This window comes from Limosilactobacillus sp. DJ3M12 (assembly GCF_947381695.1).
GTDB classification, from domain to species: domain Bacteria; phylum Bacillota; class Bacilli; order Lactobacillales; family Lactobacillaceae; genus Limosilactobacillus; species Limosilactobacillus kinnaridis.
In genome coordinates this window covers 1-57671 of record NZ_CANCWY010000010.1, presented here as the reverse complement: position 1 = coordinate 57671, position 57671 = coordinate 1, and the positions used below count along the sequence as shown (strand labels likewise).

Annotated in this window: 66 protein-coding genes (1 of these 66 running past the window's edge); 12 read left to right on the top strand and 54 right to left on the bottom strand. The window is 38.2% G+C overall.

The genetic code is table 11. From position 1 onward, the window contains the following. From hemC to QOS06_RS06590, 22 genes are all read right to left on the bottom strand, one after another. Positions 1-777, bottom strand: partial view of a hydroxymethylbilane synthase gene (gene hemC / locus QOS06_RS06695; protein ID WP_003669949.1) — the 5' portion only. It extends 141 nt beyond the left edge of the window; 777 of the gene's 918 nt are visible here — the first part of the coding sequence; it begins with the start codon at positions 775-777; the stop codon falls past the left edge of the window. Further along, the gene (hemA, locus tag QOS06_RS06690) at positions 767-2032 is read right to left on the bottom strand and encodes a glutamyl-tRNA reductase (RefSeq protein WP_003675129.1); all 1266 of its coding nucleotides are present in this window, start codon (positions 2030-2032) and stop codon (positions 767-769) included. Before hemA ends, hemC begins: the two co-directional genes overlap by 11 nt. A gap of 2 nt (positions 2033-2034) precedes the next feature. Next, positions 2035-2493, bottom strand: coding sequence for a precorrin-2 dehydrogenase/sirohydrochlorin ferrochelatase family protein (locus QOS06_RS06685; RefSeq protein WP_035159600.1), 459 nt, complete (start codon positions 2491-2493; stop codon positions 2035-2037). Positions 2494-2501: 8 nt separating this feature from the next. Then, positions 2502-4013 (bottom strand): cobyric acid synthase, encoded by a 1512-nt coding sequence (locus tag QOS06_RS06680; protein WP_003669946.1) that lies wholly within the window; start codon positions 4011-4013, stop codon positions 2502-2504. A 95-nt stretch (positions 4014-4108) separates the two neighbouring features. Then, on the bottom strand, positions 4109-4918 hold the full coding sequence (locus QOS06_RS06675; protein WP_283595681.1) for an energy-coupling factor ABC transporter ATP-binding protein: 810 nt from the start codon (positions 4916-4918) through the stop codon (positions 4109-4111). Positions 4919-4927: 9 nt separating this feature from the next. After that, a complete protein-coding gene (gene cbiQ, locus QOS06_RS06670) occupies positions 4928-5605 on the bottom strand; it encodes a cobalt ECF transporter T component CbiQ (protein ID WP_229397973.1) in 678 nt (225 codons plus the stop codon). 25 nt (positions 5606-5630) lie between these two features. Continuing rightward, entirely contained in the window at positions 5631-5954 is a 324-nt protein-coding gene (locus tag QOS06_RS06665; RefSeq protein ID WP_003669943.1) for an energy-coupling factor ABC transporter substrate-binding protein, read from the bottom strand. After that, entirely contained in the window at positions 5951-6697 is a 747-nt protein-coding gene (locus QOS06_RS06660; RefSeq protein ID WP_229396489.1) for an energy-coupling factor ABC transporter permease, read from the bottom strand. Before QOS06_RS06660 ends, QOS06_RS06665 begins: the two co-directional genes overlap by 4 nt. Next, positions 6697-7395, bottom strand: coding sequence for a cobalt-factor II C(20)-methyltransferase (locus QOS06_RS06655; RefSeq protein ID WP_003669941.1), 699 nt, complete (start codon positions 7393-7395; stop codon positions 6697-6699). Before QOS06_RS06655 ends, QOS06_RS06660 begins: the two co-directional genes overlap by 1 nt. 5 nt (positions 7396-7400) lie before the next feature. Then, positions 7401-8177, bottom strand: a complete 777-nt coding sequence (locus tag QOS06_RS06650; protein ID WP_229396487.1) for a sirohydrochlorin cobaltochelatase — start codon at positions 8175-8177, stop codon at positions 7401-7403. Further along, a complete protein-coding gene (gene cobA / locus QOS06_RS06645) occupies positions 8170-9564 on the bottom strand; it encodes a uroporphyrinogen-III C-methyltransferase (RefSeq protein ID WP_152709430.1) in 1395 nt (464 codons plus the stop codon). Before cobA ends, QOS06_RS06650 begins: the two co-directional genes overlap by 8 nt. Then, positions 9554-10312, bottom strand: a complete 759-nt coding sequence (gene cobK, locus QOS06_RS06640) for a precorrin-6A reductase (RefSeq protein WP_003675135.1) — start codon at positions 10310-10312, stop codon at positions 9554-9556. Before cobK ends, cobA begins: the two co-directional genes overlap by 11 nt. Beyond that, positions 10309-11034, bottom strand: coding sequence for a precorrin-3B C(17)-methyltransferase (gene cobJ / locus QOS06_RS06635; RefSeq protein WP_003669934.1), 726 nt, complete (start codon positions 11032-11034; stop codon positions 10309-10311). The genes cobK and cobJ overlap by 4 nt, the downstream gene beginning before the upstream one ends. Before the next feature lie 11 nt (positions 11035-11045). Beyond that, the gene (locus QOS06_RS06630) at positions 11046-12101 is read right to left on the bottom strand and encodes a cobalt-precorrin 5A hydrolase (RefSeq protein ID WP_229397975.1); all 1056 of its coding nucleotides are present in this window, start codon (positions 12099-12101) and stop codon (positions 11046-11048) included. Positions 12102-12103: 2 nt separating this feature from the next. After that, complete coding sequence (locus QOS06_RS06625) at positions 12104-12865, bottom strand: cobalt-precorrin-4 methyltransferase (protein ID WP_035159597.1); 762 nt, start codon at positions 12863-12865, stop codon at positions 12104-12106. A 14-nt stretch (positions 12866-12879) separates the two neighbouring features. Continuing rightward, the gene (locus tag QOS06_RS06620; RefSeq protein WP_003669930.1) at positions 12880-13434 is read right to left on the bottom strand and encodes a decarboxylating cobalt-precorrin-6B (C(15))-methyltransferase; all 555 of its coding nucleotides are present in this window, start codon (positions 13432-13434) and stop codon (positions 12880-12882) included. Further along, complete coding sequence (locus QOS06_RS06615) at positions 13427-14026, bottom strand: cobalt-precorrin-7 (C(5))-methyltransferase (RefSeq protein WP_003669929.1); 600 nt, start codon at positions 14024-14026, stop codon at positions 13427-13429. Before QOS06_RS06615 ends, QOS06_RS06620 begins: the two co-directional genes overlap by 8 nt. Further along, a complete protein-coding gene (gene cbiD, locus QOS06_RS06610; RefSeq protein WP_152717653.1) occupies positions 14023-15174 on the bottom strand; it encodes a cobalt-precorrin-5B (C(1))-methyltransferase CbiD in 1152 nt (383 codons plus the stop codon). Before cbiD ends, QOS06_RS06615 begins: the two co-directional genes overlap by 4 nt. Continuing rightward, positions 15152-15838, bottom strand: a complete 687-nt coding sequence (locus QOS06_RS06605; RefSeq protein WP_003675149.1) for a cobalt-precorrin-8 methylmutase — start codon at positions 15836-15838, stop codon at positions 15152-15154. The genes cbiD and QOS06_RS06605 overlap by 23 nt, the downstream gene beginning before the upstream one ends. A 5-nt stretch (positions 15839-15843) precedes the next feature. Beyond that, entirely contained in the window at positions 15844-16803 is a 960-nt protein-coding gene (gene cbiB / locus QOS06_RS06600) for an adenosylcobinamide-phosphate synthase CbiB (protein ID WP_152742919.1), read from the bottom strand. After that, positions 16800-18164, bottom strand: a complete 1365-nt coding sequence (locus tag QOS06_RS06595) for a cobyrinic acid a,c-diamide synthase CobB (RefSeq protein WP_085680288.1) — start codon at positions 18162-18164, stop codon at positions 16800-16802. The genes cbiB and QOS06_RS06595 overlap by 4 nt, the downstream gene beginning before the upstream one ends. Continuing rightward, positions 18161-19249 (bottom strand): pyridoxal phosphate-dependent aminotransferase, encoded by a 1089-nt coding sequence (locus tag QOS06_RS06590; RefSeq protein ID WP_085680286.1) that lies wholly within the window; start codon positions 19247-19249, stop codon positions 18161-18163. The genes QOS06_RS06595 and QOS06_RS06590 overlap by 4 nt, the downstream gene beginning before the upstream one ends. Before the next feature lie 357 nt (positions 19250-19606). On the opposite strand from QOS06_RS06590, the gene QOS06_RS06585 reads away from it, so the two are divergent. Continuing rightward, positions 19607-20173, top strand: a complete 567-nt coding sequence (locus QOS06_RS06585; protein WP_003675157.1) for a cob(I)yrinic acid a,c-diamide adenosyltransferase — start codon at positions 19607-19609, stop codon at positions 20171-20173. A 58-nt stretch (positions 20174-20231) separates the two neighbouring features. On the opposite strand, the gene QOS06_RS06580 is transcribed toward QOS06_RS06585, so the two are convergent. Next, positions 20232-21071, bottom strand: a complete 840-nt coding sequence (locus tag QOS06_RS06580) for a GNAT family N-acetyltransferase (RefSeq protein ID WP_164480655.1) — start codon at positions 21069-21071, stop codon at positions 20232-20234. A 23-nt stretch (positions 21072-21094) separates the two neighbouring features. Further along, positions 21095-21544 (bottom strand): flavodoxin, encoded by a 450-nt coding sequence (locus QOS06_RS06575; RefSeq protein ID WP_003669920.1) that lies wholly within the window; start codon positions 21542-21544, stop codon positions 21095-21097. A 107-nt stretch (positions 21545-21651) separates the two neighbouring features. Here QOS06_RS06575 and QOS06_RS06570 point away from each other — a divergent pair, with 107 nt between their 5' ends. After that, complete coding sequence (locus QOS06_RS06570) at positions 21652-22080, top strand: EutP/PduV family microcompartment system protein (RefSeq protein WP_003669919.1); 429 nt, start codon at positions 21652-21654, stop codon at positions 22078-22080. Here QOS06_RS06570 and QOS06_RS06565 read toward each other — a convergent pair. From QOS06_RS06565 to QOS06_RS06465, 21 genes are all read right to left on the bottom strand, one after another. Further along, positions 22073-22633, bottom strand: coding sequence for a cadmium resistance transporter (locus QOS06_RS06565; RefSeq protein WP_003669918.1), 561 nt, complete (start codon positions 22631-22633; stop codon positions 22073-22075). The two genes, QOS06_RS06570 and QOS06_RS06565, sit on opposite strands and share 8 nt — an antisense overlap. Next, on the bottom strand, positions 22630-23262 hold the full coding sequence (locus QOS06_RS06560; protein WP_003669917.1) for a histidine phosphatase family protein: 633 nt from the start codon (positions 23260-23262) through the stop codon (positions 22630-22632). Before QOS06_RS06560 ends, QOS06_RS06565 begins: the two co-directional genes overlap by 4 nt. A 147-nt stretch (positions 23263-23409) precedes the next feature. Then, complete coding sequence (locus QOS06_RS06555) at positions 23410-24204, bottom strand: tyrosine-protein phosphatase (RefSeq protein ID WP_003669916.1); 795 nt, start codon at positions 24202-24204, stop codon at positions 23410-23412. Between the two features lie 65 nt (positions 24205-24269). Further along, positions 24270-24617, bottom strand: a complete 348-nt coding sequence (locus QOS06_RS06550) for a BMC domain-containing protein (RefSeq protein ID WP_003675166.1) — start codon at positions 24615-24617, stop codon at positions 24270-24272. 15 nt (positions 24618-24632) lie between these two features. Continuing rightward, positions 24633-25820 (bottom strand): acetate/propionate family kinase, encoded by a 1188-nt coding sequence (locus tag QOS06_RS06545; RefSeq protein WP_003669914.1) that lies wholly within the window; start codon positions 25818-25820, stop codon positions 24633-24635. A gap of 23 nt (positions 25821-25843) precedes the next feature. Then, a complete protein-coding gene (locus QOS06_RS06540; RefSeq protein ID WP_035159581.1) occupies positions 25844-26965 on the bottom strand; it encodes a 1-propanol dehydrogenase PduQ in 1122 nt (373 codons plus the stop codon). 17 nt (positions 26966-26982) lie between these two features. Beyond that, positions 26983-28410, bottom strand: a complete 1428-nt coding sequence (gene pduP, locus QOS06_RS06535) for a CoA-acylating propionaldehyde dehydrogenase PduP (protein ID WP_003669912.1) — start codon at positions 28408-28410, stop codon at positions 26983-26985. Positions 28411-28412: 2 nt separating this feature from the next. After that, the gene (locus tag QOS06_RS06530; protein ID WP_003669911.1) at positions 28413-28886 is read right to left on the bottom strand and encodes a GlcG/HbpS family heme-binding protein; all 474 of its coding nucleotides are present in this window, start codon (positions 28884-28886) and stop codon (positions 28413-28415) included. Positions 28887-28888: 2 nt separating this feature from the next. Next, entirely contained in the window at positions 28889-29476 is a 588-nt protein-coding gene (locus QOS06_RS06525) for a cob(I)yrinic acid a,c-diamide adenosyltransferase (RefSeq protein ID WP_085680282.1), read from the bottom strand. A gap of 20 nt (positions 29477-29496) precedes the next feature. Then, complete coding sequence (locus QOS06_RS06520; protein WP_480208499.1) at positions 29497-29775, bottom strand: EutN/CcmL family microcompartment protein; 279 nt, start codon at positions 29773-29775, stop codon at positions 29497-29499. After that, positions 29757-30260 (bottom strand): PduM family microcompartment protein, encoded by a 504-nt coding sequence (gene pduM, locus QOS06_RS06515; RefSeq protein WP_003669906.1) that lies wholly within the window; start codon positions 30258-30260, stop codon positions 29757-29759. The genes QOS06_RS06520 and pduM overlap by 19 nt, the downstream gene beginning before the upstream one ends. A 30-nt stretch (positions 30261-30290) precedes the next feature. Next, a complete protein-coding gene (locus QOS06_RS06510) occupies positions 30291-30935 on the bottom strand; it encodes a phosphate propanoyltransferase (protein ID WP_003669904.1) in 645 nt (214 codons plus the stop codon). A gap of 22 nt (positions 30936-30957) precedes the next feature. Next, positions 30958-31248 carry a BMC domain-containing protein gene (locus QOS06_RS06505; protein ID WP_269147526.1) on the bottom strand — a complete coding sequence of 97 codons (291 nt, stop codon included), beginning with the start codon at positions 31246-31248 and terminating at the stop codon, positions 30958-30960. Between the two features lie 9 nt (positions 31249-31257). Next, entirely contained in the window at positions 31258-31827 is a 570-nt protein-coding gene (locus QOS06_RS06500; protein WP_003669901.1) for a BMC domain-containing protein, read from the bottom strand. A gap of 7 nt (positions 31828-31834) precedes the next feature. Continuing rightward, the gene (locus tag QOS06_RS06495; RefSeq protein WP_003669898.1) at positions 31835-32215 is read right to left on the bottom strand and encodes a glycerol dehydratase reactivase beta/small subunit family protein; all 381 of its coding nucleotides are present in this window, start codon (positions 32213-32215) and stop codon (positions 31835-31837) included. Further along, entirely contained in the window at positions 32181-34028 is a 1848-nt protein-coding gene (locus QOS06_RS06490; protein ID WP_085680280.1) for a diol dehydratase reactivase subunit alpha, read from the bottom strand. Before QOS06_RS06490 ends, QOS06_RS06495 begins: the two co-directional genes overlap by 35 nt. A 27-nt stretch (positions 34029-34055) precedes the next feature. Beyond that, on the bottom strand, positions 34056-34571 hold the full coding sequence (locus QOS06_RS06485; protein ID WP_003669895.1) for a diol dehydratase small subunit: 516 nt from the start codon (positions 34569-34571) through the stop codon (positions 34056-34058). Between the two features lie 13 nt (positions 34572-34584). Next, positions 34585-35295, bottom strand: a complete 711-nt coding sequence (locus QOS06_RS06480; RefSeq protein WP_003669893.1) for a propanediol/glycerol family dehydratase medium subunit — start codon at positions 35293-35295, stop codon at positions 34585-34587. A 17-nt stretch (positions 35296-35312) separates the two neighbouring features. Continuing rightward, positions 35313-36989, bottom strand: coding sequence for a propanediol/glycerol family dehydratase large subunit (locus QOS06_RS06475; protein WP_003669892.1), 1677 nt, complete (start codon positions 36987-36989; stop codon positions 35313-35315). A gap of 24 nt (positions 36990-37013) precedes the next feature. After that, complete coding sequence (pduB, locus tag QOS06_RS06470; RefSeq protein ID WP_003669200.1) at positions 37014-37730, bottom strand: propanediol utilization microcompartment protein PduB; 717 nt, start codon at positions 37728-37730, stop codon at positions 37014-37016. A 97-nt stretch (positions 37731-37827) separates the two neighbouring features. Beyond that, complete coding sequence (locus QOS06_RS06465) at positions 37828-38106, bottom strand: BMC domain-containing protein (RefSeq protein WP_003669890.1); 279 nt, start codon at positions 38104-38106, stop codon at positions 37828-37830. A 255-nt stretch (positions 38107-38361) separates the two neighbouring features. Between QOS06_RS06465 and QOS06_RS06460 the strand changes: the two genes are divergently transcribed. Beyond that, positions 38362-39456 (top strand): helix-turn-helix domain-containing protein, encoded by a 1095-nt coding sequence (locus QOS06_RS06460; protein ID WP_003669888.1) that lies wholly within the window; start codon positions 38362-38364, stop codon positions 39454-39456. Positions 39457-39536: 80 nt separating this feature from the next. Here QOS06_RS06460 and eutJ read toward each other — a convergent pair whose 3' ends face one another. The 3 genes from eutJ to QOS06_RS06445 all read right to left on the bottom strand — a co-directional run bounded on the left by eutJ (position 39537) and on the right by QOS06_RS06445 (position 42263). Then, entirely contained in the window at positions 39537-40370 is an 834-nt protein-coding gene (gene eutJ / locus QOS06_RS06455) for an ethanolamine utilization protein EutJ (RefSeq protein ID WP_003669887.1), read from the bottom strand. 72 nt (positions 40371-40442) lie between these two features. Continuing rightward, positions 40443-41150: an MIP/aquaporin family protein gene (locus tag QOS06_RS06450; RefSeq protein WP_003669884.1), complete on the bottom strand. Its 708-nt coding sequence runs from the start codon at positions 41148-41150 to the stop codon at positions 40443-40445. A 156-nt stretch (positions 41151-41306) separates the two neighbouring features. Then, entirely contained in the window at positions 41307-42263 is a 957-nt protein-coding gene (locus tag QOS06_RS06445; RefSeq protein ID WP_324294761.1) for a hypothetical protein, read from the bottom strand. 59 nt (positions 42264-42322) lie between these two features. Here QOS06_RS06445 and QOS06_RS06440 point away from each other — a divergent pair, with 59 nt between their 5' ends. Then, a complete protein-coding gene (locus tag QOS06_RS06440; protein ID WP_229398517.1) occupies positions 42323-43162 on the top strand; it encodes a sugar phosphate isomerase/epimerase family protein in 840 nt (279 codons plus the stop codon). Between the two features lie 2 nt (positions 43163-43164). Next, on the top strand, positions 43165-44277 hold the full coding sequence (locus QOS06_RS06435; RefSeq protein WP_283595674.1) for an AI-2E family transporter: 1113 nt from the start codon (positions 43165-43167) through the stop codon (positions 44275-44277). Positions 44278-44305: 28 nt separating this feature from the next. Here the strand turns inward: QOS06_RS06435 and QOS06_RS06430 are convergent, their stop codons facing one another. The 5 genes from QOS06_RS06430 to QOS06_RS06410 form a co-directional block, all read right to left on the bottom strand. Further along, complete coding sequence (locus QOS06_RS06430) at positions 44306-45031, bottom strand: B3/B4 domain-containing protein (RefSeq protein WP_283595672.1); 726 nt, start codon at positions 45029-45031, stop codon at positions 44306-44308. Between the two features lie 23 nt (positions 45032-45054). Then, complete coding sequence (locus tag QOS06_RS06425) at positions 45055-45507, bottom strand: MarR family winged helix-turn-helix transcriptional regulator (protein WP_003664931.1); 453 nt, start codon at positions 45505-45507, stop codon at positions 45055-45057. A gap of 67 nt (positions 45508-45574) precedes the next feature. Continuing rightward, the gene (locus QOS06_RS06420) at positions 45575-46156 is read right to left on the bottom strand and encodes a DUF1836 domain-containing protein (protein ID WP_003669875.1); all 582 of its coding nucleotides are present in this window, start codon (positions 46154-46156) and stop codon (positions 45575-45577) included. After that, positions 46119-46643 carry an NAD(P)H-binding protein gene (locus tag QOS06_RS06415; RefSeq protein ID WP_003669873.1) on the bottom strand — a complete coding sequence of 175 codons (525 nt, stop codon included), beginning with the start codon at positions 46641-46643 and terminating at the stop codon, positions 46119-46121. The genes QOS06_RS06420 and QOS06_RS06415 overlap by 38 nt, the downstream gene beginning before the upstream one ends. A gap of 17 nt (positions 46644-46660) precedes the next feature. Then, positions 46661-47524 (bottom strand): P-loop NTPase family protein, encoded by an 864-nt coding sequence (locus tag QOS06_RS06410; RefSeq protein WP_283595671.1) that lies wholly within the window; start codon positions 47522-47524, stop codon positions 46661-46663. A gap of 157 nt (positions 47525-47681) precedes the next feature. On the opposite strand from QOS06_RS06410, the gene QOS06_RS06405 reads away from it, so the two are divergent. Both QOS06_RS06405 and nrdI read left to right on the top strand, forming a co-directional pair. Further along, positions 47682-49025 (top strand): hemolysin family protein, encoded by a 1344-nt coding sequence (locus QOS06_RS06405; protein WP_283595683.1) that lies wholly within the window; start codon positions 47682-47684, stop codon positions 49023-49025. 111 nt (positions 49026-49136) lie between these two features. After that, positions 49137-49604 (top strand): class Ib ribonucleoside-diphosphate reductase assembly flavoprotein NrdI, encoded by a 468-nt coding sequence (gene nrdI, locus QOS06_RS06400; RefSeq protein ID WP_107690447.1) that lies wholly within the window; start codon positions 49137-49139, stop codon positions 49602-49604. Between the two features lie 44 nt (positions 49605-49648). Here nrdI and QOS06_RS06395 read toward each other — a convergent pair whose 3' ends face one another. Then, positions 49649-50074 (bottom strand): VOC family protein, encoded by a 426-nt coding sequence (locus tag QOS06_RS06395; protein ID WP_283595669.1) that lies wholly within the window; start codon positions 50072-50074, stop codon positions 49649-49651. 166 nt (positions 50075-50240) lie between these two features. On the opposite strand from QOS06_RS06395, the gene QOS06_RS06390 reads away from it, so the two are divergent. The 5 genes from QOS06_RS06390 (at position 50241) to QOS06_RS06370 (ending at position 57226) form a co-directional block, all read left to right on the top strand. After that, positions 50241-51419 carry a CynX/NimT family MFS transporter gene (locus tag QOS06_RS06390; protein ID WP_085650350.1) on the top strand — a complete coding sequence of 393 codons (1179 nt, stop codon included), beginning with the start codon at positions 50241-50243 and terminating at the stop codon, positions 51417-51419. A 291-nt stretch (positions 51420-51710) separates the two neighbouring features. Further along, complete coding sequence (zwf, locus tag QOS06_RS06385; RefSeq protein WP_035159561.1) at positions 51711-53192, top strand: glucose-6-phosphate dehydrogenase; 1482 nt, start codon at positions 51711-51713, stop codon at positions 53190-53192. Between the two features lie 143 nt (positions 53193-53335). Continuing rightward, positions 53336-54772 (top strand): NADP-dependent phosphogluconate dehydrogenase, encoded by a 1437-nt coding sequence (gene gnd / locus QOS06_RS06380; RefSeq protein ID WP_003669861.1) that lies wholly within the window; start codon positions 53336-53338, stop codon positions 54770-54772. A 109-nt stretch (positions 54773-54881) separates the two neighbouring features. Then, positions 54882-55148 carry a hypothetical protein gene (locus QOS06_RS06375; RefSeq protein ID WP_099979823.1) on the top strand — a complete coding sequence of 89 codons (267 nt, stop codon included), beginning with the start codon at positions 54882-54884 and terminating at the stop codon, positions 55146-55148. Between the two features lie 125 nt (positions 55149-55273). Further along, on the top strand, positions 55274-57226 hold the full coding sequence (locus QOS06_RS06370; RefSeq protein WP_107690448.1) for a sugar MFS transporter: 1953 nt from the start codon (positions 55274-55276) through the stop codon (positions 57224-57226). Positions 57227-57671: the final 445 nt, after the last annotated feature.

Below are 57671 nucleotides of genomic sequence, written 5' to 3'. Positions count from 1 at the left end.
AACAATCTGCTGGTCCTGTAAGTAAGCATGCCCACCAATTGGGAAATTACAGCTTCCTCCTAACTCACGCATGAATTCTCGTTCGATATGAATACACTTTGCCGATTGCGGATCATTAATCTGATCAAGCATTTTGCGTACTCTTTCATCCGCCTTCCTACATTCAATTGCTAAACATCCCTGCCCAACAGCTGGAACAATAATATCTTTTAGTGATAGCTGATGATAGCTGCTTAAGTCAATACTCAAGCGGTCTAGCCCTGCCTCAGCTAAGACAACTCCGGCAAGATTTTCTGTGTCTATTTTCTTTAGCCTAGTGTCTATATTACCCCTAATCGGTATAATTTTTAAATCAGGTCGAACATTCAATAACTGACCCTGACGGCGCAAACTATTAGTACCAATTCGGGCACCGTGTGGAAGAGCATCAAGACTGGTGAATTCTTGACGGCTCACCAAACAATCAAACGGTGATACTCGTTTAGGGAAGGCGCCAAGTGTTAATTCATCAGGCAGTACCGGCATTACATCCTTAAGACTATGAACAGCAAAATCAATGGTACAATTTTTTAACTCTTCTTCAATCTCTTTTACAAAAACACCCTTACCGCCAATTTTAGCTAGGCTTGCTTGCTGATTACGATCGCCCTCAGTAATAACATTCTTAATTTCAAATTGTGTTGTCGGAAAAAGTTCCTTAAGCGATGCAATCACTAGCTTGGTTTGCGCCATTGCCAGCTTACTTTTCCGACTACCAACAATTACTTTATCTGTCATTTTCTTGATTCTCCACCTTTAAATTGTCCATCCCAAAGATTTTACAGAAAAAGTCAATATCCGATGTCGCTCCTGGCGTTACTGATAACTCTTTGATCTCTTTGATTGGTCCCTTAATCATCTGGTTAATGATACTCTTCATATGCTTACTAATTACTTTACGTTCATGGGCATTTAATTCTGGTAATTTACGTAGAAGACTATCATATGCTTCTCCTTCAATTTTTAATGAATGCTCACGAAGCCCTCTAATTACAGGAACAATATGCAATTGCTTTTCCCAAACATAAAAGTTGTTAACTTCAAGGGGAATTTCTTTAGCAATTTGATTTAACATTTGATTTTTCTTGGTGTCATTCGTTTCTAATATTGAGTGCAAATTATCGATATCATAGTAATTGACGGATTCACTATCATAGGCGACATTTCGTGGAACACCCAAATCAACAATCACTTGCTGACGATCATCGGTTACCCGATATAGTGGCTCTTTTACTGAAGCAGCAAAAACAGCAGCATCAACCTCTGCCATCACTGAATCTAACCGGCTAAATGGTCGTGCTTCCACTACCCCTTGCAACTCGTTAGCAATCTGTTTAGCTTTCTGGTCTGTGCGGTTCAATAGTAAAACTTTACTAAAGCCCATGTTACTAGCATTATAAGCAGTATGTTTACCAATATGTCCTAACCCAATTACCGCCAAACTCTTACCTTCTAATGAACCAAAATCGCTTTTAATTTGATGTAATCCTGCTTGACTAGAAGACTGAGCCAGTTCACTTACCCGATACTCTGTATGCATTCTTTTAGAGAATGTAATTGCCTGCCGAAACAGATGATTCAATATTACTCCGGTTGTTCCTTGATCTGTTGCAACTTGAAATGCATTTTTCATCTGTCCCAGGATCTGCGGCTCACCTTTAATTAAAGAATCCAGCCCCACAATTACTCGGAAAAGATGACTTGCAGCATCATCCTTGGTGGTAATTGAAACATACTGATTAAATTCTTCTACCGTATAATGGAACCACTCCGCCAAAAAACGTTTAATGTAATAGCGACCCGTATGAACCTGGTCCACTACCGCATAAATTTCAGTCCGATTACAGGTTGAAATCAACAAGTTTTCTAAAATACTCTTTTCCGCATTAAGCAACCTATTAGCTTTGGGAATCTCGTCAGCTGAAAAAGAAAATTTCTCTCGTAATTCAATTGGTAATTGATGATAATTCAAACTCACACACATCAAATACATTCTTATTCAAACTCCTTATGAAATCTCTTACTAACCCATTCTTTAATCTCATTTTTCATTTTTTTAGCAACACTGGGTGATTTTCCCATTGTCGAAATACTGATAAACATATCATCTGAGCTAAGTGTTGCTAAATTATAAAAATCAGAATTAGTTTTATCACTAGTATTATTTACTAATTGAAAATGTGTTGCCTCCGCTTTGACACGGTCGTTAACCTGCGCGTCATTTGTACATGCGATAATAATATCCATCTCTTCAACATATTTCCGCCGATAAATATCCTGAATCCAGTTAATCTTAGCTTGATCAATATTCGCAACTAACTCAGGACTAATAACTGTCGGTACTACACCAGCCAAGAGCAATTTCTTAATTTTACGATGGGCAACTTTTCCGCCACCAATTACTGCTACGTTTTTTTTTGCCAAATTTAAAATAATCGGATATGGTGCTTCCATCATCTTAATCACCCTTTACTTTTTGTTGAATCATGCAAAATCTGTTCAAACTTTTCCATATCAACATTTTGTTCAAATAATTGAGCAAGTTTCTCATATTGCTGATCTTTATAATCGCTAATCGAAACATTAGTGTTAACAAGTGGCGCTAAACCCTTACTTGTCCTAATCTTATTCAAAAAATGGCGCGTCCAATAAGGATTATCGAAAATTCCATGAAGATAAGTCCCCATTACGGTTCCATCGCTACTAACCGCCCCGTCTTCCCGCGACTCTGATTGACCGTTAGTCGTATAAATAACAGAGAAAGGCGTTGCATTTAGGCCTAATTTAGTAGTCCCCATATGAATTTCGTAACCCTTTAATGTATAATTCTTTCTTTTGGCAACGGCCTGTGTTGTTGTCTTTTGCTCGTTAAAGGTTGTTTCCGTGTCAAGCAGCCCCAAACCTGCTTGTTCCTTAATTGGTGATTCAATTGCTTCGGGATCATAAAGTTTTCGACCAAGGATTTGATAACCGCCACAAATACCAACCACCTTACTACCATCTTGGTGTGCTCGTAAAATTTCTTCATATAGCCCATTCTTTTTAAGAGCAGCAAGGTCCTCATTTGTATTCTTGCTTCCAGGGAGAATTAGAAGGTCTGGCGTACCTAATTCGTCTGCTTTTACAACGTAACGAACAGATACGTCCGGTTGGATTTCAAGACTATGAACATCGGTAAAATTAGAAATTTTATCAAGATCAATCACAGCAACGTCCAATGCTTTCCCCGCTTCTTTTTGACGCGACTTCCGAGTTAATGAAACACTATCTTCCTCATCAATATCGATGTCACTCATCGGTAAGACACCAATAACAGGTACTCCCGTTAATTTTTCAATCATCTTGTTCCCCGGTTCAAGTAAACTTTTATCGCCCCGGAACTTATTAATAATAATCCCTTTAATCCGTCGCTGATCTTCTAGCGGCATTAATTTAATGGTTCCGTAAATAGAAGCAAATACGCCGCCTTTGTCAATGTCGGCAACAAGAATTACAGGGGCATCAACCATTCGGGCCATCCCCATATTAACGATATCATTATCGTTTAAATTAATTTCAGCAGGACTGCCGGCTCCTTCTAAAATTACCGCATCATTTTCACTTGCAAGTCCTTCATATGCTTCCATTATCTGGGGAATTAATTGTGGCTTAAACTTGTAGTAGCTTGCAGCATCCATGTCAGCAAGTACTTTGCCCATTACAATTACTTGCGAATCTTTATCGGTTGATGGCTTAAGCAGTATTGGGTTCATCCGCACATCTGGTTTTACCCGTGCTGCTTCCGCTTGATAGACTTGTGCCCGTCCCATTTCATCACCAATATCAGTAATAAATGAATTCAACGCCATGTTCTGTGATTTAAATGGAACAACTTTTTTTCCTTGATTAGATAATATTCGACAAACAGCTGCAACTAACCAACTTTTTCCGGCATCTGATGCTGTTCCCTGAAACATTATGGACTGTGCTGACATGATCATTCCTCCATAAGCTTAATAAAATTATGTACCGATGGAGTAAACTGTATCTGCCCCATCAACTTGTGTATTAATATCCGGTTTCGCCAAAATCAGTTATGTTTTCCTTCAATCGCAAATAATTCTTGCTCACTATCGTATAATGGCAAGCCCAGTTTCTGGTGAATTTTTACTAGCCACGGCTGGTCAAGCTTATTTTCCCGCAATAATTGTTCATCATCAAAGACGGTTTGCTTATCTCCCTGCTTTAAAATCTTCCCTTTTCCTAATAAATAGAAGTAGTCACAGGTTTCATACATGAAGTCCATGTCATGGCTTGATAAGATTATTCGCTGTCCGTTATTTACTAATTTTTGAATCAGTTTTTGCATTCTAATTCGACCATCCGGATCAAGGCCGGACGTTGGCTCATCAAGCAGGATCCATTCTGAACCAATTACCATCATTCCAGCAATCGCAACTCTTTTTTTCTGACCGCCGCTTAAATACTGAATTGGTCGTTCCTTTAATGGTAGAATATCAAGTTCACTTAATACTTTTTCTACTCGTTTATTTATTTCTTCGCTAGGAACTTTAAGATTATGCAGTGCAAAAACAACATCGTCTTTAACAATTGAATAAAAAATTTGCTGATCTGAATTTTGAAAAACAATTCCTATTTTCCGCCGCAGTTTACGTAGTCCTTTTTTGGAATATTCTACAGGTTCTCCATCAATTAATATTTCTCCGCTAGTCGGCTTTAGTTCACCAACTAAATTAAGAAAAAGGGTTGATTTACCCGCACCATTGTGACCCATAAAGCCAATTACTTTATGATTATCTGCACCAATCTTTAATGAAATATCATCGAGAATTTTTACCCTATCGTCATAACTGTAGCTAAGGTGTTTTAATTCAATCATTGCATCCTCCTAGATATAAAATTCTCCATCATATAATTTAGCATCTAATGCTTTTGTCATCATTTCATAGTTAATAATAACTTGTTCAAAAAGCATCTTCGCTAAAATACCAGATGAATGAATCATTAGTCCAAAGGAATCATATCCGAATCGTAGTTTTTGTGCTCGATGAATTTGATCGAATGCATCAACAAAGATAAAGATAAAGCGATACATTAGCATCGTAACCTCAATCATAACACGAGGAAACCTCGCTGCTTTGAATACCTGCAAAATCTGAATAAACGGTGTTGTTAATGCAAACCAATAAGTGCAAACAATTGCCGTCATACACTGCAACGCCATTTGCCCAGCTTTTGGCATCATAACCTTTGCCATCCCAATATAGACGCTTCCAAATTTTATTGGCCAAATTAGCGCGCTTCGTTGCGGAGAAACCGTCACTACAATTCCAATAATACTTAAAAGGACAAAGGGAATAATTGCATAAAACCAGCTAAGATAGCGCCTAAAAGATACCTTTGTCACATAAATCGTAATTGCTGCAACTACTACCAAAACTGCTAATTTCAGCCATTGAATTGGTTGAAAAGCAAGAATAATTCCGCCAAGCCATAATAAAGCCTTAAGTTTTGGTGACCAGTTAACAATTCGATTTTCATAAGCATATTTATCAATACTCAGCATGAAATAGTCACCGCCTTCTTCTTAATTACTTACCTGTGACTTGTTGCTTCCCATTATTCTTAGAATTTTCTCTCGCTTTTTTCTTGCCATGCGCTACACCAATAAAGTAACAAATAACTCCTGTCCCTAAAGAACCTTGAACGGTAAAAAGGAGGCTTTCAATCTCGCCCGATGGTGGTGTCCAAACGGGTTGTGCCCACACCTTATAATGGGGATCAAACTTCTTTATTTGTTCAGTCCCTTGGTCATCACTACCTCCGTACTCACCCTTAACAAAAATAAATGGAATCAGAACCAGCAATATAACACAGATCAATAAGATGATGTTAGTCTTTGTTCGCTTCTTCATTGTAAAGCCGACTCCTTCCAAAGATCATTACTGATTACTAAGTTGTAAACAATAACCGTTAATAAGCCTTCAGCAATCGCTAATGGAATTTGTGTTACGGCATAAATTCCGAGGAACTTGACAAGTGCTGCTCCAACACCACCGTTTGGATCTGGAAAAACAATTGCTAATTGAAAGGCAGTTGTTACATATGTTGACCAATCCGCAAACATTGCACAAAGGAATAATGATATAGACCGTCTAACCTTCATTGCTCGACAAAGTTTCCAAACAGCATACCCAACTATTGGTCCAACAATGGTCATCGAAAATTCATTAGCTCCAAGAGTAGTTAATCCACCATGAGCTAACAATAAAGCCTGGAATAATAGCACAATAACACCCAAAACAGACATAACACCTGGGCCAAACATTACTGTTCCTAACCCAACACCTGTCGGGTGAGAACATGAACCAGTAACTGACGGCAGTTTTAATGACGAGAGAACAAAAACAAAAGCTCCACAAAGCGCTAACATAACCTTAGCATTAGGAATATCTGAATTGACGATCTTGTGCATTCGATATAATCCATAAATGAAGAATGGTGCGGATACAACAAACCAGAAAATACACCACTTAGGCGGCAGCATTCCTTCCATGATATGCATTGCGTGAGCTGTCATCGGATAAGCAAGGGTATAAATAAAACCAATTGCTAAAAATAACATAAATTTCCGATATTTTTTCAATACTCCCATAATTATGCCTCTTTTTTCTTTAATAACGCGGTTGAAAAATACGGTAGCTGGTCGTCTGCTGAATATTCTGTTAACCGTTGCACCCTTTGATTAGCCATTGATGCATTTTCGACAATAACGGTTTTATCTAATAACTTTCTTTCTTTGAGGATTTGATAAACTTTCTTAAAATTAGTGGCAATTTTCATAATGACAACATTATCATTTAGGTCAATTACCTTTGCTAACTTTTCCTTATCGGCCGTTGCAGGGACCACTTCTAGCGATTCCTCATCCAGCATTAATGGAATTGATAAGCTAGCTGCAATTTGGCTAAATGATGAAATTCCAGCGATTGTTTGAACATCAATGACTGGTATCAATATGTCGGCAAGGTAACTAAAAGTACTGTAAACGGATGGATCCCCTAGTGTAAGGAAACCAACATTGTTTCCTTGTTGCACATCATCTTTAATTTCATCCGCAATCTTACGCCAACTCTCCATCTTAGTATCCCAATCTTTTACCATTGGAAAATGGCGCTTCTTTATTGCTAATGTTGCTGGCAGATATGGGGTTGCAATTCTTTCTGCAACACTTTTACTTCCCTTATGCGCTTGCGGTACATACAAAACATCTAAATTCTTGATCGTATTGATTGCTTTAACAGTCAATAATTCACTATCTCCAGGACCAACACCAATTCCATAAAAACTTGCCACCTAATTCATCCCCTCTCAATTGTCGTTCGTAATTTAGCAATAAACATTTCTTGAATTTCTTCATACTCACCCAATCCCTTTAATACAGGATGACCAACAATGTCATTTTCTTTTAGGACCGTCTTCCAAGAGTTCGGCTGATCTGATGCCATATCATTATGGGCGTGATTTCCTGCCACCATCATCAATGGCTGCATATATACTTTCTCAACCTTTGCGTGTTTTAGCCGCTTAATTTCATCATGAACGTCAGGATAGCTTTCCACAGCCCCAACATAGCTTTTTGTTCCTGCAAGCATGTGGTCTAAGCAAGCATAAGTTGTAAAGGCACTATGAGCTGTTCCATGTCCCATCCATAAGATAGCTTTTCCTGATGGTAAATATGCGCTTTGTTTTTCCAGAAAATTAACTAGCTGTTCATAGTCCGCAAATTTATCAAGCAATGGCGGAGTAGCAACAAGTTTCTCAAATTGTGGTGAATAATTATCAATAGCATTTTGGACTAATTGGTATTCAATTCCCGGAATAATATGCAAAGATTGCAAGTAAACTTCTTCATAACCCTGCGCTCTTAATTTATCTAATGCTTCTTGGATACTATCAACTTTGATTCCTTCATTTTTATAGATACGTTTCCGAACAATCGTTGATGTAAAAGCGCGGAATACATCATAATCAGGAAACTCTTTACTAATTTTCTTTTCCGTAGCTCCAATTGTTTTTTCACGGGTTTCCGGATATGTTGTCCCGAAGCTTACTGCTAATATTGCTTTTTTATTCACTTGCTAACTCCTCCTTTACCTGCTCAATTGTTGCTTTGATATTTGGCTGACAATTGATTACTTTTTTAAAACCATTCTGCGTTGCAAGATCATAAATGGATTGTCCCATCACAAAGGCTGTTAGGTCCTTTAATTGCTTAAACTGCTCTTCATTTAACGTACTCTTAAAATCCCGTAGACTAGCAGTGCTAGGGAAAATCACTGCATTAAATTCTGCAAGGTCAAACGGCAACTCATGTGTTTGTTCTTTTCGTTGGTAGAGACTAAGAAATTCTTTATGTGAATAAGACGAATTTTGACCGCCAACTTCAAGTACATCATCAGAAAGTTTGGTCGTTGTAACAACTTCATCTACCAACAACCCCTGTGTTGCAAGATGGTTGGCAACACTTTGATTACCTGCAAGAATCTTTTTACCTACCAATGCGCGAATATCTTTTTTGCTTGCTGTAAGTAATTTAATAAATTCTTTATAAGCAAGATAATCATCAAATAGGATTGACGAATATGAATCAAGAACAGGTAACTTAGCTGGGACGGATTTCACTATTGATCGCTGATAAAAGTCCGCAGTTGCGCCTAAATCTTCCAAGCAGTTAAATAATCGCTGCCTCTTACTATATGGTACTAATACATGGATTCCTGCAAGCGGCTTAGCAACATTCAACTGCTTACTAAGCTTAACAACATTCCCTACTACTATTAGTGCTGGTGATGATAACCCGTTTTTATTCACCAATTCCACAATGTTTGAAAGGTTACCACTGACCATTTTTTGTCGCCATTGTGTTGCCCACTGAATAATTGCAACAGGGGTTTCCATCGCTTTTCCATGTGCTATCAATTGATGACATATATTAGGCAGTTGCGCCATCCCCATCAAGAAAACAAGCGTTCCTTCTTGGTTAGCGATGTTTTCCCAGTCGAGTTGCTGCCCATCCTTTTTATGATGTCCCGTAATCACGTGGAAGCTCGACGCAAAATCACGATGGGTAATCGGAATCCCAGCAGCCGCTAACCCAGCAATAGCACTAGTAATTCCAGGAATAATTTCAAAATTAATTCCCTGCTGTTGTAGTATCTGAGCCTCTTCGCCACCACGACCAAAGACATATGGGTCGCCAGCTTTTAACCGAACCACTTTTTTCCCTGAGTTTGCATAATCAACTAACATCTCATTGATTTGGGACTGCTTCACTTTATGGCGCAGAGGCATTTTCCCAACATCAACTAGGGCCGCATCATCATTTGTAAATGATAATAATGATGGATCAATTAACCGATCATATAATACTACGTCAGCCTCTCCCAGCCGCCGTTTACCGATTAATGTTAATAGTTCAGGATTCCCAGGACCTGCACCGAGGAGCGTTACTCTACCACTCATAATTTTCCTCCAAATACTCTTTTAGCTCGCTCAAATCAGCAACTACCGCAGGATAATTTAATTGCGGTCGACGAATAATAATACACGGAATTTGTAATTGTTCACATGCGGCAATTTTTTCCTGAATTCCGCCTTGGCGCCCGCTTTCTTTTGTAACAACCACAACTGAATTGGCACGCTTAAATAATTCATAATTTAATGCTACTGTAAAGGGGCCTTGAATCGCGTCAATTTGAGATGCAATAAACCCCGCTGCAGTTAAATTCTCCATTACGCGGGTTGTTGGTAAGACCCTGACGTGTAATCGGTCAACGCCCAATTTTTCCGCATATTCCGGTGCCGTTTTACTTCCAGTTGATAAGTAAACGTTCCCCTTTACCGTCCTTAAATACTCACAAGCTTCTTCTAATGAGTCCACCATTTTTAATTTGGCGTTTTTGCTGTAAATATTCTGGCGTTCATAACGCAAATAAGGTATTTGGAGTTCATTTGCCTTGTCCATTGCTAGTTGTGAAATGACTCGGGCAAAAGGATGAGTAGCGTCAAGAATGAAGCTGATTTGGTTATCGTGGCAAAAACTTAACAGACTTTCATCAGTAAATGTTGTTTCAACAATGTTTTTAGCATGACGGCGGGCCAGTTCCGCACCATAATCACTAATAACCGATAAGACAAACGGAACCTTATGTTTAGTCAATTCATCCGCAACGGCTAAGCTTTCTGTAGTTCCACCCAATAAAAGAATCATAAGGTATAACCTCGTGGAGTAATCATTCTGCCATCTTCAACATATGTATTTTTATTACCAACGATGACAATTGAAGTCATATTAATTTCAGTTTCATCAAGATCTTTAATCGTTGTAACCTTATCAATCTCTTTTGGCCGAGCAACATCTTTACCAATTCCAACAACAGTATCAGGCGACTTATACTTGAGAATAATATCTAAAGCCTTACGAAGATGGTGTGGACGACCTTTACTACGTGGATTATAAAGGCAAATTACAAAGTCAGCCTTAGCTGCTGCATCGACTCGTTCTGTAATTACATCCCACGGTGTCATTAGATCACTCAAACTAATGTGACAAAAATCATTCATCAATGGTGCGCCAAGATGAGCTGCTGCTGCAATACTTGCAGTTACACCAGGAATCACTTTGACATCGACATGGGTATCCATCTTGCCAGCTAATTCAAGAACTAGTCCTGCCATCCCATAAATACCAGCATCACCACTTGAAATAATTGCAACATCTTTTCCTGTTGCTGCAATTTCAAGCGCTTTTTTACACCGTTCAATCTCACCACGCATTCCAGTAACAACTAATTCCTTGCCTTCAATCATGTCTTCAATTAAACGGACATAAGTGGCATAGCCGACAATTGTATGAGTATTTTCAATTACCTGGCGTGCTTCTTCTGTCATCAACTCTTTTGATCCTGGTCCTAATCCAACTACATATAACATCTTATTTCCTCCTATATCTCGTGTAACCGACTAAGTGCTATTGTTACTTCGTGGTTAGCATATCTTTCTGTAGCGTTTCGCTCACCGCTCGCATAATCAGCAGCTGCACAAGCAACATTTCCAACTCCAACCGTCTTTAGGACAAAAGCCGACTCAGGATAATTAACGCTTGCGTGCTCCAATTCGTGAGCCGAGTAGAACTCCACTTGAATATTAAACACCTGAGCTAAATATTGAATTGCCGGTTCGTTCTTTTTAATATCAATTGAGGCTATCTTTACAATTGATTCCCATAATAAATGATGTTTTGCGCAAAATTCAGCAAATGTTTGTTGCATCATCTCATTAGTGACATTCTTCCGACACCCAATCCCAAGGACATTAACCCGCGGAATAACGTGGATAGCATCTTTATTTTTAGCGAATCCAGAGCGATCTGAAACGATAACTAACGGCACCCCATCTTGATACTCATTTATCTTTGTTAATACTTCAAATCCATCGAACTGCTTTACATAGTGTCGTAAGTAGGGTTCAATATATAGTTCAACCTTGTTACCTTCAGCTAATAATCGGTTTATTTTTTTCGTGTTTTCTTTAAAATTTGGGTACCAACCATTAACTCGTTTTGCCAAAATATCAAGTGATTGAACCTTTTCCGTATCTGTTGCAGTTGTAATAACCGGGGTTGCTCCTGTTAACCTAGCAATTAATCTTGTCCATTGATTTGCTCCGCCAACGTGTCCTGAAAGAAGACTAATTACGCTGTTAGCCTGCTCGTCCATTACGATAACAGCAGGATCTACCGTCTTATCAACAATTACTGCTGCCAATGAACGGACTACAATCCCCGTTGCCATTATGCAAATAACACAATCATACTGTTTAAATAGTCGATGCATCGTCGCTGTAAATTCGCCCTTAGGATAATAATTTTCTTTCCCTTGAGCTAACCGTTGTGGTAAGACGACTTCCGTATGATATGACTGTTCTTGTAAGTGTTCTTGCAATTGACGGGCAGTTTTCGCACCACCTGCTGTTAACGCTATGATCACAAACCGTTTCATTTTTACTTACTCTTTTTACGGAACATTGTACTAAAGCCTGCATCATAAAGGTGTGAGTAATTGTATTCATCCCCAAGGAACTTTCCAACCATAATCAATGCAGTCCGGCGAATATCAGCGTCATGGACCTTTTCAGCTATATCTGCTAGTGTTCCGCGCACAACTTTTTCATCAGGCCAGGTTGCTTTATAAATAACTGCAGCTGGCGTATCTGATGGGTATCCGCCTTCCTCAAGTTGTTCAACTACTTTTCTAATTCCCTGAACAGAAAGGAAAATTACCATTGAGGTTTGGTGCTGAGCTAATGATTTAAGCGATTCGCCTTCTGGTACCGGCGTACGTCCCGCCATTCTTGTAATAATGACACTCTGCGCAACTTCTGGGACTGTATACTCAACACCCATGCTTGAAGCTGCACCAAGAAATGAACTGACCCCAGGAACACATTGATATTTTATTCCGCGTTTTTTCATTTCTTCAATTTGTTCACGAATTGACCCATAAATTGAAAAATCACCAGTTTGTAGCCGTACGACTGATTTACCGTTTTTTACTGATTCTTCCATTCGATCAACGATATCGTCTAAGGTCATTTTGGCACTATCATACTTTTCAGCACCATCTTTGCAATAATCTAGTAAGTCTGTGTTAATTAATGAACCGGCGTAAATTACTACATCAGCCTCAGATAATAATTTATATCCCTTTAACGTAATTAAGTCTGTTTCACCAGGACCTGCACCTACAAAACTTACAATTGCCATTTTTATCATCCTTTCTACTTTTGTGCGCTCACAATAATTGTTGGATTATTCGGCTTAAAGAAATGTCCTTTGCCTAATTTATGCCAGCGCAAAACACCGACTTCAATTAATTCAATCTCCTTAAATCCATTATCTTGTAATAATTTTTCAACCTGCATTGCATTCTCAAACAAAATAAAGTTCAAGCCAATTGCACCGCCTTCATTTAAATGAGTGCTTGCAAAACGAATAATTTCATTAAGGTGTGTACCGCTACCGCCAACAAAGATTGCATCATATTTTTGGTCTGGTATATCTGCTGGAGCGGTACCCTGAACTAATTTGATATTATTCAAGCCAAATTTATTTATATTTTGCTGAATGATATCGATACCATCTGGATTCATTTCAACTGCCGTTACAGCTAATTGTTTAAATTCACGGGCAGCTTGAATACTAATACTCCCAGTTCCTGCACCAACATCTAACATCGATTTCTTATTGCTTAAATCTAGTTTGTCAATACTAATTGCCCGTACCTCTGATTTAGTCATCGGTACCTTATTTCTTAAGAACTCATCATCACGCATTGGTAATAATCACCACATTCATCTCATAATCACGATTCTCAATCGTTTGCTCATCATACTTAGTTATTTGTTCATCAGGATAGCTAAGCTTCTCCCCCACGTAAATAATTCGATGGAGACCACGTTTTTTTATTTCCTGACCTATTTCGTAGGGGCCAATTACCTTATCAGTTACCATTCCCACTTTCGGATGTTTTAACAAGAAATCAAAGTCTGGCGTACGACCATGACTACTCGTTAGGTAACAGTCATTCATCGATATTTGTAATTGGTGAAACATATATTGAACTGAACTAATCCCCGGAACAATTTTGATATTCTGACTACCCAATTGGTTCTTTACCCAGGTTCCAATACCATATAAGAGCGGGTCACCTGACGCAAGCAACACTATATTCTTTTGTGGATTAGCTTCTAAGTAATCTTTTAATTCAGCTAACCGAGGTAGTTTCATGTGTTTTTCCGCCATATCTGAAAAAATAGCCAATTGTCGTGATGAACCAATCACCACATCCGCTTGGGCTAGATATTTGTGTGTTCCTTGCAGCATGTATTCTTGATCACCTGGACCGATTCCTAATACTGTAATCATTGCCACTCACCCTTGATCTCCTGAAACGGTTTGCTTGCAGCTAAGAAGCCGCTCTCACGAGAAAATATTACTGCATCAATTTCAACGTGTGGTTCACGATGGGCAAGTAATTTTTCTGCACGCAGCTTAATCTTATCGGCAATCATCTGGTATACGTCTTGATAACCGGCTTCATCAATCATTTTAATCATTGAAATTGTTGTTAAACACTGGTTAATCTTTCGTAAAAATGCTGTTGGCACGCCACCCATTAAAGCAAGGTTAGCAACCATTATTTCAGCGCGAGCATCCGCATCTTTACTATGAGTAGAAAAAATTCCGCCAGCAACTTTAATCATTTTCCCTAAGTCTCCAACAATTAGCACTTTAGTAAAACCAAGCCGCTGAGTTTCATGTAAAACATAACCAACAAAGTTACTCATCTGTACGATCTTGGCATTCGGGATCCCAAGCTCATCCTTGGCGAAGTCCTCACCATAGTTTCCTGGAACTAATACAATAGTGTTATCGCCACGTTTTCTATGAATATTCATCTCAATTGAAATTGAGTGTTTCCAACTCGATTCAGACATCGGAGTAACAACACCGCTTGTTCCTAAAATCGAAATGCCACCAACGATTCCTAACCGCGGATTATAGGTAAGCTTTGCTATTCTTTCGCCTTCTGGAACCGAAATAACGATATCTACGCCGCGCTTCTCACCTAATTCTTCACGTGCCGCAGCCTTGATAACCCGCCGTGGTGTTGGGTTTATGGCTGGCATTCCGGGCTTATTGGCAAGGCCTTCTTTAGTTACCCTCCCAACGCCTTTACCGCCATCAAGATGAATCTCATTATCGTCACGTAACTTTACCGTTGCAAAGATCAACGTGCCATCAGTTGCATCCTGGTCATCGCCGCCATCCTTTTTTATCGCACAGCTTGCTTGTTGTTCGTCAAAATCTGTTTGTTCAACATCAAAAATTGCTATTTTACCATTAGCCGCATGTACTGTTACCGTCTCTTGCGGCTCCTGATTTAGCAACGTCCTAATTGCCGCTACTGTTGCTGCAGTCGCCGTTGTTCCGGTTGTAAATCCTTTCCGCAGTTTACGCCCGTTATAGTAAACGTAATTATCTTCTGAATTATTGTTTGGTGTGACGGCCATATTCATCACCTAACTTTTCAATATCCATGTTGTACATCACGGCATTAATCAGTGCCGCAGCCAGATTACTTCCACCCTTTCTACCGAGTGCTACAATTGCCGGAATATTTGATTCATACAGTGCCTGCTTACTCTCAGTTGCTTCAACAAAACCAACCGGTACACCAATTACGGCTGCTGTTTCCAATTGATTTTCATTGACCATCTCAATGATTTTGCAAAGGGCAGTTGGTGCGTTCCCGATAATAAATATTTTTTGTCGTGAATCATTAGCTGCTACTTCAACAGCGGCCATCGAACGAGTAATCCCCTTCTCTTTAGCCATTTCGATAACTTGAGGATCACGAATCAAACAATGATAGCTCACACCAAGTTTATCCAATCGCCGCTTATTAATTCCCGACAATGCCATGGTAGTATCAGTATAGATAACTCCCCGATTCATCAAGACACCTTTTATTTTTTCCAATACATTATGGGTAAACTTCAAATTCCTTAAATAATCAAAATCAGCAGTTGTATGAATTGCCCGTTTGATTACTGCTTCTTGTAACGGATTCTCAAATCGATAATCAGGGTCTATCTTTTCAATCTCTTCTTGAATAATTTGAAAACTCTTATCGGTTATTTGATGGGGAATTGTAATATAACTTTCTTTTTCCATCCTTCTCACTTCCAAACAATTAATAATCTAATAAGTTCAAAACATCCTAAGCTAAGCAATGATGCCATATATAACATCGTAATCGTCCGCCTTAAATGCCAGTTAGCCGCAACTACTAGATGATTATTTCCAATATATGGCTTTTTTACTAACTCGCCAAAGTAATAGTGCGGGCCACCCAGCTGAAGATGAAGTGCTCCTGCTACTACTGCCTCACTAAATGCGCTATTGGGACTTAAGTGCTTCTCACAATCTCTTTTACCAACTGCAACCGCTTCGCTAGTATCATCACGAAGCACCCAACTGCTGATTATTAGGAAAAGCCACGTTAATCGGGCTGGGATGTAGTTTGCGATGTCATCCACCTTAGCGGAAAATTCACCAAAATCCCGATACTTTTCATTTCTATATCCAACCATCGAATCCAGCGTGTTGATTGCTTTATACATTAATCCGAGAACCGGCCCGCCGATAACTAAAAATAACAGCGGGGCGACCACACCGTCACTCGTATTTTCGGCAACTGTCTCAATTGTTGCTTTAGTAACTTCTTCAGCACTTAAATTCTCGGTATCACGACCAACAATCATCCCTACTTGGTAACGCGCTTTTTTGAGGTTTCCCTGCTTAAGACTTTTCATTATCTTTTCTGCTTCAATTGCTAATTGCCGAGCAGACAAACAAGTGTAGCTTAAGTATGTCCCCACAATCATGTATAAATAGTAATTAAACATCGCTAACCGCATTACAATATAGGCTACAAGTCCAGTGCCACCAACCGTAATCAGCCATGTTGCTACGCCTAAATATTTACGCTTTTTCCTAGAATACTCTGGCTTATTAAACTTCTTTGTTAACACTGCGATTAATCGTCCAATTGCTTTTACCGGGTGTGGCCAAGGATGGGGATCACCAATTAAAAGATCGAGGATAAACGCAAGCAACACCATAATTACAATGTTCATTGCACCTCAGCTCCTAAGTTTCGCAAAAATTGAATGAATAATTGCCGATTTTGATAGAAATGAACATGGAGATAGCTTGCAAACGTTCTTCTTACTTGATATCCGCCATCCCATGTATCCACTATTTTGTTGTCCCGAATTTTCTGCATATTAAGAACTGAAGTTAGATTCTTATCTAGGGGTATAAACGTAGAATGGTGGAATTCATGTCCAATGATCTTTTGGGCTGCGTTTCCTAGCAAGCAATCTTGTTTAGGATATGCAACACAATAGCCAAATTTCTTTAAACGCGAGGTCATTTGACTCTCGCCATCAAAAACCCCAACCATTGAGTAAGTCTTATTCTCTTCTCGTAATGTTTTTCCCAAGTACATTAGGCCACCACATTCAGCATAAATTGGCTTTCGGGCTTGAGAAAATGCCATTATTTCGTTTTTCATTGCCGTATTTGCGGCCAGTTGTGCAGCAAACTCTTCTGGGTAGCCACCGCCAATATACAAAGCGTCCACATTGGGAAGCTTCTTGTCTTTAAGAGGGCTAAACGGAACTAATTCAACGCCTGCTTTTTTAAGCAAGCTTAAGTTATCCGCATAGTAAAAGTTAAATGCCTTATCTTTAGCAATTCCTAACCGAAGCTTTACCTTTATTCCTGAAAACGGATCACTATCAACCCTAGTAAGCGGACTTGCAATTTCAACCAATTGCTCAAGATCAACATGTTTCTTAACTTCTTCCGCTATTAATGAGATTTTTTTATCAATATTTGGCAACTCATCATCTGGGACTAATCCTAATTGGCGTGATGGCAAACTCAATGCTTCATTATGCGGTAGGTAACCTAAAACCGGTAAGTTCAAGTATCGATGAATCGCTCCTGCAATCAGTTCATAATGATTTTTGCTCATTACATTATTAATAATGACTCCCTTTATCGGTACAGCAGGATCAAACTCAATAAAGCCCTTTAAGATTGCTGCAGCTGATGTTGAAGTAGCACGCGCGTTAATTACTAAAATGACCGGAATATTTAACTGCTTAGCGATACTGGCTGTCGAATAAGCATCCTTATCAGTTCCTAGCCCGTCGTATAATCCCATAACACCTTCAACAATTCCTAAATCAATTCCTTTTGTACCAGCCGTGAATAAATAATTTAACGTTGCTGGTTCGGGCACGAGATAATTATCAAGATTACGTGCGGGACGTTTAGTTATTCTAGTATGAAATTTTGTATCAACATAATCAGGTCCAACCTTGTATGATTGAATTTTATACTGGTCGTTCAGTGCTTTTAAGATTCCAAGAACTGCTGTCGTTTTGCCTGAGCCACTTGTTACCCCTGCAATCAAAACTTTTTTCATCGTTCATCACGCCCTAAAATTTTCTTTAGCGTATTCACAAGCAATACATTATCCTGGGGACCTTTCACTGCCACTCGGTAATATTGTGCTCCAAGTCCCTCATAATCGTCGCACTGTCGAATCAAAATTCGCTGTCTTATCAATTTCTCTCGTAAATCAGGCTCAGTACATTTGAATAAGAAGAAATTAGTAATGCTAGGAAAAACTTTTATTGCTGGAATCTTTTTAAGTGCATCATATAGTGCTGGTTGCTGTACATCTAGCCATTGATGGGTTAATTCAATATACTTTTTAGCTCTAAACATATTTTGACCAAACACATCGGCAATTCCATTAACTGACCATGTATTTTCTTGAATCTTCAGCAAAGTTTTAAGCTTGGCATTTTTTGTAATTCCATAGCCTAACCGTAATCCAGGTATTGCAAAAAATTTAGTTGCCGCACGAACAATATATACTCTATCCTGGTCCGTTAACTCATTGACAAAGCTTGGTTGCTCATCAATTGTCAAATCTATAAATGATTCGTCTAAGATTAGTAGCCGATGATGCTTGTTACAAAAATCAGCAAGCTTCCGTAGATCCTTTAGGGAAATCATCTGACCGGTTGGGTTATTAGGGCTGGTTAAACAAATAACCGTTATTTCATGATGAGTTTTTAATAAGTCAATAAGTTCATTTATTTCTAACGCAAAATTATTTTCTTCTTGCAAATAATAATGGTGCGTCTTTACTCCGATCCGCTCAAACAACCGTTCATATTCACCAAAAGTTGGTGCTAAGACCAAGGCATCAGTTGCTTTTTCAGCCCTAATTGTTTCGTCTAATATTTCTGTTGCACCATTTCCTACAAATACGTCATCTGAATTTATCCCCAGATGCTGTGCAATCGCCTTTTTTAGTTCCGGGTACTTAGGGTTAGGATAAACTTCAATGTTAGCAAATGATTGAACTAATACATTCCAAAGATCCGAAGGGAAGCCGAGTGGATTAATGTTTGCGCTAAAATCCTTAATTTCCTCCATGGGAACATTCAATTTTTCCGCAATTTCCTCAACATTTCCGCCATGATGAATCTTGCTCACAATACCACCGCCAGTTCTATAGCAAACGCTTTCTTATACGCTTATTAGATTACGATGTTAGTTTCACAAGTTCAATAGTTAACAACAGATATGACAAAGAAAGATTAATCATATTTGGATTAGTTAATAAAAAATTATTATTAGTTTCTTGCAGTCCCCATTTTTGTCTTTTTTTGCAAAGCCATTAGTATATTTTTGCAATTTGCGTTAACTACTATTTAATTTCGATGTGATAGCATTATTTTTTTGAGTTTTTTAACTGCTTTTAGTATTATTTAGACGACTATTGTAAAATGAGTTAATTCATTATTGTTTAAGTAGTAAAATTAGGGCAAAATGATGAAAGGATTATGTCAAATGAAAATCTACACCAAGAATGGCGACAAAGGTCAAACAAGGATCATCGGAAAGCAAATCCTCTTCAAAAGCGATCCACGTGTTGAGGCATATGGAGAAATCGACGAGCTTAATTCGTGGGTTGGCTATACCAGATCGCTTTTAACCCCACAAACAGCAAAGCTATCTAATGAATTAGAAGAAATACAACAGCTGCTATTCGATTGCGGGCACGATTTAGCAACTCCTGCTGAAGATGAACGACATTCATTTGAATTTCATCAAAAAGAACCGACAGCTTGGCTTGAACAAAAGATTGACACTTATACAGAAACGGTGCCAGCAGTTAAAAAATTCATCCTTCCGGGCGGCAGTCAAGTAGCTTCAGCGCTACATGTTGCGCGAACAACTACTCGCCGCGCAGAAAGACGTATTGTTCTATTGATGCAGGAAGAGGAAATAAACCAAGACGTGCTGACCTTCATTAATCGCCTTTCTGATTACTTCTTTGCAGCTGCCCGATATGCCAACTACCTTGATCAACAACAGGATGTACTCTACCGCAACAGTAAAGACGTGTTTCATTAGCCCACAAAAAAAGAGAAATTACACTTCAGAATTAATCAATCTGAGTGTAGTTTCTCTTTTACTTTACAAAAATATTTTGAAATTGCGGATGTGTCTCTAAATAGCTTTTAGCAAATGAACAATTAGCCTTTACTTGGCGATCTGCTCCTTCAACAAGCCACATTAGCGTTGTCATTATCTTATTTGCGAGTCCTTGACCGCGATATTCAGGAGCCACTGTAACTTCCTTAATCACTACCGTTTTTCTCTCTGAATTATCCAATGTGATTGTCGCAATCTTAGTTCCTGAACCATCTAATAATGCCAATTCATTTGGCGAATAGCAGAAATTATGCCCCATATCAATACATGCTTGATATGGCAAGTTACTCTCACCAATAAATTTGGCAAAATCTTTAATATCCTGAGCTAAACGGCTTGCGAGTTTTACATCATGATTACGGCCATCCTTGAAGACTGATTGAACATTACCAATCGCAATTGTACAATTCATTACCCTCATCCCCAAGTACCGTAATACCTGGTGAAGGTGCGCATTAGCAATAATACCGCCTTTTTCGCCTGCAGAATCAGTCATTGCTAATACTGGCTTTCCCATCAAATGCTGATTGGGCGAAGGAACTGAAAGAACATCTAATGCGTTTTTCAATCCCCCTGGAATCGAATAATTATACTCTTGTGTCACAATCAGTAATGCGTCAACACTATCTGTTGCTTTTCTAAAAGCTTGCCATTCGATTGGCGGCTTTTTTTCTAAATCCGGATTATAGAACGGTAAAATTGAGTAATTCAACTCTACAAACTCAAGACTAGTAGGAAGAGCAGTAAAATAATCAGCTACCTTTCGACTGTATGAATCTTTACTTAAGCTACCAATTAATACCCCAACTCTTGCCATTATAACCATTCCTTTCAAACTACTTACTTAGTTGCAGTTTCAACCAATCCTTTTGCAAATGTATTTAAGCGTTCAATATCTTCTTCATAAGGCTCTAAATCGATCTTCACTTTTTCAGCCCCTGATGTTGCCCCTGCTTTTTTAAATGCTTCATCAAAGTGATCAACGGTTGTATTAAAATATTCACCATAGAATTTATCGCCTGAGCCCGCAACTCCATAAACCTTGCCCGTCAAATCAGTTTCCTGGAGGTCATCATAAAAATCTAGTCCCTCTTCGGGCATTGCGCCTTCGTCATATGTATATGCGCATACAACTAAAATGTCGGCCTTAGCAAACTCAGTAACATCCGTCTGAGAAATCTCTGACTCAATCACTTTTACGTTTAAATTCGTTAAACTATCACAAACAATATTTGCAACTTCCTCATTATTGCCAGTCATTGTGGCATAAACTACATGTGCCGTTAACATTTTGTATTCCTCACTTAATTATTTAATATTCCATGGCTATGTGTAACCGCTTTTATTATAATACAGTTAAATAGTATAATTTTATAGAATTTACTGGAGGCAGTAACATGAAAAGGACTATGTTTATTGGTGCAATCGCTTGTGGAAAAACAACACTTACCCAACGTTTAGAACATCAGCAAATTAGATATAACAAAACGCAAGCTGTTGAGTTCACTTCAAATATTATTGACACACCAGGTGAATACATGGAACATCACAATATGATGAGCACGCTCCGTGTAACTTCAATGGATGCGGATATCGTGGTTTTATTGCAAAGCGCCGTTGATAAGCGATTGGTTTTCCCTGCTGGTTTCTGCTCAATGTTTAGTAAGCCAACAATCGGCGTTATTACTAAAATTGATTTGGTAAATGACCCAGCTGATATTGAATATTCAAAAAAACTATTGCTTAGTGCCGGAGTCAAAAAGGTTATCCCCATCTCCGCCGTTAAAAATATCAATATCGATAAATTGCTTGCAGAACTTAACTAATCAATATCCACAAGTGATTTATTAAATGACTATTCCAAATTATATATAATCCTGCTAAAACGTATACGATCTTACTTCCATAATTACCATATTTTTCTAATAATCCTGCAATCGGACCGAATGAGATAATTGCTTTCCCTAATAAGATAAGGATAACTGAACAAATTGTAAAAATTATTCCAATTTGGAGTATTTCCAGCCACGATAAATTTACCGCCCAGGGAATATAAACGGCTAAGTTATCACCGCCAAGGCTTAAACAAAACAAGAATAATGATATAAAGCCAGTGTTAATGTTCTCATTATCATCGTCATTTTGACCGAATACTGCTAGAAAAATTAAAACGATTCCCATAAAGCCAGTAATCCAGTCAGGAAAAAGCGCTGCTAAGCCTTTTCCTAACACTACTCCTAAAATCCATAACGTAATCGTTGCTGTAACAAAAGTAATAATTGGCAATCGATAGTTATAGTTTCGTAAAACGAATAATAAGGCAATGAAGGTATCAATGTTCAACCCGATAAAAATCATTATGACTGCCAAAAGATTCATAATTTACCAATTCCTTTAAGTGGCCTGTTATAATAACATACCTTCTGCTTTCCAGTCACCGGATCAACTTGAATTTTACTAACACTCAAATTTCGCGGATTCTTAAAAGCAGTACCGTCTGTGTTATTCAAACACAAAGAGATAATATTTTTGATTACCCAGCCGTGTGTCACAACTAAGATTGTTTGACTAGGATATTCTCGTGAAATTTCAGTAACAAACGTCCAGACTCTCTTCCGTGCATGTGCGAAGCTTTCACCATTGTTGATTTCAATCGAGTGCGGATAAACATCATTGGTTTCCGAATCAAAATATGTTGTGTACTGCCTTTTCAAGTCAGCAATCGCCGTTCCGTTCCACTGTCCATATGAGATTTCTGACAGTCGTGAATCAACCCGCACATTAATATTGGTGTGATTACAAATGATTTTACTGGTTGCTAATGCCCTTTTTAACGGACTAGTGTAAGCAAAATCAATTTGGTTATGCTTTAACACTTCTTGATAGGCTTTTGCATCTGCAATCCCCTGCTCTGTTAGTGTTGCAAGCCTATTATTTAGCGTTCCCTGAATATAATTTAGCCGATTTGCATAAGTTTCACCATGACGGATTAAAAGAAGAGTTGTCATTACTATCACCTAAAATAATTATGTATAAATAAAGCGGTTAATAATGTTACCGCTTTACTTATTTTAATCATATCGTAAGATGGGCAAAAGCTTAACCGTAAAATTAAGCTTTTGCCCATCTTTATTCAAGTATTCAAACAACTTAAATTACTTTTCTAAGTATAGATACTTTAACTGTTCAACCATTGAATTACTAATTTGCAATACATCATGTAAATAATTTTGCATTCCGCCATATTTAGAATTGATTAGAGAGATTGCCTGATTGTAATAACACTTGTTAGCTGTTGAAAGATCATAAATTGAGTGCAAGTAATTCTCACCCAAATCAGCCTCCACAGCAAAGCGCAACCGTTCCTTTATTCTTTTAACAGAAGTTTTATTAGTTAAAATATAATCCTCATAAATTGTGGATTCTGGAACACCGAGCAAACTTAGCAAGTAAATAGCTGCTAACCCTGTTCGATCTTTTCCTGCTGAACAATGGAACAAAATTCCGCCCTGCGTTGAATGCAAGCATAGTTTTTTTATAAATTGATGAAAAGCTTCCTGCGCTTGCTCATTAGTAACAAATTGGCGATACACAGATAGCATCCGATTAAAGCCCGCTCGCGGATCTTTAGAAAATACTTTCCGCGCTTCAATAATATCAACGTTGCTCTCAGTAATATCATTATCAAATACTGGTATTCGAATATACTTTATCAATGATGTTAATTGGTCCGGATACAATGCAACTTCTGATGTTGAGCGGAAATCAATCACTGCCCTTATGCCATACCTATAAAGTTCTCGTTGCTCAAATCGATCAAAATAGGAGAGATGCGCAGAACGAACGAGAGTGTTGCATTTTAAGACCTGACCGTTTAGCGTCTTATACCCGCCAAGATCACGAAAATTAAAACCGTTATTAAACGTCAAGATCCGCTGGTGCGTCGTCATTTTGCATCCCCCTCCTTTCTAAAGAAGTGTATTCATACAATTTACTGAATGAATACACTTCTAAACTATGTTCGTGTAATCTCAGGAACATCAAAACCTAGTAATGCATGCAGTTTATCAACAACATGACGCAAAGCCGATTCAACCTCGGAAACTTCACCGACGATAACAACTGACCCACTAAAACGATCAATAAAGCCTAACGTAACGTTACTGGATTTTGTTGCAATATCACCAGCAATAATTGATGCTTCACTAGGCGTAATTGTTAGAATCCCAAGTGCATTTTTAGGTGTCTGAATTCCCAATTTTTCGTAAATATCTGGCGTAGGATTGGCTACAATATGGGCTAATGTCACCTGCTTACCTGGAACATACTCTTGAATTGTTCGTTGAATATCCTGTCTAGCCATAACACCATCTCTATCCTACTGTTGCTGAGTTACATTCATTACATCACGAGCAATAATAATTTCTTCGTTTGTCGGAATAACTGCAACCTTAACTTTACTATCCGGTGCTTCAATGCTAAGCGCATTCTGCTTATTCTTTTCTTCATCAATCTTAACCCCAAGATAATCAAGGTTTTTACAAATTTGACTACGAATATAAGCAGCATGTTCGCCAATTCCCGCAGTAAATACTAAGGTGTCTAATCCATCAAGATCAGTTGTATAAGCACCGATATATTGCTGAATCGAGTGAACAAATACATCTAATGCTAACTGAGCACGTTCATTACCATTTTTAGCCGCACTTTCAATTTCCCGTTCATCATTAGAAATCCCTGATAATCCCTTTAAACCGGAATCTTCATTCATGATTCGGCGCATTTCGTGAGAATCAATGTTAAGTTCTTCTTCTAAAAATGGAATTATTTCTGGATCAATATCCCCACAACGGGTTCCCATTACAACCCCTGCTAAAGGCGTAAAGCCCATCGATGAGTTAACTGACTTCCCGTCTAAAATTGCTGAAACGCTCGATCCATTACCCAAATGGCATGTAATCATGCGGCGCGTCTTTTCTTTTCCAAATAATTCCCGTGCCTTTTCAGAAACATATTGGTGGGAAGGAGCATGGAAACCATAACGACGAATTTGATATTTTTCATAAAACTCATATGGCAAAGCATACATATAAGCCTTTTTAGGAATCGTATGATGGAACGAATTATCGAAAGTAACAACTTCTTTGGCATCTGGAAGAAATTTCTCAAAAGCCTTTATTCCCGCTAAACCATTTGGATTATGGAGAGGGGATAATACCCTTAATTCATCAATTCGTTTTTCTACTTCTGGAGTGACCGCTACTGCATGCTTATAGTAGCTCCCACCATGAGAGATACGGTGACCAACACCGTAAATTTCAGACTTATCCTTGACAACCCCGCTTGTCATCAGAACATCAATTATATGATCAATTGCTTCTGAATGATTTTTTAATGGTAGTTGTCTAGTTTCTCCAGTTTTTTCAGTTTTATATGAAAGCTGACTTGTTGAAGAACCGAGATTTTCTGCAGAGCCGCTAATTAATAATTTTTCTTCTGGCATCAAATAAAGTTTAAACTTGATTGATGAACTACCAGAATTAATTGCAAGTATTTTTTTAGACATCTAATCACTCCAAATAAACTAAGTTAACGAATTATTGCTTCGTAAATCATCTTCAGATCATCATCTGAAGGAACAACTGGATTGCCTGGGAATGTTGCATCCTTCTTCGCATTAGCAACAACCGTATCAGCAGCTGCTTCTGCTTTTGCGTGGTCAACTCCAAATGCTTGGAGAGTCATTGGACAATTCATTTGCCGTGCCATTTCACGAATCTTTGCAATCAGCCGCTTAACAGCCAAACGGTCACCAACGCCAGGTGCAGCAATTCCGGCTTTCTTAGCGGCAATTGCAAACTTGTGTAAGGCTTCTTCACAGTGTTCAGCATTGTATGCAACAACATATGGCAATAACATTGTGTTTGCTAAACCATGAGGAACATGGAAGTTAGCACCTAATTGGTGGGCAATTGAGTGGCAAATACCTAGTCCAGCAATGTTAAAGGCTGTTCCGGCAATATTTGATGCTTCGTGAACGATCTTTCGTGCATCGACATTATCGCCATGACGATAACATTCAACAAGATACTTAGTTACCGCATCAATGGCTTCTTCTGATAATGCAACGGTAAACAAATTAGCGTCCTTAGCAACCAATGATTCAAGAGCATGAGTTAATACATCCATTCCTGAGTAGGCAGTAACACTCTTTGGTGCTGTCATTACTAACTTAGGATCAAGCAATGCACAATCTGGTGTTAAGTAATCTTCAAGAATCGGAATCTTCCGGTGTTCCTTAGTATCAGAAATAACCGCAGTATTAGTAACTTCTGAACCGGTTCCGCTGGTTGTTGGAATTGCAATATATTCATTAATTTTGCACTTGCCAAGCTTTTCACCGAAGAAACGAATTCCCTTACCGGTGTCCATTGCAGAACCACCACCGATACCAATTACAATTGTTGGTTTCAGCTTTAAGAACTGTTGAACCCCTTCCATGATTTTATCTAGTGGTGGATCAGGGACAACATCAGAGAAAATTTCACATTTATTACTCTTGTTAATATGACTCTCAATTTCCTTTAATGTGTCACTACCAGGTAAGAATGAGTCACAAACTAACAAAATTCGTTCATTATGAAGGGTTTCTAATTCCTTCAAACTATCTGTTCCCGAATAAATTCGGGTTGGCATACTAAATTTTTCCATCGGCATTATGCCTCCCATTAGTACCAATTACGAACTGAGAACCCTTGTGGCGAATTCAAACGAACACGACGCGTAAAGGTTCTTGCAGTACAAGTTCCTTCACCAGTTGGCGTAGCAATTGTTAATGCTGAAGCACCTGAGTGAGCACCATTATCAGCAACACCTGTTCCAACATAGGATGGACCGTTAACAACGAAGATCGAACATTGCATCCGGTGAGCAGCATTATTAATATGCTTTAAGTTGTTGGAGTGAATAGTTGCAGTATGGTGGTTTCCTTGTTCTACTTCAACAGCAGTCTTCAAAACATCATCAAATGTTGGGCAAGAAACAACTGGTAAGATTGGCATCAACATTTCAGTCATTACCAATGGGTGTTCCTTTGGCAATTCGCAAATAATTTCTACCGGGTGACCAGTATATGGAATATTAGCTTGATCTAAGATGTAGGTTGCATCCTTTCCAACAAACTTCCGATCAGGAGTACCGTTGTCTTGGATGCACATATCGGCGAGTTTGTCAGCCTGTTCACGGTTAACAACAAATGCACCTTCATCTTGCATCTTGCGGATTAATTCATCCTTAATACTACTTTCGGCAACAACTTCCTTTTCAGCAGTACATAAAATGTCATTATCAAATGAAGCTGAAGCAATAATATTATGAGCAGCTAAGTCAATATCAGCGGTAGCATCAACCATTGCAGGAGGATTACCAGGGCCAGCACCAACAGCCTTCTTACCGCTAGTCATTGCTTGGTGAACAACAGCTGGTCCACCGGTTACGGCAAGCATAGCAATATCAGGATGTTGCATCATTTGTTGAACAGATTCAATTGTTGGTGTTTCAATGCTTACAACTAAATTGTGAAGACCAGTTGCATCAGCAATGAAATCATTCATCTTTTCAATCGTCCAACGAGTGATATTCTTAGCACCAGGGTGAGCACCAAAGTAAAGGGTATTTCCACCTGCAAGCATCATAATTGCATTGGCAATAACTGTTTCGGATGGGTTAGTACTTGGACCAACAGCACCGATAACACCGTATGGCAACCGTTCATACATAACCATTCCGCCATCACCATTTTCGACAACCGGTTCAAGAATTTCTGGACCAGGAGTGTTGTACAAAGCATTGTGCAACTTAGCAATCTTTGCTTCGACTGTTCCCATTCCGGTTTCTTCTTTAATGTCCTTTGCCATCTTTTCAATGTAAGGACGGAAACCTTCCTTGATAGCATCAATCACCTGTTGCCGCACTGCAATTGGCTTGTCACGATATACTTCTTGGGCAGCTTTAGCAGCAGCAATTGCGTCATCAACATTAGTAAAAATACCACGATGTCCATCATCATTAGTAACTGCCGCACTGTTAGAGCTAGCATTATCTAATTCTTCTGCTAGGATCTTGCGAACAGCACTTTCAATATCGTTAATCTGCATATCTATTTACTCTCCTTCAAGAATTCTGCAACAGCAGCTTCACAGATTGATTGATCTTCTTCAACTAATCCGCCACTAACACCAATTGCACCAATAATTTCATCATTGATCTTCAATGGAATACCACCAGCAAATGAAGCTAAGCGACCATCAAGCATCGTTTCCATTTGGTATAATCCGGCACCAGGTTGAATATCCTTGCTAATATCCTTTGTTGGTTCCTTCATAGCAAGTGCAGACCATGCCTTCTTAGGTGCAAGCGTACAACTTACTAAGTTAGCATTTGGCATGTGGTAACTCATCTGAAGCACTTGATCAGCTTTCATAATTGCGATTGTTACCCCTACACCAAGTTCATTGGCACGGGCAACCGCTGCATCAATTACCTTTTCCATCTTATGACGATCAAACAGGTTCTTAGAATTATTACTATTGATTACGCTTTCAACAATCTTGCTAATTTGTTCTTCATTCATTCTTAACGCACGTCCTTTTTTTCCTGATAACGTTGATAAATTTTAATTACATCATCAGTTACACTATTTAATAAATCTTCATAGTCCTCATCACGAGCCACGATATACAGAAAATCAGATAGTCGGTTTACGTATCGCTCTAACTCAGGACGAAACTTAACATCTTTTGATAATCTGACAAATAATCTTTCTGCTCGCCGACAAATTGTCCGACAAACATGGAGTTGTGCACCAGCAGTACTTGAACCCGGTAAGATAAAGCTATGAACTGGTGGTAGCTTAGCTGTATACTCATCAATCACTTTCTCTAATCGACGGGTATCTTCATCAGTAATAATTTTGCTCTTATCAGTAAAATATTGCCGCTTTTCGGTAGCTATCTCACCTTGAAGGAAAAACATCTTATATTCGACTTCTTGCAAAAGTTTTTTATTACGTTTACTTTCACAAAACTTATCTGCCAAACTGATATTGGCATTTAACTCATCAAAAGTTCCATAAGTTTCAACCCGCAAAGAGTCTTTAGGAACTCTTGTACCGTCAAATAAGCTTGTTTCTCCTTTGTCACCACCTTTTGTGTAAATAGCCATTTTAATTCCTCCAATGTGTACTACTTATCAAAACGGTCAATTATTCCTACAATAGTACAATCATTAACATCCCTAGTTTGATCCTCATCACGCTCTTTATCAGCACGTCTTGCACCTGCACCCCTTACAATCAATACATTATCGCCAATTCCGGCATTTACTGTATCAGCAGCTACTTGTTCAAACCTAACCGGTTGCTGATCTGAATTAATTTGTTGAACAATCATTAGCTTTTTCCCTACTAATGATGGATCTTTTTGGGTTGCAACAACACTGCCTACTACTCTCGCCATATACAATTTTCTTCAGTCCTAATCTTAATTTTTATTTTTTTATAGTTACAAATATCAACTGCTTCATCAGTGATAAGCTGCTGTTGATATCTGACAAGAATCGATTTATCTGGCTTAGCAGCTATCTCTCCTCTTGTAATAATTCGATTATGACTGGCAATCACTGGCGATTCGTTATTAACAACAAAGAGGATTGGCCAGTCTAAAATCATCATTCGTGGAATAAAATTAACCATCTGTTCATTAATCAAAAAGTAAAATTTAACATCATAGCTAATTCCTTCTAATACCCAGTTAACCCAAGCATTAGTCTTTTCCATTGAATACAAATCCTTCACTAGGCTAATTGATATATTTCTAAGAATAACTTTACCGTTCCGCAAGAAAATCTGGTCACTAGGTGGGGTAACCTGCTGATTAAAAGAAACTTCCGTACTAGTATGCTTCCGTTCTTCTAACCGGTGCATAACCTGTTGTAATAGGCTATCCATTTATTCACCCCCTTGTAATCCTTAAAAGAGTTAATCTTTCTTTTTAATGATAACCTTCCCGTAAGAATTGTTACCTAGTCCAACATTTGCCGCATTGGCTTCATCTGTATCAATATGCATTTCAAGAACAAAATCCTCACGTGGACGAGCAACAACATCATCAAAAATCGTCTTACGTCCGCCGTCACCATCAACCTCAACCTGCATAGGATCACCAAGTTTAACACCAAACCGCTTAGCATCTTCAAGGCTCATATGAATATGCCGCTTAGCAACAATTACACCTTGAACCTCAATTTCGGCATATGGTGAACGAACTTTAATCGATGGGGTACCATCAAGGTCACCGGACATTCTAATCGGTGCATCAATTCCAAGAGTAAAGTTTTCAGATCGGGCAATTTCAACCTGTGAATGTGAACGGTATGGCCCCATTAATCGAACATGCTTGATGGTTCCCTTTGGTCCGATTAAATCCACTGTTTGTTTTGCCGCAAAATCAGCATGTTGGCGTAACTTTTTGAGCATTTCAATTTTTTGCCCTGGGAAGAGTTTTTGAAAATCTTCTTCAGTTAGGTGAACATGGTGATTTGAAACACCAATCGGAACAAGATTAGGATTAAGTGTTTCCTTAATAATAGCCCGAATAAGCGTTCTTAAATGTTCTTCATCCATAAACAATCTTCCTTTACTTTAATTATTCAGCGTCACTATTTGATCCTGGTAAGATCTTTTCAACTTCTTCATGTGGACGTGGAATTACGTAAGATGATACAACTTCGCCAACGCCTTCAGCAGCTTGGACACCAGCGTCAACAGCTGCCTTTACAGCACCAACATCACCACGAATCATAACAGTTACCAATCCACTACCGATCTTTTCCTGACCTGTTAATGTTACGTTAGCTGCCTTTACCATTTGATCAGCTGCTTCAATTGATGCAACTAAACCCTTAGTTTCAATCATTCCTAATGCGTTATTCATAATGAATTCCTCCTATTTTTTCTTTAATTCGTTGTAATGAATGCACTTTTTGTGTGGTTCGCCTAGTTTCCGTGGACACTTTGGATCACCGCACATGTTGCATGTGACCTTTTCATTAGAACTTACATCCTGGTCTTTATCATCAGGACCGTCTACTGTTTTAGAATCGTTTGCTAACTCACGATCTTCAATAGAAGGTTCATCAGCATGCTCATCTACTTTTTCCTCAATGCTATCTTTAACCGACTCCGGTTGTATAGTTATTGTTGGCTCAACCGGCTTATTAGCTTCCTTTTTCTTTGGAGTTTGGTTTAATAAATCAGTTTTCCCTAAAGAATCTAATCCCGAAGCAGGACGACCAATAACCGTTGAAGTTACATATACATCCGGCAAATAATCCTTAACGGCCTCAACAGCAACCGTTACGGCAGATAGTTCACCGCTAACTTGTAATGTAACCCAGCCATTTCCCTTAGTATTTTGAATACTACTAAGGTCAACGTCCGCAGTTTTTAGCATTCGATCAGCAGCAACAATAGCACCAGATAATCCATTACATTCTACATAGCCTAAAGACTTCATAATTAAATCACCTGTTTACCATTTCCTTAAAGGGGATTCCCTTTACTAGTCGCGCTGCATTTGCTCCTAGAACTCGTAGTTGCTTACCATCACTAATTGTTTTATCAAATAGTGGTTTGTTTTCTTTTAAGTTTTTATAGTGAACGATAAATCGATCACCATCAAAAGCAATCCCTACTGATAATCGTGAGGCGAGGGCCGACTGGTATGCCCGACTTACAACATTATCAATGTCGATTTCTCTAACCGCCACCGGTATTTGTTCTTCTTCAATTCCGTTAAAAAGCGGTGCTGCATTTTGAGGAATAGCTGTTCCATTCTCAACACCTACGATAATTGAGGGACGCTCTGAATCATTGTTCATATTGCTTCCTTCTTTCTTCGCCATAACGGAGAATTAATCCTGTTGCAACCGCGTTTCGTGGGCCTTCTACTCCACGAACATTCCCACGTCCGGCAACTAAGTTAAAGTGTGCTAACTCATCTGTTACTAGTTGTGGTATTTCAAAGTCAAGAGCAGATCCACCGACAATTACAACAAACGGAATATCACGAATGTTTCCTGTCGGGCTGACGTACTTAAGAGCTCGTAATGCATTGGTTACAAATACCCGCTTCTTAGCACTTTGACGAACCAGCTTGATCTTCTCAATGCTTGGATTACCCGTAACCGGTTCATACCCATCTGGTTTGATTACAACAACACGAGCAAACAATGATGACGGAAGCGGATCTTCAAAGAATTGTACCGATCCATCTTCATGACGAATTTGGAATAGATTTTCGACTTTAGCTAATGGATAGCGCTTAATATCCTCTGCCAAGTGAATGTCATTTAATCCCAATTCAGAGTTAATAATCATCGTAACCATGTCACCAGCACCAGCTAAGTGAATTGCTACAGTTTGATTTTCTTTATTGATAATTGAAGCATCTGTTGAGCCGGCACCTAAATCAAGAATTGCAATTGGTTTATCTGTTCCCGGTGTCGTTAATGCACCGCGAATTGCAGATTCAACTTCGGCACCACCAATCTCAACCTTCGTATGGAATTCATCTTCAATTAATTTAGCAATTACTTCCATTTGAAGATGATCAGACTTAACCATCGCAGCAATACCAACTGCTGATTCATTTGAAAATTCACCAGCCAAGCCTCCGCGAACTTCGACAGGCACCTGTGTATCTACCGCTAATAGATCTTGAATAGCAATTTCACTGTTCTTCTTTCCGGTTAAATCAGCCATTGTTTGGCGAACATTTTCAAGCATTCCACCAACGTTAGTCCCTGATTCTCCAGTAATATCATTAATGTGACGGAAACTGGAAATTTTCTTCATAATGGCGTCAGCACCTTCTGAAACACCAACTTCTTCTTTTCCGGTATCGCCGTTAATGATAATGTTTCCGGCTGGAATTACCCGTGCCTTAACATCCCCTGCTGGTGTCTTAATGACAACGGCAGAACGGTTACCAATAAGTGCACGTGAGACAGGAACAATATTCTTGGTTTCTTCTGGATTCAATCCAAACAAGGTAGCAATTCCATATGGATTTGAAAGTTGCGAGATAACTTGTCCCGGACCAGCAACTTCAACTGCCGCCAGCATATTTAATGGGACTTTATCAATCATGGCAACTTCATCAACAATCGGAATTGATTTATTCAATCGATTATCAACTAACACACCATCATCATTTTTTAGGATCGCAGCTGTAATCTTATAGCCCGAAGCAACATAGGCGTTAATCAGTTTAGCAACATCTTCAAAATCAATATCCTTAGGAACAACAACAATATAGTTTTGACTTTTATCCGTCTTTTTGACAAGATCCAATAGTCTAACTGTTATTCCTGCACCAGTTCCAATACCACCGGGAGTATCAGGATTATGTCCGATCATGGTCGATTCGGTTACGACCGTTTCGGTAATTGTTTCCATCGCTACGTCACCGATAACTGGCGTTGCCTCATTAATCCGAATTAAATCAATATCATTAATCGTTAAATTAGCCTTATTAAGGACTTGATTGATGGAATCTCTAATTCCAACCAGATTTTGTTTTGTACCCTTGATACCAGTAGTAGGGGCTATTCCAGAGCCAATAAAGTTAATTGTTCCATTATCAGCAACATCAGCTAACGCTACTTCAGTGGAAGAATTACCAATATCAACACCTATTACTTTTTCAGTTGCCATATAAAAAACTCCCTACTTTATCAAATACTAGTTATCACCCTTGAGCTTCTTTCGACTTTCATAGTAATCTGCAGCTTCTTCAAACCAAGCTGCACATACTTCTGCATGATATTTATCACGGAGTTCATTAGCAATATCTAGTAATTCTTGCTTCGTTGAACGGAATGGCCGTAATGCATCATACATTTGCAAAACACGTTCGTCTGGAACACGTGTTAATTCAGCTGCCCGTTGTAAGTTCTTTTGAATTGCTGGCCGACCAGCGTTTGCTGCGATCTCACCTTGAAGTTTTAGAGCTTCTGGAGTAATCCGTAATTCTTTTGGATTAACTTGATCATTTACAACCTTTTGTAAAGTAATATCATCAAGTTTCTTTCCTGATGGTGTCTTTACTAAATCACGGTGCTTTTGGTAAAGAGGATAGTCATCTGCTGTCATTTCCTTACCGTTATTTGTTGAAGTAGCACTTGTTGAACTATCGGAAGATGAGCTATTTCCCATCTGTGCCATGATCTTTGCTACTAAATCATCAACTTCACTCATCTGTTATGCCTCCTTAATCGAACGTAACTTTGATTTCTTCTTCAGGCTTTCCAACAACAACTTGGTGAGTTTCACGAATATGCATAATTGCTGAAATAGCTTGGTAGTGAATACGAGCAAGTTGATCGTTCTTAGCTGGAACTGGTTCTGGAGATTCACCTTTAGCGTACATTGCTGCATTCTTACCAATTGCCCGGAAAGTTTCTGGTGTAAGAACCGGAGCTTGTGGGAATAATTCTAGGTTTCCTAATGGATCCTGGTCTTTTTGGTGAATAACAGTTGTTCCCTTAGATTGGATTCCAATTGCAATTCCTGAACCAGATAAGTGGTCACCCTGAACAGCACAGAAAGCAACGTCTGATGAACGATAGACTTTAACTACTCGTGCTTTAAGTCCCTCTTCTTCAATTCCGGCAATTACTTGACGAAGTACCTCTTTATGAGGAATCCCAGTTTCTGTTTTATCTAGAACTGTTGCAAAGGCAGGACCAACTGCGATTACAACTTCATCCTTTGAGTACCCTGGTTTTGCTTCGCCAATTGGTTGGAACCAATCAAGTTTCTTTTCAGGAACTGCCTTGCTGTTTGGTTGTTGAACTTCTTCAGTAGCAGTTGCGGTACTATTATTTTCCTTGTCAAAATTGATCTTAGTATCAATTTGATTAGTCTCGTTTAAAACTTCTTTAACGATCTTACGAAGTAAATTTTCATCGATATCAGCCATAAGAGATTACCTCCTCTCTATAGTTCCAAGTGTTCTGGATCAAGTGCGAATGGAAGATCTTTGATTCGATCCCATTCTTCCTTGTCTTCATATAGACGGTATCCAGTACCTGGACCTTGGTAGTCATTCCCGTCATTTACGGCAGAAGTGATATTCCAATCCTTGTCAAAGATTGATGAAGTTTGAAGGTAATCACCGACAACCTTTTGCTTTTGAAGGTTCAATACAGCTTCAGCAACATCCTTAAATCCATGGTTATAAAGAGCCTTAATAATATCAACAGCAGTAATGCCACGATCCATCATATCTTGAGCAGCTTTCATATCTGCAACCATGTCACGTTTTGGCATGTCATCATGAGTGTTAGCATATGTAGCAGCTTCAACTTCTTCATCAGTAATCTTAGGTAGTCCAAGATCTTCAAATACAGCTTGTAATGCCTTAGCAGCCTTGTTACGAGCCTTAATAATTGTTTCTTCTTGAACTGGGTGAATACCATAGTATTGACCTAAGTCACGTTCCATAACATACATGTCATCGTAGTCCATTGCATCGGTGTTTGAACCAGCAAAGGTGTTATCGTAGTTAGGAGTTGATGAGTAACCAGAATTAATGTAATCAGTACCGGCAATAAATTGACCAATAAACCGTTCAGTACGCCGCATATCTGAGTGTGAGTATGCTTGGTCACAACCAGAAGCACATTCAATATCACACATCATACATAATAGGTTTTCACCAAGAACTTCACGGATACCGTTAGGAACAGCACCTGGAATTTCAATACAACTTACGGCACCGTTTTGAAGTCCTTGAACACCTGAAGCCTTGGTAAGTAAAATACAACGTGCTTCAAGATATAACATTGACTTACCTTCTGGGTAACCCATCAAAACTTCTGAACCAGCACCTGAAGTAAACCGCATCTTCAAACCACGCGATGCATAACATGATGCAAGGAATCCTTTAGACCATGGTGTATCATCACCATCAGTAAATACCCGGTCAGTACCATAAACTGAAATAGTTTCAGCATAAGCGGTAAAGCCACGCATTCCTAATTGCAATTCGGTTGCTTCTTCAACAGAACATTGTGTTAATACACCAGGACGACCTGTTTGAGCACCAATTAAGATTGAAATAGCATTAAATGGTGCATAACGGGCAACGGCAGTAGTAGTTTCTTGTTCTGGAAAACCACGAAGCGCAGCATCAGCAGCATCAGCAGCAATTTGAACTGGGTTATCAACCGTGTTGGTAACGTGACATTGGTTATCCGGCTTCCGACGCGGACGCATCTTCTTGATAGCCATAATCATTTCACCAAAGTCAAGCTTACTAATGATTTCTTCGGCTTTCGCTGGAGTTAGTGCAGAAGTAATTTCAATGATGGATTCACGTGAGACATTTGGATCAACCAACATCCGTGCAATTTTAGTTGAATCCATATTCATAACTTTTTCAACGTTATCAATATTAATTCCATACTTAGCAATGTAGAGGTCAATTAAGTCAAAGTCTTCCAGCTTCTTGCCATCCATTTCGACAATTTTACCGTTTTCAACCTTTACACTTGGCTTCGGGTCATTTGGACCCATCATTGCAACGAAACCTTCTTCAGGCCATTCCTTAACAAATGTATCTTGATGAATTGGCCGCTTTTCTAGTTCTTCAAAACGTTTTTGACGCTTCATAATAAAGTAGTCCTCCTTCCAGATCTACTTAATGTATGATGGGAAATCATTAACTGGTTCTTCACCAAACTGTGACAACAACTTTAATCCAACTTCTCGTCCAGCCATAACAGCTTGACGAACGGCACCTGAATCACCGGTAATGGTCAAGCATCCCTCATTAGAAAAGCTTGTTCCGTGACTAGGAGAAGTAAAGTTTAATGGTTCAACACCAGCAGTCTTTAGTGCTTTATCTCCCATAACAACACCAATACCTGAAGGACAACCACAAATTAATCCAAAGGCTTTCCCTTCAACTGCGCCTAATCCGAGGTGAGCTGCACCAGCTGCCCGTGCCGTGAATTGTAGTTCAAGGTGCCCGGCTTTGGCATTATAAACATCACCAAATGTTCGATGAAGATTATCAAGAGCAACACGAATTGCTTGACGTGCATCAGCTGGATCGTCACCACCAATGATGATTAAACATCCGTGACCACCGCCGCCTTTGGTATCACGTGGCCATTCAACATCAATACATTCCATATTAGTAGCCTTGATACCTTCATCCATTGCCATGATTTGCGGACCAGCACCAGTACGATCGCTCAAAATTCCTAGTGTCTTATATTGTTTTGTAACATGCAATTTATCTAGTAATTGTTGGTCAACACGTGGAATCACCATTCCGATAGTGTCACCAATTTCACTAGCACCGACAAATTCGGGAACTGTGCTAGTAGAATTTAGAAAGTCATTCATTTTTTTGCCTCCTGCTTATAAAAGCTCCTAATAATAAAGCTCTTATTACAGATATTTGTATCTTGCAGTCTGTATAAGGGCTTTAACCTTTAAAAACTTATTCTTTATTTGGTAAGAGCTTTTCAACTTCAGATTGAGGACGTGGAATTACGTAGTTAGAAACAACTTCCCCAATATTTTCAGCAGCCTGAACACCAGCGTCAACTGATGCTTTAACAGCACCAACATCACCACGAACCATAACAGTTACTAATCCGTGACCAATTTTTTCTTGACCGATCAATTTAACATTAGCTGCCTTAACCATTGCATCGGCAGCTTCAATTGATGCTACAAGTCCTTTAGTTTCAATTAAACCAAGTGCTTCTTGTCCCATAAAAATTGCCTCCTAAAGTATAAACACAATCAGCGATGAAAGAAATCGCTTACAATTTGGTACATGTTCATTCTATAACATGGCGTTTATAATATATTATCTTAAAAATCTGTATATTAGATAGAAAGACAAAAAAGCATAATTATCTGTTACTAAATTGACTAAATAGCGCTTCCTTTGTATAAATATGTGCTAGTATTGTAGGAGTATAGTTGATAATAACCTCTAAATAAGATAAGTTAGGTGGATTTTTTTATGTACGAATATTCATCAAAGTTTCTTAACGACATCCAAAGAGTTACTAAAACTTTTCAAGATCTCACTAAGAATAATATTGTTTTCACAAGTGTGACTGGCACTGTTGTAGATTGTAATACGCTTCTTTTTGATTCAAATGTATCCCTAGATCATTTAAGGAAACTAGGATTCAAAAACTACTTTCTTTTTCCACTGGCTGTTAATTGTTCTTTGAGCGGATTTTTTATTCTTGATGCCTCACATATTGATGTTGACTTTATTAAATTGTGTGGAAAATATATCGAAACATCACTCAAAGAAATCATTAGTGATAAATCCAATCAAATTATTATCTTAGATCCAATTGAGGCTTCCAAAGCTTCCTCACTGGCTCAATCCCTTAACAGCATTTTAAGTATTTCTGAGGCTCCAACTGGTGCTGGCGTCTATCCGCTTCCTTCGAATTTCACAGTCAATGGTAATAATGCAGGGGATTCGTCACCATCTGATATTGAAAAAAATATCATGATGGCATTAAAATATATCAACTCTAATCTTGAAAAATCATTAACCCTTGAAAACGTTTCTCAAAAAATATACTTATCTCCTTCATACTTAAGCCGAATCTTTAAGAACTACTTTAATGACAACTTCATCAATTACATCAATTTGCAAAAAATTGCTCTTGCACAAGAAAAGCTTATTTTTACAAATACGCCAATAAACAAATTAGCTCATTCGGTCGGGTTCTCACAAACAAGTTACTTTACCAAGATTTTTAAACAGAAAGTCGGGATGACGCCTTCAAAATATCGTAAATATAATTCTGCAATTAAGAAAATTTATACCATTCCGCGAAATCTCGAATGGCGATCTAATAAATCCGTTTATGAAATCTCAAAAGACTTTTTTAATAAGAACGAAATCTCATTTAAGGCACGTGATTTAAATGGATATCCTTATATCTATTCAATCAATGATTTAAGCGATGTCCGTAATAAAGCTGGTTGGGTTTATACAGTAGATTGCTCACAACCAATTATCCCCGCAAGCGAAATAAACGTTTTTGACCGTTCAGTAATACAATGGATTTATACTGAAAAAATCATTTAAAGGCAACAAAAGCTCTCTCATATCGGCCCGAAAGTCGACTTGAGAGAGCTTTTTACGTGTATTTCACTTTGCTTATTATTTTAATCATCAAACATTGCAATACCCAATGGCGTTACAAATTGTGGATAAAGCGGCTTATAAACTTTACGTTTTAAAGTCTTACTAAATGTGGTTGTAAATTCCGTAAAATTAGTGGCACCACCCACAACGATTACTGGGTCGATAACTTCTGCACCCATGTTTTGAACAATTGCTGCCATCTTTTCAACAACTGGTTTAATAACGGCATACACTTCGGGTTCTTTATCTTTGTCACGCTTTAGTTGTTCTGCTTCGTCATTCTTAATCTTATAGCGTCCGCCCAAGACAAGCGTCATGTGAAAACCGCCCGTTGCTTCATCAATAACATGAATGAGCTTATTATTCTTAAAAACACTAATTCCAGTGGTTCCACCACCAATATCAACGACCGTACCATTAACTAATCGTAGAAACTTGGCTGCCGCTGTTGGTTCATCTTCAATGCCTGTACAGATCATCCCTGTTTCTTCAATAACATTGGCAACCACCTTAGCACTTTTTTCACCAGTCTTCGGAGGAATTGCACCACAGGCTGTCTTAAGTTCACATCCCAGCACTTTCTCAGCCTTTTCCTTTAGGCGCCTTAAAATATTAACTGATTCCATAAAGTTAACTACGATCCCGTCTTGAACCGCATGGTCATATTCATATGCTCCATACACAATTCTATTTTTAGAATCAAGGACCGTTAAAACAATTGAAGAAGTTCCTAAGTCTACTCCTGTCTTCAGCTTTTCTTCAGGCTTAACTTTGCGCATGGGCTTATCACCATTAACAATCGTTGCAAATTTTTTTAATTGTTCATTACTATTCTTTAATATTTCTTTTTCCATTAACTTTCTCCTACGGGCTACCGCATTTAAACTAAATAAAGAGGCTGCTTAGCCTCCTCTTTTCTATCATCATTAAACAAGCGCTGTTTGTAAAGCACATGCAAGAAGGCCCCCAACAATTGGACCACACATTGGAACCCAAGCATACCACCATTCTGCAGCTCCTTTATTTGGAACCGGCAAAATAGTATATGCCAAACGTGGTGACCAATCACGAGCCGGGTTTAAGGCAAAACCTGTTGTCGTACCAAGACATGTACCAACAACAGCAATAACCATTCCTACGATAAATGGCTTCAATCCCTGTGTAAAGTTACCAAGATTTAATAAGATGAAAATAAATGCAAAGGTCGCAATCACTTCTGAGAAAAAGTTAAAAATTGGACTATTTATCGCTGGACGAGTAGCAAAAATACCAACATTATTTCCTTCCTCTTCATTTGGGGTTGCTTTAAATTGTGGATAGAATTGAATAATTACTAATACTGCACCAACAAACGCACCAAGAAATTGACCAAGTAAGTAAGGTATAACGTTACTCCATGGGAATAAGCCAAAAATAGCAAAAGGAATTGTTACAGCGGGATTTAAGTGTCCTAATGAACCCAGAAATCCTGCAACATAAACTCCCGTTGTAACTGCTAAGCCCCATGAAATACAGATAAACCACCAACCACTTTGTTTCCCATATGTTTTATTCAAACTATTACCAGCACAACATCCTGCTCCTAATAGGATTAAAACCATGGTGCCAAAAAATTCGCCAATAAATCCATGCATGTCTAAACACCAACCTTTTTATATTATTCCCAAATTGTATGCGCTTTCTATACATATAATGCTAACACATTAATTATGCATTTTATTGTCTTTATTGTATTAACTGTTCAATAACGGCAATATTTTACAAATTAATACACAAAAAAATCATGTTCCTTACCAGAAATTATTAGCTTTTCTTAAAATAAAACCTAGTCCTATGAAAATAATCACCAAGAAAATCCCACAGTAAATATATCTTTGCGGATGTCCTTTTACGTGTCCGTACCGATAATCATTATTATAACGTTGCATGGCTCCTATTATTAATCCACTGATTCCATTTATTGTTGGACTAAGCGCAAAGGATGCCGACACTTCGCTTATTTCATTATTAATAAAGCTAAAAATAATAAAAAGGACTCCACTCATCACCGTTGAAATTATCGTTGCAAGATTAATTCCAACTAACAGTTCATAGATAATACTGTTATTAGCTGGAACCTTAACAAGTATTCTTGGCATCTCTTGCCAACTTCTTGCAATAAAGAAGATGAGTAAAAAGCAATCACCAATAATAAACGGTAAAGTCCAACCATTATATAATCCTAAACTTGGCGGAGTTACAATCCCTGCAACGCATAGAACTACTATTGGCCAATACATCGAAGCAAATTTTCGACGTGATTGCGGTCGTTCCAGGAGAGCAAAAAATTGTCCCAAAAGAGCTTGTAAGAAATTTAAAACGATAAATATCATGACCCATATATTTAAGTAGCTAGGAATTAATACTACTTTAGGCTGTCCCCAGGCCAATACAATCGAAATAATTAAAACAATAGCTAACAACAAAGCCCTTGGTGCATAAGGGGACAGATTTCGATATTTTTCTGCTCGTTGATAAATTAATATCAGGTTATACATATTCATCACTAAAATGACAGCTGAAACCAGTAAAACAGAGTCCTGCAACTGATTTGGGGATGGGGGTTCTCCACCTAAAATAATATATGCTGACATTGTACAAAGCCATCCCACTGTCCACATCAATGGAATAGTTGGTGTCAAGGTTAATGGCTGACGCGGCAACCATTGTTCCATGTGAAACACCTCCTCAATATGGTATCTTACCATAAGAAATTGCTCAAAATCTGGTAAGATAAATAGTAGTTAGTTTTAGGAGGTAAATTTTTATGTTTTTACCACAATTAGGATTAAAAGGAAGCAGTCAACTAGACCAAATTAATGATCGCCTACAATATAATCCTATTGCTTATGAATTTTATACTGATGCTAATGATTTTACTGATGAGGGTTATCATCGTCTCTATGATGCAATTCAATACGTTAAAGATGCTGGAATTAAAAATATTATTCTACATCACCCAATGAAGTTTCAGGATCATCATTCAGAAGTAGTGGCCCCTGAAAAGCAGTACCCCGACCTATATCGCTTTATCGAATTTACAACTGAAAAGCTCCTTTATTTAGCCGATGACCTTGATGTTCAAGTTTTGGTTCATGGTGGTTATGCCGGTCCTGAATCACGTTACTTTGTTTCCCTCTACCCTAATGTAGAAGATGCCCGAAATGCTGTTTATCAGCGATTGGATCGTTTTGCAGACGCTGGTGGAGAGCATATCATGTTTGAAAACTCAATTGCGCCAGTTTTGGCTTATGGCGATCCCCTTCAAGAAGATGAAATTCTTGCACATGATTATCGACTTGCCTTTGATACATCCCATTGTTTTATTGAACTTCATGGGAATAATCAGAAATTGGCCGTATCCCTAGCGCATTTAAAAGATCGTACCGTTCATTACCACCTAGTTGATTCAATGGGCGAAACTCATGATAGTCTTACTCTCGGCACCGGTAAAATTGACTGGACTAACGTTTTGCCTCACTTAAATCCAGCTGCTACTAGTATTTATGAAATTAACTTACACGATCAAAATAATTGTCGTGAACAAATTGACAGTCATAATTATTTAGTTAAACTTTACCAAAAGCTTAATAATAGAGGAGTTTAATCGTGAAGCAATATATTAATCGCCGTCATATTTCTTTAGTATTAGCCCTATTTATCCTCTACTTAGCAATCACTTACTGGGAAGTTGTTGCTAAATTTATCCAAACAATTTTTTCGGCAACCATGCCTCTTTTAATAGGAGGAATAGTCGCCTATATCGTTAACCTATTATTAAGACAGTATGAATACCTTTACTCGCATTTATTTAAGAAACCAAGTTCGCAAAAATTCAAGCGGCCAGTTGGAATAATAATGTCCTACTTAACAATCCTCCTAATAATCACCATCGTCTTTGCTCTGGTAATTCCCGAACTTATTACGTGTGTAAAACTACTTATTGCAAATCATAGTCACATTATCAACCATTTTATTGATTACTTTGAACATAGCAGTGATTTTAAGGGCTTCATCAATAGCTTTGATACCAGTAAAATTCAATGGGATAAAATTGGTAAATACCTTACATCTGGTGTTGGTGGAACTTTCCGGACGGTTATTTCAACAGCCTCGTCTGTATTTTCAGTTGCCACAACCGCAATTATTGCGTTTTTCTTTTCAATCTACCTCTTGATTTATAAAGAGATGTTGCAACGTCAATTTACTAAATTACTTTCAACATACTTTAGCCGATACCAGACACAAATAATTAAAGTTCTGAAAGTTTTTGATGAAAGTTACAGTAACTATATTGTTGGGCAATGTAAAGATGCCGCTATTCTTGGAATCTCGTGTTTTATTGGGATGACGATCTTACGAATGCCATATGCTTCAATGATCGGAGTTGTAACTGCATTTGGTGCATTAATTCCAATCATTGGAGCAATCCTTGGAGCGAGTGTCGGAGTAATTATCATTTTCGCCGTTTCTCCACTTCAAGCCGGTATTTTCTTGATCTTTATTATTCTCCTTCAACAGTTAGATAACCGCATTACCTATCCACTAGTTGTTGGAAGATCAATTGGTCTCCCAAGTGTATGGGTATTTGCTGCAGTTATTATTGGTGGAGGAATTTCCGGAATTCTTGGAATGATGTTCACTGTTCCTTTATTTGCAGCCCTTTATAAATTGTTAAGTGCTGATGCAAGAAACAGAATAATAATTCAAAAAAATGAGTGAAAAACCGTAGCATTTTTCACTCATTTTTTTATAAGTTATCTGGAACATCAGCAACAGGTTGGTCCTTAGTTAGTCGATAAACTTGCGATGTATTTACACCAAAGTACTGGTTAATTAACTTACTCAATTCTTCCATCGCTTCATTAGCGCGTTCAATTTGTTCTGGATTAATTGCTTCCATAACTGCAACTACATTTTGAGAATCCTCTGTCAACATTGTTCGTTGAGCTTCACGCCAATTTAGACAACGACAAACAGCACCTTCATCGTCATAATAAATAACTTCCTCCGCCAAAGCAGGTTCATCTTCTTCAGCACCGACTGGCCGAAATGCTTCGCCACCTTTTGCAACACCAAGATGAAGGTTGCCAGCAATCTTATTTCGATCTTCAATGCCCACTGGAACACCGTAGCTCAAAGAAATACTATTGTAGACATCCACAAGAGGTTCAATTGGTTCAAATTTCCGTCCTTGATTGGCACGCTTCAATAAGGCCTCAATTGATGAGCGCGCACCTTTCTTTTTCTTAAATTGTTGAAATGCTTGACGCCATTGATCAACAACTGGATTCAAACGAAAAGTCTCATTGGTTAGAAACTTATCAGCCTCATGAGTAGCATTTGCTAATAGCTTCTTTCGTTCATCATAGTTGTCATCAGTATCATGGTTATCAATGCCATTTGCAAACAAGATATTTACCTGTGCATCTGGAAAAAGTTCCCAAAAACTTGGATCAATCGTCACTTGCTTCATAAAAATAATCTCCTCTTTATAAATTAATATTGACGTTTGCCCCCATGCTTTACGGTATCCCAATCGCCATCAATATTTTGGCGGATACGAACTAGATAGTCATGAACCTGCTGAGCCTCTTTTTCCGAGAAGCCTTTCAATGCCTCACTATTTGAAAATTGGTTTTCACGAATAATAAAAGGATAAATCTCTTTTCCTTTTTGAGTAACATAAAGTCGTTTAATTTTCTTATTCGTTGGATCACTTTTTCTTTCAATAAAGCCATTTTTTTCAAGCTTTTTTACAGCACGGGCAATCGTTGTTCGGTCTACTTTTATCAAGTTTGATAATTGTTCTGAAATAATTCCTGGATGCTCATAAATACGAACAACATACAGGTATTGACCACGTGCTAAGTCGATTTGCTTGAACTCAATATTGGCAATCGAATCGAGTGCTCGATCAATCATCCCTATTTCACGTAAAATATCAATCATTGATAAAAATTCTCCTTAACTACAATATTAAGTTATTTTTGTTGTAATTGCAACAAAATAATCAGCTTTAATTATTTTCCAACGGCGCAGGCTGAGCGACTTTTTGCATGGCTGTTAATAATTGAGCTGCATCCATTCGCGATAAAACTGATTTCAGTGCTAATGTCATTAAGCGATCATTTTGTGTATTAATCACATTATTACTTGGAATTTCTTCTCCAGCTAAAAGTGCATTCAAAATTTCAACAAAGCGGTCATAGGCAGCTTGCGGGTAAGAATTCATAGTAACCTGAGCAATTCCTGCACGAATATCATCCAGTGAAAAATTCGATTTTAACAATCCAATAAGCAAAAGATCTACTAATTGGTTAACGGCATACTTTTTCTTAATCGGTGCTTGAATAACTTTCTTTTTCACATAATTATTTACCATTGATTTTGTAAGTGGCTCAATTCCTAAATGATTTAATTGTTCATTTACAATCGCCACCACCTGGTCAACATATAAACCTAGTGTAGGTAATTCTTTCCATCGTGGAAACCGCACCCGTGCTAAATTATTTTGCCATCGTTGATATTCTTCTAATTTATCCATATCACAACCTGCTTTCTTATGGTGCAATTCCAATCGATTGATTCCGAAAATCATCGGTAGTAACTGCCTGTTCAATTATCTGTGCTACTTGTCCTAATCCAATCTCTTTACCTTCTAAAGGATTGCCTTCACTAACAACCTTAAGTGAAGTTTCTTCATTAGTAATTGGCAAAGCTCTAATAATAGTATAGGGCAACTCAAATTCATCAATCATTTTAACCGCATATTGATGAGCAAGGACAGTCTGAGTTGCCTGTTGCCCATACCATTCCTGTAGTTGCTGATTTGTCGCATCATCTGCTGTTCCTGCAATCGAAAGCATTACTATTTTTGACGGTAAAAACAGTGAGTGATCAATCAATTCGGCTAACTCTTGGACTTCATCATCTACATACTCATTAACAGTGGGAAGCCAACATAATATATCCCCACGCTGAATTTCAAATTTAAAACTAGTAAGAGCAACTGCTTCTGGAACCCTTTTGATAATAGTTGGTACTAAATCGTCATGCCGGTGACTAATAAAAACTATCCGACCCATCACAACCTCCAAATCTATTAGTAAGCCATCAATTCATCTTCAATCGTTGCATCTTCAATTCTGACATCAGTAATGGTGCTTTGCTCTAGTAATGGCAGTAATGTTTGAATATTTCCAGTGAAAAGGAAACGGGTCTCATTACCTGCTTCTTCCAACATGTGTGCCCCTAACTTTACTGCATTGTCGATTGGGAAACCAGTTCCTATTACTGTCACAGTACAATCTACTCCATCATTCATCGACAAATCACGTGCAGAAGTCAAATGACTGCCATTAAAGTAATAAAGAGTATGAGCAAACCACATCAATGTTGAAATATTTTTGCTTGTGAAAAGCACTAAGGCATCGACCTTTTGAGCATAGTCTTTAACAAGGTGACCAATCATTTGCCGTTTATTTTCCTCTAAGCCATCAAAGGCATCACTCAAAATTACGATTGGACATTGCCAAGCAAGGAGAAGTGCTATCCGCAGTTCTAGTTGTTGTGCCTCGTTTAATGAAGCAATCATTTGATCAGGTTCAAATTTCAATGATTTAAGCATTTGGAGTGCTTGTTTTGGCTTCAAAGCATTTTTACGATGACGTAATGCGTGGTCAACAGCTTTCGCCACTGTCTTTCCTTTTAAAACCACATCATCAATTCGGCCGATTTCATTTTTGCTTTGGCGCTTATATTTTTTGAATGGAACCCCGTTAATTGTTACATCCCCATTTAAGATTTTTCCACGAACAGATAATAAATCTTCTAATGCAGTTGCTGCGCCTGTATCGTTACTGCAAATTCCGACTACTTGTGGTGACTTTAGTTCTAATGAAACGTTATCTAATTGATCTCCTGATTTAGCATCATAGACTAAATCATTAATTGTAATACTGCTCACTATATAACCTCTTTTCTTAAGCTATCTACCTTTACTAATCTTATCATTTTTTAGGTAATGAACGAAATAAACATGTCTTTATTTTTAATATGCTTTAATTTATAACGACTTATTTGAATGGTAAAATAATATACATAAATTGTACTTATCAATCGAAATGAGGAATGTTATTTTGAATGAGGGCCAACTATTCACTAATTTTGTAATTATAATCATTACATTTATCTTTGCGGCATTTTTTGTGGCAGCCGAATTTGCTTTAGTGCAAGCACGGGTAACAGCCCTAGAAGAAATGCAAGCAAAGCGCGATAAACCATCTACCAAAATAAACCGCGCAATCAAAATGGTCACCAATCTAACAGAATACCTTTCGACCACTCAAGTAGGAGTTTCAATTTGTGGAATTATTCTCGGTTGGGTCGGTGAAGGAACGATTGAAGCACTCTTAGCTGATGCACTTTCGTTACCAAGCTGGTCACTAAACAATAGTGTCATCCATGTTGTAAGTGCCATTGTGGGAGTTCTTCTTCTAACATATTTCGAAGTAGTTTTAACAGAGATTGTACCCAAAAACATCAGTATTGATATTCCAATTAAGACCCTGATGTTCGTTACCACCCCACTGCACTATTTTCACATTACTTTTTATCCTTTCGTTTGGTTGCTTAATAGTTCTGCCAACGGAATTGTTAAAATGTTAGGCATGAAGCCAGCTGACGAGAGCCAAGACGTCCTTTCGCAAAGTGAGATTATTAGCCTATCTCGAAACGCTGTTAAAGGCGGTGAACTTGAGCACAATGACTTGCTATATATGGAACGAGCCTTTGACTTTAACGATAAGGTTGCTAAAGATATTATGATCGATCGTACTCAATTAACAGTTATTGATATAAATAAAACCGTAAATGACGCGATTAAACTATATCTTAAGACGAAATATAGCCGCTTACCGGTAGTTGCTGATAAGGATAAGGATAAGATTTTAGGTTATGTTTTTAACTACGATCTAATTCGGCAAAAGCAAATCAACGGAGATGTATCTTTAGCAAAAGTTCTTCGCCATATGCCTACTACTCCTGAGACTACCTCAATTACCGAAGTCCTTAAGTTAATGATTAGTACTCGGGTACCCATAGTAGTCGTTGTTGATGAGTATGGGGGTACTAGCGGAATTATTACTGACAAGGACATTTATGAAGAACTATTTGGAACAGTAAGAGACGAGATCGACAAGGTTTCAGATAACATGATTTCTAAAATTGATGAAAATCAATACCGGATTGATGGAAAAACGACCATTTATGATTTTGAACGCTTCTTCCATGTTGAACTTAAAGATTCTGAAGATAGCGATGTAGTAACTTTATCAGGATATGTGTTAGATAATTATCATAATATTCATGAAGGAGAAACGATCAAACTAGCCAACCTTGAGTTAAAAATTCAAGATTATCGTCATTCATATATTGATAGTTTTATTGTTACCACTTTATCAAAGTAAAATTTTACATTTTGGCAGCAATAAGAAAATTATCCTTTTATTTAACACTTAATTCTACTAAAATAATTTTGTAATATTAAAGTAAATCTAAACTAGAAGGAAGAAATTCACATGGCACCAATGAATATTATTTATATCTCGCTTGAGGGAAATACCCGTTCCTTCTTAACGCGGATGCAGGGATATGCTAAACAACAGCACAGTATTAGTGAAGATTGTCCACTTATTGAATTAAAAGAAGTTAGCGATCAAACGCTTCCTGCCGATGAAACAGAACCCTTCTTTGCCTTCGTACCCACATATTTAAATGGTGGTAACGGAATCGATTCTGGTTTCACTGAAATTATGACAAATGCATTAGGTGAATATATTTCCTACAACGATAACGCTAAAAAATGTGTCGGCTTTGTAGGTAGTGGTAATAAGAATTTTAACGAACAATATTGCTTAACTGCTCGTAAATACGCGCGAGACTTTGACGCACCATTTCTCGCAGACTATGAATTACGAGGCACTTCACAAGATATTGAGCGAATTTATACTATCTTAGCTAAACGGTGGAGCGAAGTTAACGCCTAACTTCTAAAATAAAAGCGACTTGGAAATCCAAGTCGCTTTTATTTTTAGCCTTGTTTATTAGCACTTATCAGCCATGTTATCCCATACTTATCTACAATCTGCCCCATTACATTATTTAGGATCCAATCACCAAATGGTACCGTCACACGTTGATTGTCTGATTTTGCTAAACGATTAAACAAATCACGTGCTTTATCTTCCTCTTCTTCAAAATCGAGTAAAATTGAAATTAGTGTAGACGTTTGGGGATTGCCCATCGTTGCATCTGCACAAATAATCTTTTGTCCAGCAATCATAAATTCACCACGCATTGTTGTCTGGTTCAATTGATCAACTGATAATCCAAGACTTTCCGCCTGCTCTTTTGTTAGAGACTCGTGATATGTAATCTGAGCGCCAAAGTCTTGTTCATAATAAGCCATTGCTTCCTTCGCATTCTCAAATGTTAGGTATGGGTATATAGCCGTCATAGTGTTCCTCCAAAAGTATTCATTGTTGATTATATATTTTGAATCGCTTTCCGTCAAACTAGCCTCCAATTGGATTAGCTACTTCTAACCGTATATTAATCATAACTAAGGCCCCATTATGATATAATTGTCTAGTCTATTATCAAGCTAATTTTAAGATGAAAGGATGGATTTTTTGAAAAAACTCAAAAAACATAGTCCGCTTCTAATCCTTGGATTATTCTTCCTTGGGATCTGTATGCGGATGCCGATTACAGCAATACCGTCTGTCATTAAAGATATTGCACAAACTTTTAATGTAGAAACTACTAGCTTAGGAATTTTAACCACTATTCCCCTCCTTTGTTTTGGATTATTATCATCAGTAGTTTCAGCACTCGCTCAAAAAATTGGTAATGAACTAACGATTGAATTAGCAATGATTTTAATGTTTATTGGTTCTTACCTACGAATTTTAAATTTCTCCTCGTTAATGATCGGAACAATATTAATCGGGGCTGCCATCACTTGTATTAACGTCTTATTACCTGCGATTATTTCTGACAAACTTCCTAATCAAATTGGAAGTGTGACCGGGATGTATAATGTCGCGATGACTTTATTTGCTGCAATTGGCGCTTACGCAATTACTCCAATCACCCATGCTACTAGTTGGCAAACCGCTGTTATCATTATTAGTATTGTTGCTTTAATTGCAGCAATTATCTGGGTACCAAACTTACGCTATAATCAACGTGCCACTAAAGAAAGCAGTTCTACTGAGCGTGGAACTAACATGTGGAAAAATGCAAATGCATGGTGGTTACTCTTATTCTTCGGGGGACAATGTTTCGTATTCTATAGTATCGTTGCCTGGTTACCTACAATTGCCATGGACGCTGGATTAAGCAGTGATAATGCAAGTTTAGTTGCTGGATTACTACAGCTATTATCAATGCCATTCGCCTTTGTAATCCCAGTGATTGCCACTAAGATGAAAAATCGGCAACCAATTATGCTATTTGCAGGAATCATTTCTTTAATTGGAACTGGAATGATGTTCTTCCCTGTAAATTCTCTTGTTTACTATATATTTGTTGCCCTATTTCTTGGTGCCGGTACAACTACTACTTTCGTTCTTGCAATGACCTTGTTCGGACTAAAGACTAAGAGTTCTGCCGATACCCGAAACCTTTCTGGAATGGTCCAATCAGTAGGATACTTAATTTCTGCATTAGGTCCTATCGTTGTTGGAAACCTTTATTCACAAACACATAATTGGTTTGCAAGTTTAATCGTGATTGCTATTGCAGCTATCTTCTTCACAGTCTGTGGTGTAATAGCAGAACGTAAACAATTTGTTTAAGATATCTTTCAAAGCTGCGGAATTTTTCCCAGCTTTTTTAGTTAGTTTTGTTTTCATAAGCTATAATTTTAACCGATTCCAAATTTCTTTTAAAAGTTTTTTGATCTAGACCATTAATTGATAAGCGCTCGCCAAAGACTAATCAACAAGCCATTTAGCGGTAGTGGTCCATTTTAACTTTCTAAGACATCTTCTCAGAAAACGTTTCCTTTGATAGTGCAGATTGTGCTTTAAGAGTATATAATTGTCACGGTATAAGAATTTTCTGAAATTTCAGAAGGAGTGAACATTTTGGCTACAGAAAATAAGGCTGTCATTACATTATTTGGTGCGACTGGTGACCTTGCAAAGCGTAAACTTTATACTGCTTTGTTCAAGTTATATCAAAAGGGTTACCTAGCTGACCATTTTGCATTACTAGGAACCTCCCGTCGTCCATTGACTGACGAAGAATTCCAACAAATCGTTCGTGAATCTATTAGCAATATTCCAGAAACTGAGGATGGCCAAGCAGAAGCATTCTCAAAACACTTTTTCTACAAGTCACATGATGTTACTAAACCAGAACATTACGAAATCCTTAAGCAACGCCTTGCCGAATTAGATGAACAATTTGGCGCTGAAGGCAACCGTCTCTTCTACATGTCAATGGCACCACAATTCTTCGGTACTATTGCATTGAACTTGAAGAAGCAAGGATTATTAACTGACAATGGCTTTAACCGTCTTGTTATTGAAAAGCCATTTGGTCGTGACTTTGAATCTGCTAAGAAGCTTAACGATGAATTATCACAAACATTTAGTGAAAATCAAATTTTCCGGATTGACCACTACCTTGGTAAGGAAATGGTTCAAAACATTCAAGCATTACGTTTTGGTAACACCATGATTGAATCACTCTGGAATAATCGTTACATTGATAACATCCAAGTAACTTTAAGTGAAAAGCTTGGTGTTGAAGAACGTGCCGGTTACTATGACCAATCTGGTGCATTACGTGATATGGTGCAAAACCACATCATGCAAATCGTTGCTCAATTAGCAATGGAACAACCAGTTGCATTTACTGATGCTGATGTTCGAGTTGAAAAGATTAAGGCTCTTCGTAGTCTTCGCCTCTACACACCATCAGAAGCAGCTGCTAACTTTGTCCGTGGACAATATGATGCTGGAGAAGGAACTAACGCTTACCGTCATGAAGATGGTGTTGATCCAGAATCTGGTACTGAAACCTTTGTTGCTGCTAAGTTAATGTTTGATAACTATCGTTGGTCTGGTGTACCATTCTACGTTCGGACTGGTAAGAAGTTAGCAGACAAGTTTACTCGTATTGATGTTGTCTTCAAGAAGCCATTAATCGATATCTTTGCTAACCCACGTTCTGAAAGTGACCAATCCCTTAACTCAAACGTATTAACTATTTTTGTTGAACCTAACTCAGGTTTTGCAATCCAATTAAATGCTAAGCGCGCAGGTCAAGGCTTCACAACAGAACCTGTTGATTTACGCTTCTTGCAAAGTGATTCTGATAAGAAGGAATCTCCAGAACCATATGAACGTCTTTTCCATGATGCACTTGAAGGTGACCACACAAACTTTGCCTCATGGGCTGAAATTGCTTATGCATGGAAGTTCGTCGATGTTATCCGTAAGCTTTGGGATATTGAAAAGCCTCAATTCCCTAACTACACTCCTGGTTCCATGGGTCCAGCAGCTTCTGACGAACTCTTGGCTCGTGATGGACGTAAGTGGGTTTATCGTTTAAATCATTAGTTAATAAAAGTAATTTATAGCATTCTTGCTGTAAATTATTTTTTTATAATAAAAATTGATATTTAGCGTTTGCACTATCTTTAATTTTTGTTATAATCGAGGTTGTGAATTATATTACATAAGTATTGAGGAGAGTGACTTTAATGTCTGATCAAAAAGCACAAATTGGTGTTGTTGGTTTAGCTGTTATGGGTAAGAACCTTGCACTAAACATCGAAAGTCGTGGCTTCACGGTTGGTGTATACAACCGTCACCGTAACCGTACTGACGATATGATGCGTGACCACAGCGATAAGAAGTTAGTACCTAGCTACACTGTTAAGGAATTCGTAGACTCACTAGAAAAGCCTCGTCGGATTCTTATGATGGTTAAGGCCGGTAAGCCAACTGATGCTCTTATCGACGAATTATTGCCATTACTTGACAAGGGTGATGTTTTAATCGATGGTGGTAACACTAACTTCCACGATACTATGGCTCGTAACGCTAAGTTAGACAAGTCTGGTATCAACTTCATCGGAATGGGTGTTTCCGGTGGTGAATTAGGTGCCCTTCACGGTCCTTCACTTATGCCAGGTGGTCAAAAAGAAGCTTATGACTTAGTTGCTCCAATCCTTACTAAGATTGCTGCTAAGGCTGAAGAAGATGGCAAGCCATGTGTTGCTTACATTGGACCAAATGGTGCTGGTCACTATGTTAAGATGGTTCACAACGGTATCGAATACGGTGATGAAGAATTAATCGACGAAAGTTACAACATCATGCGTAACGTATTAAAGATGCCTGTTGATGACATTGCTAAGACCTTTGCTGAATGGAACAAGGGTGAATTAAGCAGTTACCTTGTTGATATTACTGCTGATATCCTTACTCGTAAGGATGACCTTGGTGACGACAAGAACAAGCCTATTGTTGACATGATCCTTGACCGTGGTGCTAACAAGGGTACTGGTAAGTGGAGTTCAATGACTGCCCTTGATGGTGGTGCTCCTCAATCAGTTATTACAGAAGCTGTTTACGCTCGTTACATTTCAATGATGAAGGACGAACGTGTACAAGCAAGCAAGGAATTGCCTGTTGAAACTGAAGCTATTTCAATCGACGACAAGAAGGAAATGATTGAAAAGGTACGTCAAGCTCTTTACTTCGGTAAGCTTATGAGTTACGCACAAGGTTTCGAACAAATGCGGATCGACTCCGAACGTTACGACTGGAACCTTAAGTATGGTGAATTGGCTCAAATTTGGCGTGCAGGATGCATTATTCGTGCACAATTCTTACAAAACATTACTGATGCCTTCACTAAGAACCCAGACTTGAAGAACTTGCTTCTTGATGATTACTTCAAGGATATTGCTAAGAAGTACCAAAAGGCAACTCGTGACGTTGTTACTCTTGCTGTTAAGGCTGGTATTCCTGTTCCTTCACTTAGTGCTGCTATCAGTTACTACGACTCATACCGTTCAGAAGTGCTTCCTGCTAACTTGCTTCAAGCTCAACGTGATTACTTCGGTGCTCACACTTACGAACGTACTGACCGTCCTGGTAACTTCCACTACAGCTGGTACGAAGAACAATAATCAAATAAATTTTGATTTAACGACTGAGATCTATTCTCGGTCGTTTTTTATTTTAAATTTCTTAACAAGAAAATAGAAACGTGGTTTGATTAGCATAGAGGTGAGTATAATGAATAAAACATTTATGAGCGGCTATTACCAAGGTGTCATCGAAACAGCCCCTACTACTCTTTCGGCTGCTAAAACAGAACAGTTAGCAATTACGATGACAATCCTCCATTTACGTCATGCTGGAATAAACATTACATCAATCCATGATTTTCTTGTCAACGATCTTCATGCAAATGAACGCCTTGTAAATAAGTATATTAATTTAAATGCTGATGGGTTAGAAACTATTCAGGCCCAAGTTATAGCAATCGCTTTCAACCAATAATTATTTTGATATTACTTCCTTTTTCGTAAAACTTTACTAAAATTGCATTGACTTTTTCTATGAAAACGCTTACCATTATTCGTGTAAGATATTATTATATGTTGTTGTAGAAAAGGGGAGTTAACATGAATACAAAAATCGATACTGCAAAAAGTAAACAGCATGTTGCCCGTTCCCGTTTTGCCTATTCAATGGGAGCCTTCGGGCATGATGTCTTTTATGCTTTACTTTCAACGTATTTCATTATGTATGTTACTGGACACTTATTCAATTCTAGTAACAAAGCATTCAACAATCACATGGTTCTATGGGTTACATCAATTATCGCTGTATTACGAATTGTGGAGTTGTTAGTTGACCCATTAATTGGAAACGCAATTGATCGTACTAACACACGTTGGGGTAAATTTAAGCCGTGGGTTGTCGGTGGTGGAATCATTTCAGCAATTATTTTAGCCATCTTATTCACCCCAATGGGCGGTTTAAGTCTTTCTAATCCTTACCTATACCTATTGATCTTTGCTATTTTATATATCATTATGGATATCTTCTATTCATTTAATGATGTTGCCTTTTGGTCAATGATTCCTGCGCTATCATTTGATTCACATGAACGTGATAAAATAGCTACTTTTGCGCGGGTTGGTTCTACTGTTGGAGGAAATATTGTTGGTTTTGTTATTATGCCAATGGTTTTATTCTTCTCAGCAAATCAAAATGGCGGTACCGGTGATGATCGTGGTTGGTTTATTTTTGCTGCAATTGCCGCTGCTGTTGCTGCTATTACTGCTGTTGGTGTCGGGCTTGGTACTCATGAAGAAAAGTCATTGCTTCGTGAAAACAAAGAACAAACTAAACTAAAAGACGTTTATAAAATTCTTGTCAAAAATGACCAATTATTCGCTATAGCTCTCTCATATCTATTCTATACAACAGGAATCACATTAGTTAACAGTATGGAGCTTTACTACTTTACTTATATTTTAGGTGATTCAAAGGCTTTCTCTATTCTAGGTGGATTAAACACTGTTATTGGTGTTATTTCAGTTCTTACTTTCCCTCTCTTTACTGGTAAAATTAGTCGGCGTAAATTATTTTACGGGTCAGTTTCAGTACTTTTCCTTGGCTTATTAATCTTTGCATTTGCTGGTAAATCACTCATTTTAGTTTTAGTTGGTGCAGAATTATTCTTCATTCCACAACCATTAGTATTTTTAGTTGTTTTAATGACTATTACTGATTCTGTTGAATATGGTCAATTAAAATTAGGACACCGTGACGAATCACTTACATTATCAGTTCGTCCACTGCTAGATAAGTTCGCTGGTGCTGTTTCTGGATGGATTATTGGACCAACTACTATTATTGCTGGAATGACTGCTGGTGCCACTGCAGCAACAGTTACTGCTGCAGGTGCTGCTAAGTTTAAGCTAGTAATGTTCCTAGCCCCTGCTATCTTGATCCTCATTAGTGTATTTATCTTTGCAAAAAAGGTTAAACTTGATGAAAAGATGCACGCCAAGATCGTTGCTGAACTTGAAAAGACTTGGGGAGATCACCTTGAAGATGCTGACAGCGACAACCCTCAAACAGTATCTGTTTCTACCCCACAACCTGGCGTTACTGATATTACATCACCAGTTGCCGGTACACTTGTTAACTTAAAAGACGTTAACGATGAAAACTTTGCTTCTGGGAACATGGGTAAAGGATTCGCTATAAAACCATCTGATGGTAAAGTAATTGCTCCATTTAGCGGAACAGTACGAGCAACTTTCTCTACTCGTCACGCAATCGGGCTTGAATCTGACAATGGTATTATGTTACTGATCCACGTTGGTATTGATACTGTTAAGCTTCGTGGTACTGGATTCATTAGTTACTTTGATAAGGATCAACACTTTAACAAAGGTGACGAATTAATGGAATTCTGGGACCCGGCAATCAAGAAAGCTGGCCTTGATGATACTGTCATGGTAACAGTTACTAACAGTAAAGACTTCGATATTAAATTATTGAAAGATGCTGGTGAAAAGGTAACTACTATTGATATCGTCATGGAAGTTACTAAAAAGTAATTAAATATCTTCTCTGTTAAAAAAGAGGCTGGAAAAATAATCCAACCTCTTTACCATTTTAAAGTATAAACTGCCAGAACGCAGTAGCTGGCTGGATTCTGAACGTTGATAAATCAACGTCCAGAACACCTAGCCATCCTTGCGGGGGGTGGGACTAAACTCGCAAGCGAGTTTAGTCCCACTCCTTTTTAATCTACATATTTTATTCTAAATCTTGTTAATGTTACGGCATTAATCAATGTTACAGCAGTCATAATAATAACCACAGGCGTAAACGCTGAATAAAACCAGGAAATTCCAAAACCGGCAATTGTTGAAACATTGAACTACTCCCACTTATCTAAACCTACGGTTTAATGCTTGAAGTGGGAGATTCTGGAAACATCGCATACTTACCCTACCGATTCTGAACGAACCTTCAAGCAGAGGTTACGACTATTAGCCA

Excerpts from the sequence above, each read along its gene's own strand:
- QOS06_RS06580 (WP_164480655.1), bottom strand. The coding sequence starts at position 21,071 with ATGGCAAGAGTTGGGGTATTAATTGGTAGCTTAAGTAAAGATTCATAC.
- QOS06_RS06615 (WP_003669929.1), bottom strand. The coding sequence starts at position 14,026 with ATGATTACAGTATTAGGAATCGGTCCAGGTGATCAAGAATACATGCTG.
- QOS06_RS06620 (WP_003669930.1), bottom strand. The coding sequence starts at position 13,434 with ATGCGTGATGATGAGTTCTTAAGAAATAAGGTACCGATGACTAAATCA.
- QOS06_RS06560 (WP_003669917.1), bottom strand. The coding sequence starts at position 23,262 with ATGACAACTCTTCTTTTAATCCGTCATGGTGAAACTTATGCAAATCGG.
- QOS06_RS06595 (WP_085680288.1), bottom strand. The coding sequence starts at position 18,164 with ATGAAAAAAGTTTTGATTGCAGGGGTAACAAGTGGCTCAGGCAAAACG.
- QOS06_RS06555 (WP_003669916.1), bottom strand. The coding sequence starts at position 24,204 with ATGACGACGCACCAGCGGATCTTGACGTTTAATAACGGTTTTAATTTT.
- QOS06_RS06685 (WP_035159600.1), bottom strand. The coding sequence starts at position 2,493 with ATGGAAGCACCATATCCGATTATTTTAAATTTGGCAAAAAAAAACGTA.
- QOS06_RS06430 (WP_283595672.1), bottom strand. The coding sequence starts at position 45,031 with ATGAAGCAAGTGACGATTGATCCAAGTTTTTGGGAACTTTTTCCAGAT.
- QOS06_RS06390 (WP_085650350.1), top strand. The coding sequence starts at position 50,241 with ATGGATTTTTTGAAAAAACTCAAAAAACATAGTCCGCTTCTAATCCTT.
- QOS06_RS06675 (WP_283595681.1), bottom strand. The coding sequence starts at position 4,918 with ATGATTGAATTAAAACACCTTAGCTACAGTTATGACGATAGGGTAAAA.
- QOS06_RS06450 (WP_003669884.1), bottom strand. The coding sequence starts at position 41,150 with ATGCATGGATTTATTGGCGAATTTTTTGGCACCATGGTTTTAATCCTA.
- QOS06_RS06540 (WP_035159581.1), bottom strand. The coding sequence starts at position 26,965 with ATGGAAAAATTTAGTATGCCAACCCGAATTTATTCGGGAACAGATAGT.
- pduB (WP_003669200.1), bottom strand. The coding sequence starts at position 37,730 with ATGAATGACTTTCTAAATTCTACTAGCACAGTTCCCGAATTTGTCGGT.
- QOS06_RS06375 (WP_099979823.1), top strand. The coding sequence starts at position 54,882 with ATGAATAAAACATTTATGAGCGGCTATTACCAAGGTGTCATCGAAACA.
- QOS06_RS06465 (WP_003669890.1), bottom strand. The coding sequence starts at position 38,106 with ATGGGACAAGAAGCACTTGGTTTAATTGAAACTAAAGGACTTGTAGCA.
- eutJ (WP_003669887.1), bottom strand. The coding sequence starts at position 40,370 with ATGGAAAAAGAAATATTAAAGAATAGTAATGAACAATTAAAAAAATTT.
- QOS06_RS06460 (WP_003669888.1), top strand. The coding sequence starts at position 38,362 with ATGTACGAATATTCATCAAAGTTTCTTAACGACATCCAAAGAGTTACT.
- QOS06_RS06565 (WP_003669918.1), bottom strand. The coding sequence starts at position 22,633 with ATGAATCTTTTGGCAGTCATAATGATTTTTATCGGGTTGAACATTGAT.
- QOS06_RS06605 (WP_003675149.1), bottom strand. The coding sequence starts at position 15,838 with ATGGAAAAAGAAAGTTATATTACAATTCCCCATCAAATAACCGATAAG.
- hemA (WP_003675129.1), bottom strand. The coding sequence starts at position 2,032 with ATGTATTTGATGTGTGTGAGTTTGAATTATCATCAATTACCAATTGAA.
- gnd (WP_003669861.1), top strand. The coding sequence starts at position 53,336 with ATGTCTGATCAAAAAGCACAAATTGGTGTTGTTGGTTTAGCTGTTATG.
- QOS06_RS06665 (WP_003669943.1), bottom strand. The coding sequence starts at position 5,954 with ATGAAGAAGCGAACAAAGACTAACATCATCTTATTGATCTGTGTTATA.
- QOS06_RS06585 (WP_003675157.1), top strand. The coding sequence starts at position 19,607 with ATGAAAATCTACACCAAGAATGGCGACAAAGGTCAAACAAGGATCATC.
- QOS06_RS06575 (WP_003669920.1), bottom strand. The coding sequence starts at position 21,544 with ATGTTAACGGCACATGTAGTTTATGCCACAATGACTGGCAATAATGAG.
- QOS06_RS06480 (WP_003669893.1), bottom strand. The coding sequence starts at position 35,295 with ATGGCTGATATCGATGAAAATTTACTTCGTAAGATCGTTAAAGAAGTT.
- QOS06_RS06415 (WP_003669873.1), bottom strand. The coding sequence starts at position 46,643 with ATGGGTCGGATAGTTTTTATTAGTCACCGGCATGACGATTTAGTACCA.
- QOS06_RS06550 (WP_003675166.1), bottom strand. The coding sequence starts at position 24,617 with ATGGCTAGACAGGATATTCAACGAACAATTCAAGAGTATGTTCCAGGT.
- QOS06_RS06445 (WP_324294761.1), bottom strand. The coding sequence starts at position 42,263 with ATGGTAAGATACCATATTGAGGAGGTGTTTCACATGGAACAATGGTTG.
- QOS06_RS06425 (WP_003664931.1), bottom strand. The coding sequence starts at position 45,507 with ATGATTGATATTTTACGTGAAATAGGGATGATTGATCGAGCACTCGAT.
- QOS06_RS06495 (WP_003669898.1), bottom strand. The coding sequence starts at position 32,215 with ATGGCGAAGAAAGAAGGAAGCAATATGAACAATGATTCAGAGCGTCCC.
- QOS06_RS06395 (WP_283595669.1), bottom strand. The coding sequence starts at position 50,074 with ATGACGGCTATATACCCATACCTAACATTTGAGAATGCGAAGGAAGCA.
- QOS06_RS06405 (WP_283595683.1), top strand. The coding sequence starts at position 47,682 with ATGAGGAATGTTATTTTGAATGAGGGCCAACTATTCACTAATTTTGTA.
- nrdI (WP_107690447.1), top strand. The coding sequence starts at position 49,137 with ATGGCACCAATGAATATTATTTATATCTCGCTTGAGGGAAATACCCGT.
- QOS06_RS06530 (WP_003669911.1), bottom strand. The coding sequence starts at position 28,886 with ATGAATGAAGAACAAATTAGCAAGATTGTTGAAAGCGTAATCAATAGT.
- QOS06_RS06500 (WP_003669901.1), bottom strand. The coding sequence starts at position 31,827 with ATGAAGTCTTTAGGCTATGTAGAATGTAATGGATTATCTGGTGCTATT.
- QOS06_RS06545 (WP_003669914.1), bottom strand. The coding sequence starts at position 25,820 with ATGTCTAAAAAAATACTTGCAATTAATTCTGGTAGTTCATCAATCAAG.
- cbiD (WP_152717653.1), bottom strand. The coding sequence starts at position 15,174 with ATGGCCGTCACACCAAACAATAATTCAGAAGATAATTACGTTTACTAT.
- QOS06_RS06630 (WP_229397975.1), bottom strand. The coding sequence starts at position 12,101 with ATGAAACGGTTTGTGATCATAGCGTTAACAGCAGGTGGTGCGAAAACT.
- cobA (WP_152709430.1), bottom strand. The coding sequence starts at position 9,564 with ATGAGTGGTAGAGTAACGCTCCTCGGTGCAGGTCCTGGGAATCCTGAA.
- QOS06_RS06440 (WP_229398517.1), top strand. The coding sequence starts at position 42,323 with ATGTTTTTACCACAATTAGGATTAAAAGGAAGCAGTCAACTAGACCAA.
- QOS06_RS06475 (WP_003669892.1), bottom strand. The coding sequence starts at position 36,989 with ATGAAGCGTCAAAAACGTTTTGAAGAACTAGAAAAGCGGCCAATTCAT.
- QOS06_RS06525 (WP_085680282.1), bottom strand. The coding sequence starts at position 29,476 with ATGGCTATTTACACAAAAGGTGGTGACAAAGGAGAAACAAGCTTATTT.
- QOS06_RS06490 (WP_085680280.1), bottom strand. The coding sequence starts at position 34,028 with ATGGCAACTGAAAAAGTAATAGGTGTTGATATTGGTAATTCTTCCACT.
- QOS06_RS06625 (WP_035159597.1), bottom strand. The coding sequence starts at position 12,865 with ATGGCAATTGTAAGTTTTGTAGGTGCAGGTCCTGGTGAAACAGACTTA.
- QOS06_RS06570 (WP_003669919.1), top strand. The coding sequence starts at position 21,652 with ATGAAAAGGACTATGTTTATTGGTGCAATCGCTTGTGGAAAAACAACA.
- cobK (WP_003675135.1), bottom strand. The coding sequence starts at position 10,312 with ATGATTCTTTTATTGGGTGGAACTACAGAAAGCTTAGCCGTTGCGGAT.
- QOS06_RS06485 (WP_003669895.1), bottom strand. The coding sequence starts at position 34,571 with ATGAGTGAAGTTGATGATTTAGTAGCAAAGATCATGGCACAGATGGGA.
- cobJ (WP_003669934.1), bottom strand. The coding sequence starts at position 11,034 with ATGTTATATGTAGTTGGATTAGGACCAGGATCAAAAGAGTTGATGACA.
- pduP (WP_003669912.1), bottom strand. The coding sequence starts at position 28,410 with ATGCAGATTAACGATATTGAAAGTGCTGTTCGCAAGATCCTAGCAGAA.
- QOS06_RS06680 (WP_003669946.1), bottom strand. The coding sequence starts at position 4,013 with ATGTCAGCACAGTCCATAATGTTTCAGGGAACAGCATCAGATGCCGGA.
- pduM (WP_003669906.1), bottom strand. The coding sequence starts at position 30,260 with ATGGATAGCCTATTACAACAGGTTATGCACCGGTTAGAAGAACGGAAG.
- QOS06_RS06420 (WP_003669875.1), bottom strand. The coding sequence starts at position 46,156 with ATGATTTTCGGAATCAATCGATTGGAATTGCACCATAAGAAAGCAGGT.
- cbiQ (WP_229397973.1), bottom strand. The coding sequence starts at position 5,605 with ATGCTGAGTATTGATAAATATGCTTATGAAAATCGAATTGTTAACTGG.
- QOS06_RS06370 (WP_107690448.1), top strand. The coding sequence starts at position 55,274 with ATGAATACAAAAATCGATACTGCAAAAAGTAAACAGCATGTTGCCCGT.
- QOS06_RS06510 (WP_003669904.1), bottom strand. The coding sequence starts at position 30,935 with ATGGATGAAGAACATTTAAGAACGCTTATTCGGGCTATTATTAAGGAA.
- cbiB (WP_152742919.1), bottom strand. The coding sequence starts at position 16,803 with ATGAACATTGTAATTATGGTGTTGCTTGCGTTTATCCTCGATCTTTTA.